Annotated in this window: 42 protein-coding genes (1 of these 42 running past the window's edge); 30 read left to right on the forward strand and 12 right to left on the reverse strand. The window is 55.5% G+C overall.

The window, feature by feature from the left end:
- The first annotated feature begins 957 nt into the window (after window positions 1-957).
- From ltrA to N0M98_RS22905, 5 genes are all read left to right on the forward strand, one after another.
- Window positions 958-2124 (forward strand): group II intron reverse transcriptase/maturase, encoded by a 1167-nt coding sequence (ltrA, locus tag N0M98_RS22885; protein ID WP_259619284.1) that lies wholly within the window; start codon window positions 958-960, stop codon window positions 2122-2124.
- 281 nt (window positions 2125-2405) lie between these two features.
- Window positions 2406-3362, forward strand: a complete 957-nt coding sequence (locus tag N0M98_RS22890) for an ABC transporter permease (protein ID WP_375295546.1) — start codon at window positions 2406-2408, stop codon at window positions 3360-3362.
- 14 nt (window positions 3363-3376) lie between these two features.
- Window positions 3377-4249: a carbohydrate ABC transporter permease gene (locus N0M98_RS22895; protein WP_249865138.1), complete on the forward strand. Its 873-nt coding sequence runs from the start codon at window positions 3377-3379 to the stop codon at window positions 4247-4249.
- A gap of 66 nt (window positions 4250-4315) precedes the next feature.
- Complete coding sequence (locus N0M98_RS22900; RefSeq protein ID WP_259619285.1) at window positions 4316-5863, forward strand: extracellular solute-binding protein; 1548 nt, start codon at window positions 4316-4318, stop codon at window positions 5861-5863.
- A gap of 52 nt (window positions 5864-5915) precedes the next feature.
- Window positions 5916-6911 carry a glycoside hydrolase family 130 protein gene (locus tag N0M98_RS22905; protein ID WP_259619286.1) on the forward strand — a complete coding sequence of 332 codons (996 nt, stop codon included), beginning with the start codon at window positions 5916-5918 and terminating at the stop codon, window positions 6909-6911.
- Between the two features lie 204 nt (window positions 6912-7115).
- On the opposite strand, the gene N0M98_RS22910 is transcribed toward N0M98_RS22905, so the two are convergent.
- Both N0M98_RS22910 and N0M98_RS22915 read right to left on the reverse strand, forming a co-directional pair.
- Window positions 7116-8315 carry an MFS transporter gene (locus N0M98_RS22910; RefSeq protein WP_249865135.1) on the reverse strand — a complete coding sequence of 400 codons (1200 nt, stop codon included), beginning with the start codon at window positions 8313-8315 and terminating at the stop codon, window positions 7116-7118.
- A 25-nt stretch (window positions 8316-8340) separates the two neighbouring features.
- Window positions 8341-8922, reverse strand: coding sequence for a TetR/AcrR family transcriptional regulator (locus tag N0M98_RS22915; RefSeq protein ID WP_259619287.1), 582 nt, complete (start codon window positions 8920-8922; stop codon window positions 8341-8343).
- 320 nt (window positions 8923-9242) lie between these two features.
- Between N0M98_RS22915 and N0M98_RS22920 the strand changes: the two genes are divergently transcribed.
- The 10 genes from N0M98_RS22920 (at window position 9243) to N0M98_RS22965 (ending at window position 23704) form a co-directional block, all read left to right on the forward strand.
- Window positions 9243-10385 (forward strand): sulfite reductase subunit alpha, encoded by a 1143-nt coding sequence (locus N0M98_RS22920; protein WP_249865133.1) that lies wholly within the window; start codon window positions 9243-9245, stop codon window positions 10383-10385.
- 399 nt (window positions 10386-10784) lie between these two features.
- Window positions 10785-13160, forward strand: coding sequence for a helix-turn-helix domain-containing protein (locus N0M98_RS22925; protein WP_259619288.1), 2376 nt, complete (start codon window positions 10785-10787; stop codon window positions 13158-13160).
- 206 nt (window positions 13161-13366) lie between these two features.
- Window positions 13367-15040: an ABC transporter substrate-binding protein gene (locus N0M98_RS22930; protein ID WP_259619289.1), complete on the forward strand. Its 1674-nt coding sequence runs from the start codon at window positions 13367-13369 to the stop codon at window positions 15038-15040.
- Window positions 15041-15076: 36 nt separating this feature from the next.
- Window positions 15077-16063, forward strand: coding sequence for an ABC transporter permease (locus N0M98_RS22935; RefSeq protein WP_259619290.1), 987 nt, complete (start codon window positions 15077-15079; stop codon window positions 16061-16063).
- A gap of 278 nt (window positions 16064-16341) precedes the next feature.
- On the forward strand, window positions 16342-17199 hold the full coding sequence (locus tag N0M98_RS22940; protein ID WP_249865129.1) for an ABC transporter permease: 858 nt from the start codon (window positions 16342-16344) through the stop codon (window positions 17197-17199).
- A 99-nt stretch (window positions 17200-17298) separates the two neighbouring features.
- The gene (locus N0M98_RS22945) at window positions 17299-18300 is read left to right on the forward strand and encodes an ABC transporter ATP-binding protein (protein ID WP_259619291.1); all 1002 of its coding nucleotides are present in this window, start codon (window positions 17299-17301) and stop codon (window positions 18298-18300) included.
- Window positions 18266-19234: an ABC transporter ATP-binding protein gene (locus N0M98_RS22950; protein WP_259619292.1), complete on the forward strand. Its 969-nt coding sequence runs from the start codon at window positions 18266-18268 to the stop codon at window positions 19232-19234. Before N0M98_RS22945 ends, N0M98_RS22950 begins: the two co-directional genes overlap by 35 nt.
- Complete coding sequence (locus N0M98_RS22955) at window positions 19231-20553, forward strand: sulfatase-like hydrolase/transferase (RefSeq protein ID WP_259619293.1); 1323 nt, start codon at window positions 19231-19233, stop codon at window positions 20551-20553. The genes N0M98_RS22950 and N0M98_RS22955 overlap by 4 nt, the downstream gene beginning before the upstream one ends.
- Window positions 20550-22040 (forward strand): sulfatase, encoded by a 1491-nt coding sequence (locus tag N0M98_RS22960; protein ID WP_259619294.1) that lies wholly within the window; start codon window positions 20550-20552, stop codon window positions 22038-22040. Before N0M98_RS22955 ends, N0M98_RS22960 begins: the two co-directional genes overlap by 4 nt.
- Window positions 22041-22288: 248 nt before the next feature.
- Window positions 22289-23704: a HEAT repeat domain-containing protein gene (locus N0M98_RS22965; RefSeq protein ID WP_259619295.1), complete on the forward strand. Its 1416-nt coding sequence runs from the start codon at window positions 22289-22291 to the stop codon at window positions 23702-23704.
- A gap of 100 nt (window positions 23705-23804) precedes the next feature.
- Here N0M98_RS22965 and murI read toward each other — a convergent pair whose 3' ends face one another.
- Window positions 23805-24575, reverse strand: coding sequence for a glutamate racemase (gene murI / locus N0M98_RS22970; protein ID WP_249865123.1), 771 nt, complete (start codon window positions 24573-24575; stop codon window positions 23805-23807).
- A 592-nt stretch (window positions 24576-25167) separates the two neighbouring features.
- Here murI and N0M98_RS22975 point away from each other — a divergent pair.
- The 5 genes from N0M98_RS22975 (at window position 25168) to N0M98_RS22995 (ending at window position 29692) form a co-directional block, all read left to right on the forward strand.
- Window positions 25168-25497 carry a DHCW motif cupin fold protein gene (locus tag N0M98_RS22975; protein WP_249865122.1) on the forward strand — a complete coding sequence of 110 codons (330 nt, stop codon included), beginning with the start codon at window positions 25168-25170 and terminating at the stop codon, window positions 25495-25497.
- Window positions 25498-25673: 176 nt separating this feature from the next.
- Entirely contained in the window at window positions 25674-27074 is a 1401-nt protein-coding gene (locus N0M98_RS22980; protein WP_249865121.1) for a M23 family metallopeptidase, read from the forward strand.
- Between the two features lie 180 nt (window positions 27075-27254).
- Window positions 27255-28118, forward strand: coding sequence for an alpha/beta hydrolase (locus N0M98_RS22985; RefSeq protein ID WP_249865120.1), 864 nt, complete (start codon window positions 27255-27257; stop codon window positions 28116-28118).
- A 473-nt stretch (window positions 28119-28591) separates the two neighbouring features.
- Complete coding sequence (locus N0M98_RS22990; RefSeq protein ID WP_249865119.1) at window positions 28592-29224, forward strand: iron-containing redox enzyme family protein; 633 nt, start codon at window positions 28592-28594, stop codon at window positions 29222-29224.
- Window positions 29225-29245: 21 nt separating this feature from the next.
- Window positions 29246-29692 carry a hypothetical protein gene (locus N0M98_RS22995; protein ID WP_249865118.1) on the forward strand — a complete coding sequence of 149 codons (447 nt, stop codon included), beginning with the start codon at window positions 29246-29248 and terminating at the stop codon, window positions 29690-29692.
- Between the two features lie 148 nt (window positions 29693-29840).
- Here the strand turns inward: N0M98_RS22995 and N0M98_RS23000 are convergent, their stop codons facing one another.
- The 3 genes from N0M98_RS23000 to N0M98_RS23010 form a co-directional block, all read right to left on the reverse strand.
- A complete protein-coding gene (locus tag N0M98_RS23000; protein ID WP_259619296.1) occupies window positions 29841-31166 on the reverse strand; it encodes an ABC transporter substrate-binding protein in 1326 nt (441 codons plus the stop codon).
- A 347-nt stretch (window positions 31167-31513) separates the two neighbouring features.
- A complete protein-coding gene (locus N0M98_RS23005) occupies window positions 31514-32335 on the reverse strand; it encodes a response regulator transcription factor (protein WP_259619297.1) in 822 nt (273 codons plus the stop codon).
- Entirely contained in the window at window positions 32328-34157 is a 1830-nt protein-coding gene (locus N0M98_RS23010; protein ID WP_259619298.1) for a cache domain-containing sensor histidine kinase, read from the reverse strand. The genes N0M98_RS23005 and N0M98_RS23010 overlap by 8 nt, the downstream gene beginning before the upstream one ends.
- A gap of 307 nt (window positions 34158-34464) precedes the next feature.
- Between N0M98_RS23010 and N0M98_RS23015 the strand changes: the two genes are divergently transcribed.
- A complete protein-coding gene (locus N0M98_RS23015) occupies window positions 34465-35295 on the forward strand; it encodes an MBL fold metallo-hydrolase (protein ID WP_259619299.1) in 831 nt (276 codons plus the stop codon).
- 98 nt (window positions 35296-35393) lie between these two features.
- Window positions 35394-36419 (forward strand): Gfo/Idh/MocA family protein, encoded by a 1026-nt coding sequence (locus tag N0M98_RS23020; protein ID WP_259619300.1) that lies wholly within the window; start codon window positions 35394-35396, stop codon window positions 36417-36419.
- A 272-nt stretch (window positions 36420-36691) separates the two neighbouring features.
- Here N0M98_RS23020 and N0M98_RS23025 read toward each other — a convergent pair whose 3' ends face one another.
- Together N0M98_RS23025 and N0M98_RS23030 are read right to left on the reverse strand one after the other, a co-directional pair.
- A complete protein-coding gene (locus tag N0M98_RS23025) occupies window positions 36692-37240 on the reverse strand; it encodes a MerR family transcriptional regulator (protein ID WP_259619301.1) in 549 nt (182 codons plus the stop codon).
- Window positions 37241-37539: 299 nt separating this feature from the next.
- Entirely contained in the window at window positions 37540-39681 is a 2142-nt protein-coding gene (locus tag N0M98_RS23030) for a methyl-accepting chemotaxis protein (protein ID WP_259619302.1), read from the reverse strand.
- 246 nt (window positions 39682-39927) lie between these two features.
- Between N0M98_RS23030 and N0M98_RS23035 the strand changes: the two genes are divergently transcribed.
- The 5 genes from N0M98_RS23035 (at window position 39928) to phoU (ending at window position 44356) form a co-directional block, all read left to right on the forward strand.
- A complete protein-coding gene (locus N0M98_RS23035; protein WP_259619303.1) occupies window positions 39928-40839 on the forward strand; it encodes a phosphate ABC transporter substrate-binding protein in 912 nt (303 codons plus the stop codon).
- A gap of 289 nt (window positions 40840-41128) precedes the next feature.
- Entirely contained in the window at window positions 41129-42058 is a 930-nt protein-coding gene (gene pstC / locus N0M98_RS23040; RefSeq protein WP_259619304.1) for a phosphate ABC transporter permease subunit PstC, read from the forward strand.
- Window positions 42055-42912: a phosphate ABC transporter permease PstA gene (pstA, locus tag N0M98_RS23045; protein ID WP_259619305.1), complete on the forward strand. Its 858-nt coding sequence runs from the start codon at window positions 42055-42057 to the stop codon at window positions 42910-42912. Before pstC ends, pstA begins: the two co-directional genes overlap by 4 nt.
- A 5-nt stretch (window positions 42913-42917) precedes the next feature.
- Window positions 42918-43676, forward strand: coding sequence for a phosphate ABC transporter ATP-binding protein PstB (pstB, locus tag N0M98_RS23050; RefSeq protein ID WP_310944282.1), 759 nt, complete (start codon window positions 42918-42920; stop codon window positions 43674-43676).
- A 20-nt stretch (window positions 43677-43696) separates the two neighbouring features.
- Complete coding sequence (gene phoU / locus N0M98_RS23055; RefSeq protein WP_249865106.1) at window positions 43697-44356, forward strand: phosphate signaling complex protein PhoU; 660 nt, start codon at window positions 43697-43699, stop codon at window positions 44354-44356.
- A 53-nt stretch (window positions 44357-44409) separates the two neighbouring features.
- On the opposite strand, the gene N0M98_RS23060 is transcribed toward phoU, so the two are convergent.
- From N0M98_RS23060 to N0M98_RS23070, 3 genes are all read right to left on the reverse strand, one after another.
- Window positions 44410-44868, reverse strand: a complete 459-nt coding sequence (locus tag N0M98_RS23060; protein WP_249865105.1) for a hypothetical protein — start codon at window positions 44866-44868, stop codon at window positions 44410-44412.
- Window positions 44869-45019: 151 nt separating this feature from the next.
- Window positions 45020-46213: an MFS transporter gene (locus tag N0M98_RS23065; RefSeq protein WP_249865104.1), complete on the reverse strand. Its 1194-nt coding sequence runs from the start codon at window positions 46211-46213 to the stop codon at window positions 45020-45022.
- A 66-nt stretch (window positions 46214-46279) separates the two neighbouring features.
- Complete coding sequence (locus N0M98_RS23070) at window positions 46280-46561, reverse strand: ArsR/SmtB family transcription factor (protein WP_249865103.1); 282 nt, start codon at window positions 46559-46561, stop codon at window positions 46280-46282.
- A 294-nt stretch (window positions 46562-46855) separates the two neighbouring features.
- Here N0M98_RS23070 and N0M98_RS23075 point away from each other — a divergent pair, with 294 nt between their 5' ends.
- Window positions 46856-52426, forward strand: a complete 5571-nt coding sequence (locus N0M98_RS23075; protein WP_259619307.1) for an S-layer homology domain-containing protein — start codon at window positions 46856-46858, stop codon at window positions 52424-52426.
- A 282-nt stretch (window positions 52427-52708) separates the two neighbouring features.
- A complete protein-coding gene (locus N0M98_RS23080; RefSeq protein ID WP_249865101.1) occupies window positions 52709-54529 on the forward strand; it encodes a bifunctional diguanylate cyclase/phosphodiesterase in 1821 nt (606 codons plus the stop codon).
- On the opposite strand, the gene N0M98_RS23085 is transcribed toward N0M98_RS23080, so the two are convergent.
- Entirely contained in the window at window positions 54508-55254 is a 747-nt protein-coding gene (locus N0M98_RS23085) for an HAD family hydrolase (RefSeq protein WP_249865100.1), read from the reverse strand. The two genes, N0M98_RS23080 and N0M98_RS23085, sit on opposite strands and share 22 nt — an antisense overlap.
- Before the next feature lie 169 nt (window positions 55255-55423).
- On the opposite strand from N0M98_RS23085, the gene polA reads away from it, so the two are divergent.
- Window positions 55424-57671, forward strand: the 5' portion of a protein-coding gene (polA, locus tag N0M98_RS23090; protein ID WP_259619308.1) for a DNA polymerase I. 413 nt of this gene lie beyond the right edge of the window; only the first 2248 of its 2661 coding nucleotides appear in the window; its start codon is at window positions 55424-55426; its stop codon lies beyond the right edge, outside the window.

The following is a 57671-nucleotide window of genomic DNA, read 5'->3' on the forward strand; positions in this document are numbered from 1 at the left end:
CCCCTTTGAGGGGCAAGCCCGGGACCGCTCGCGGTTGGCAGACTTTCAGTGCGCCTTCTTAGGCGCGTGCTAGTACCATGCCCTTATAGGGCTGATGGAAGCCACCGGCTAAGCCGGTGGTTATGACGTGCGCCTCGCAGTCGCACATTCTAGGTGGTTCAAATCCACCCGGTAACTTTACCCTTTAAAGTGCCGTAGCCGAAGCAGAAGTCCTAACTCCGCTGGGAGAAGGACTGGCAGGGTGTCTTCCGCGAGGGGAATCCGAAGGGCCTGCAGGCAAAGTCCAGCCCGGAACAATACGTAAACCAGAGGTGGCGGCGATGTTGGGTGACCCGCCGTTATAACGGGGAAACCTATGCGACGGCATATCTTGCAGGAAAACACGAAAGGGACTTGACCTGCAAGGCTCATCGACGTGATTAGGGTCAGGATGGATGGAACAGAATGTGACGATGACCGAGGGAAGTCTCGTCGTCTCCTTGCGGTAAACGCCGCAAGGTAGGAGTGGTATAACCCATAGGGGAAAGCCTAAGCGAAGGGCGGCGAGATGGCGGATCGTCCCGTAGTAACGAGAAAATCCGAGCCGATGAAAGCTGGTGACAGTGTGGAGGGGAAAACTCGGATGAGTGTGCGCCTGGTCGCACAACCTGCTTTCACTCCAAAAGAGGGAAAGACAGAGGTAAAGGGGACGTGCTTCGTCAAAGTCTGTGAGTCTTAGCAAGTGGAGATCGTAAGCGCCTTAAACGAACAGGGCATGACCGAGAGGGTGCGTCCCGCCGACAGCGTAGCAACGCTTGGGGATACAGGCATGCTGGCGACCTGAGTACGCGGCGGATAAACAGGAGCGATTGGCAATAAGCCTAAAACGCATTTACCCGGCGCGGAACGAGCAAGGAATCGATCTTTGGAGCAAAGGCAATACCAGCTTGGTGAGCGGCGCAAAGGTGGTGAAACACCATGAAACCAAAACGACGCTACTACTCCCTGATCGACAAAGTGTACCAAATGGAGAATCTGTACGAAGCTTGGCTGGAAGTGAAGAAGAACGATGGAAGCGGCGGTATCGATGGCGTAAGCATTGAAATGTTCGAGAAGAACCTGAACATCAATCTGCGGGAAATCCAAAGGATACTGCAACAAGGCCGGTATGAACCCGACCCGGTGCTGCGGCGTTACATCGAGAAGGAAAACGGGAAATTAAGGCCATTAGGCATTCCCACGATCCGGGACCGCGTATGCCAGCAAGCGGTACGACGAATCATTGAGCCGATCTTCGAACAGGACTTCTACTACTACAGCTTTGGCTTTCGTCCCAGATACTCTGCACACCAAGCGATATCCACGATTCGACGTGCGAAGCGCGGCGGATACGAATATGTGGTTGATCTCGACATCATGTCCTTCTTCGATGAAATTCCACACGAATTGCTGATGGAGAAGGTATATGAACGGATCACCGACGGGAAAGTGCTGGCGCTCATTCGCGGATGGCTGACCGTGGGAGTCATGGAAGATGATCAGTTCCATGAAACGGAAGTCGGGTCTCCGCAAGGCGGGGTCATCAGTCCGCTTTTGGCAAATATTTACTTAAATCATTTCGACTGGGAGATGAAGGAACGGGGATTTGCCGTGGTAAGGTATGCAGACGATGCGGTAATTCTTTGCAAAACAAAGGAGAAGGCAGAGCAAGCGTACACGGCGGCGAAGACGATTCTGGAGGAAGAACTCCAACTGCGAATGCACCCGGAGAAAACCAAAGTGGTGCATTTCGAGGAAGGATTCCGCTTCCTAGGGTTCGACTTTTGGAAGGACTTTCTGATTTTGCCTGATGATAAGGTGAAGAAGTACAAAGATAAAATCCGTAAAATCACCCGCAGGCAACAAAGGAATAACCTTGGCGAAATGATCAAGAAGCTAAATGAAGTGGTGCGCGGATTTGGCAATTACTTTGGGATTGGGAATGTAAAAACGAAGTTTCAGCGTTTGGACGAATGGACGCGCATGAGGGTGCGAGCCTGTATGCGCAAAAAGAGGTCAACGGTTTCAAACACGCTGATTCCAAACAAGGTGTTGGAAAAAGCGGGAATGGTATTTCTGACAAGCCTGCTCGCCATACGTTTCTAATTCAGGCGTGAAATATGCACTCCGGCGACGGAGGAAGACGGCTCACTCCTGAAGATGGGGAACTGACGAAGGAAAGCCGTGTGCGGGAAATCCGCTTGCACGGTTTGGCGGGGAGTCCGGGGGAGTAATCCCCCGTCTTACCCTACTATGCGGAGAGAATCAATGAACCCATCTCCCGCCCAAGACCATAAGAAACTACCAGAAACAAAAATATCACCATCTACAGTCATCCTGGCATCCTCCCTATAATAAACACATAACAACTTGGAGGTGAGTCGGCGATGAGCGTGACCGATGCAAGCTTGAAGCGCAGAAAAGTGCGTGCCGCAGTCATGAGCGATCGATGGAGGCTGTTCCGCTCCAACTTGGATCTCTACCTGATCCTGCTCCCGGGGCTGCTGTTTTTGCTATTGTTCAAATATACCCCGATGTACGGCATTGTCATTGCGTTCATGGATTTCAACATTTTCGACGGCGTGTCCGGCAGCAAGTGGGTGGGGCTCGACCAGTTCAATAAGCTGTTCCATTCGGAGGACTTCTACCACGTCTTTATAAACACATTGATCATCAGCCTGTACAAAATCGTCCTGCTCTTCCCGATCCCGATCCTGATCGCGCTGTTCCTGAACGAGGTGCGGAAGGTATGGTTCAAGCGGACGGTGCAGACGGTCATTTTCCTCCCGCATTTCTTATCCTGGGTCATCATTTCCGGGCTGTTCATGACGATTTTGTCCCCAAGCGGCGGCATGGTCAACAACGTCATTCAATATTTCGGCGGCACGCCGATCTCGTTCTTCCTCGATAACGACGTGTTCCGTAGTGTTCTCGTCTTCACCGCCGGTTGGAAGGAATCGGGCTGGAACGCCATCATCTTCATCGCCGCGATCGCCGGCATCGAGCAGGAGCAGTATGAAGCGGCCTCCATCGACGGAGCGGGACGCATCCGGCAAATGCTCTATATCACGCTGCCGGGCATCCTGCCGACGATCGTTCTCGTGCTGGTGCTGCGCCTCGGTCATTTGCTGGAAGCCGGTACCGAGCAAATTTTAACGATGTACAACTCGGTCGTCTATGAGTCGGGCGACGTCATCGGCACCTTCGTATACCGGCAAGGTCTTGGTCAGCAGGATTACAGCTTCAGCACGGCGGTCGGGCTGTTCAATTCCGTCGTCGGCTTCATCTTAATCATCTTAGGCAATGAACTCAGCAAGAAGCTCATCAAGCGAAGCATATGGTAGGGGTGGAACGAACTATGCGCAAAAAAACTTTAGGCGAGCGGTCTCTGGACGCTTTGATTTATATCATGCTGCTGGTCTGCGGACTCATCACGCTGCTCCCGCTCGTTAACGTGCTGTCCAAGGCGCTGAGCGAGGAATCTGCTGTCATCTCCGGCCAGGTCGGGCTAATCCCTGTCGGATTTCAGCTGGAGACGATGAAGTATGTCGTATCCTCAGCCCAATTTCTGCATTCGATTTCCGTCTCGCTGTTCGTCACGATCGTTGGGACGCTGCTCTCGATCCTGCTTACAGCAATTACGGCGTATCCTTTGTCGAAGAGACATCTGCCCGGCATCTCCCTAATCCTGATCTTGTTCATCTTCACCATGATGTTCAACGGCGGGATTATTCCAAACTACTTGCTCATCAAGCAGCTTCATCTGCTGAACAGCCTGTGGTCCATCATTCTCCCGTCACTGATCAGTGTGTTCAATATGCTTGTGATCAAAAGCTACTACGAATCTTTACCCGAAGCGCTCGAGGAATCGGCCAAAATGGACGGTGCCCGCAACCTGACGATTTTGTTCCGGATCGTGCTGCCTCTTAGCGGTCCCGTGCTGGCAACGATCGCGCTGTTCTATGCCGTGTACTTCTGGAACGACTATTTCAACCCGATGCTCTACATCACGAGCCCGAGCTTGAAGCCGCTGCAGCTATACCTTCGCGACATCGTGCTCGATGCGGACAGCTCCTCGATGGGCAAGACGGCGGACGAGCTGATGAACGCCTCCCCGGAAGGCATCCGGGCGGCCACCGTCATCGCTTCCATCGTTCCGATGCTGCTGGTGTATCCGTACTTGCAAAAGCATTTTGTCAAAGGCGTGCTCATCGGCTCCGTGAAAGGCTAAGTTTGCGTTAATGCCCAAACCTTAAGGGCTTAATGATATGCTAACATTATTAGGGGAGGTTTACGTATGCAACAGAAATACAGAAAACTGGCATTTCTATCACTCACCGCCTGCTTGTCGGTCACAGCGCTGGCCGCTTGCGGCAATAACGCGGGCACAGGAGCCGACACCGACTCCAAAGCGCCGGCAGCTCCGGCTGCAACTGCCGGCCCCAAGCCGGAATTGAAAGCTCTGCAAATTTGGCAGAAGGACGATTACAACACCTACCCGGTAGCCAAATTTTTGGAGCAGGCGACCGGCTACAAGGTGCAGTACGATATGCTTCCGCAGGATAAGCCGCAGGATAAGCTGAACATACTGATCGCATCCGGCGAGCCTTACGATGTGGTAACAACGGCGGGCACCACCGATTTCAAAGCGCTTTATTCCGACTATGCCAAGAAGGGCGCGCTTGTCGATCTCGGTCCGCTTCTGGATAAATACGGTCCCAACATTAAAGCTGCGGTCGATCCGGAAGCGCTGGAAGCGGCCAAGGTGGACGGCAAGCTGTATGCCATTCCGACCAAAAGTCTCTTCACCGTCAACACCAGCTTGTTCATTCGCCAGGACTGGCTGGACAAGGTCGGGATGAAAGCGCCGACGACACTGGATGAGCTGACGGCTGTGCTGAAAGCTTTCAAAGAGAAGGACCCCGGCGGCAACGGGGATAAAAACATTCCGCTGACGGTCAGCGGCGAAGCCCCTTTCATCGCCAATATTGTAGGCGCTTTCGGCATGCCGAATTTCTGGAACGACGTGAACGGCAAGCTGACGCCGCGTGTCATGGACCCGGCTTACAAGGACTATGTCGCCTTCGTCACCGACTTGTTCAAGCAAGGGCTTCTGGATAAGGAGTATGCCGCTAACAAGGACGCTACCGCAAAAGAAAAATTCACCAGCGGCCGGGCAGGCATGATTATGATGAACTGGTCTGACGTACCGGCGATTATGGATGCCCTGACGAAGAACGTTCCTGCGGCCAAGGGCGGGTTTATCCCGGCGCTGACCGGAAAGAACGGGCAAGTCGGCTTGTCCGCGACCAAGGGCTTCGATCGTATTACGTTCATTCCGAAAGCTTCGAAGCATCCGGAGGATACGGTCAAGTGGCTGAACGCCAAGCTGGAGAAGGACACCTTCAAGACGATGGCGATCGGGGAGGAGAACAAGCACTATACGCTCAAGGACGGCAATTATACGCCGATTAACCCGATTTTTACCGATGAGCGGAACCAGGCGAACAACTTCTTGACCGGTACGGACGACAAAAACTATCCGATCTACTGGCAAGCCCGCGTGCGCAAAGATATGCGACTGTTCGACGCTTGGAACTTTATGAACCGGGTGCAGCCGGAGACGACCAAGGTCGCCGACTTGTTAGGCTATGCGCCTTATATGCCGGAGTTTTCCAAGACCTTCCAATCGCTGAACACGATGGCGGGCGACTACACGACCAAGCTCATCTTCGGAGCGGAGCAGATCGGCAATCTCGACGCCTTCTTGACCAAGTACAAGGCGGCCGGCGGCGATGCCAGCTACAAGGAAGTTAACGACTGGTACGCCAAGGCGAAGAAATAATCGTCCGCAGTCAGCTGGTTTTTCATACAATTTATTATGGAGGTTTCACTTCATGTCTATCATCGGCTCTCTTCAATCCAGCCCGATCATTACCCGTCATCCAAGCAATCCGATCCTGACGGCGGCGGACGTTCCCTACAATCCGGCGCTTGTGTTCAACGCAGGTGTAACCAAATATGAAGGGCGCTACGTCATGCTGTTCCGCAACGATTACGGCAATGCGCAAGAGCAGACGCTGCTGCCGAGCAGCACGACCAACATCGGGCTGGCGTTCAGCAACGACGGCATTCATTGGGATGTGCAGCACAAGCCTTGCTTCGGCATCGAGAGCGAGGAGATCATCCGCACGTACGACCCGCGCCTGACGGTCATCGACGGCCGCTGCTATCTCTGCTTCGCGGTGGATACGAAGCACGGCGTGCGCGGCGGGGTGGCGGTGACGGACGACTTTGTCAGCTTCGAGGTGCTGAGCATGTCGGCGCCGGATAACCGCAACATGGTGCTGTTCCCGGAGAAGATCGGCGGTAAATACGTGCGTCTGGAGCGTCCGTTCCCGGTGTACGGCAAGGCCGGCAAGGATAGCTTCGACATCTGGATCTCCGACTCGCCGGATTTGAAATATTGGGGCAACACGGAGCTGCTGCTCGGTCTGGAGAAGGTGCCGTTCGCCAATGACAAGATTGGCCCGGGAGCGCCGCCGGTCAAGACGTCCAAGGGCTGGCTGACGACGTACCACTCGGTGGACATCGATCCGTCCCGCGGCAAGAACGGCTGGGAGCCGTTCTGGAAGAAGCGCTACTGTGCCGGCGTCATGCTGCTGGATCTGAACGATCCGTACAAGATCATCGGCATGAGCGGCGAGCCGCTGCTGGCCCCGGAAACGGTCTATGAGCGGGAAGGCTTCCGCAATGACGTCATTTTCCCCGGGGGCATGATTCTCGAGGACGACGGCGAGGTGAAAATCTACTACGGCGGCGCCGATACGGTGGAATGCCTGGCTACGGCTCATGTGGACGATCTTGTGAATTTGTGCTTGAACGGTAAGTAATCGACCGGCCTCATCTGTCATAGAGCAGCCCGGCGGAGCCCGATAAGGGTTCCGCCGGGCTTTGCTCTTCCGCCGAATGAAACGCAGTTGATCCGAAATGCAGTCTGCCCCATTTCCAGGAGCAGTGTTGCAATACCTTTTATAGTTAAAATACAGCGATCAGCATGGATTGGAGAGTCGATGCGAATGGGTACTGCAAGATTCCTATTCTGGAATCTCTTCTTGTAGCCGTTCTTTCCACATTACCGTAATGCCCAGACCGATAACCATAATGACCGCAGCGAAAAGGTAAGGATAGTTGATGTTGACATCGAATAAGATGCCGCCCGCCGCCGGGCCGACGATATTGCCCAGGCTCGTGTACGTGGAGTTCATTCCGGCGACGAAGCCTTGTTCTTTTCCGGCCGATCTCGATAAAAAGGTCGTCAATGCCGGACGTAGCAAGTCGAAGGCGAGAAAGATGAAGCAGGTCACCGTCAGCACGAGCCAGAAGCCGGAGATCAGGGTCGATGCTACCGCCAAGATTGCGCCTGTGATTAAGCAGATTTGAATCAGCTTCTTTTCGCCGAGCTTATCTACCATCCCGCCGAACATAAACAGCTGTACGACAACGCCGAAGATCGAGCTTATGGTAATGATGGCTGCGATGTCCTTGGGCGTATAGCCGAATTTATGATCGGAAAATAGGCTGAAAATTGTTTCATAGGCAGATAAACCGAAAGCGAGCACGAATACGATCGCAAAGGCAATGAAATACAGAGGGTTTAGCGATCTTCTTACATCGCCGAAAAAGCTGGTATGCTTCGTATTGGCGGAAATTTCCGCGAATTGCTCCTTCGTTAGCGGTTCCTTGAGAATAAATATTGACGATATGCAGGCTATGCAAGCAATCGCCGCCGCAAAATAGAAGGGCATGCGTATGCCGTATGCGGCAATAAATCCGCCGACGCCGGGTCCGATAATGAAACCGGTGCTGATGGCGGCGGACATGTACCCCATCGCTTTCGGCCGCTCCTCTAATGTGGTCACATCGGCGATATAGGCGGTGACGGCGGGCATAATAAAGGCTGCGCTAATTCCGCCCAAGACCCTTGCCGTATACAGCACCCATACATTTGTGCCCGAACCGAAGATAAGCTCCGATACGCCGAACAGAAATAAGCCTGCGATGATGATTTTCTTTCTGCCGTACCGGTCGACCCAGCGCCCGGCGAACGGCGACATCACAAGCTGCGCCGCAGCGAATACGGCGACAAGATAACCCATAGTTTGTCCCGACAAATGCATAATATTCATAAAGGACGGCATGACGGGGATGACCAGACCAATACCGAGAAAGGCAATGAACAGATTGCTTAATAGAATGAGTAATACCGTCTTTTGATCTTTAATAGATTTTTTCATATAAATGACCTCACTGTGATAAAAATCAGCGCTGTGAAATTCCCCTCCAAAATACTGCCCAAGAGGCATTGACCTTATCCGTCAGCCGCTTCTCGTCGTTGACGTATACAAGCTCCAGCATAATAGAGTCGACGATGCCCAAGAAGGCAAGGGTCGATATTTGTGCCGAGAATTCCGCCATTGCGCCGGCATCGATCCATTCTTGAAACTTGCGTTCCAGCGTTGCCTGCACCTTCTCCTCCAGATCAACGACTTCTTGTTCAATCGCTCTGACCAGATGAGCCGGCGGAAAGAAAGACATGCGCAGCCAAAACTTTAACTGCTCGTTTTCACGGAACAGATCGATGACCAGCCGCAGGAATCCGTATAAATCCGTCTCGGGCTGAAGCGAGCCGGTGCCGCTGAAATATTGCAGCTTTAAGGCCAGCTCCGTCTCCTTCGCATCGTGCAGCACTTGCAGAAAGAGATCGTCCTTTCCTTTGAAATGAGCGTAGATCGATTGTTTTTTCATACCGACCTCGTCGGCGATTTGCGAAAGAGACGCGCCTTCATAGCCGTGAAGGGTAAAATATTTGAGAGCCGCCGCCTTAATATCATCGCTTTTCAATGAGACCACCTCCAAACTGACGAACGTTCGTCAGTTATTGTATCAAATAAACGATCCGTATGCAAAGCCTAGAAAATAATTGTTATGTTCATTATCGCCAACTTGTCCGCTGTCTCTCGACAGGAACGGGATCATTCTCGTCCGCTCGTCTCCGATAGGATCTTGCCGGGGCAGATCCTCACCGTATACGGCCTCTTAGCACGGCGCCAAAGTTGTCCCTTTTGTGACAGAATTGTCATAAAAAAATTCTATGCCAAAAATATATCGAAATGCCGCTTCCTGTGGTATTCTACATACAAACAACTTTTGAGGTGAAATGTATGCAATCAACAGCAACGCCGACAACTTTTTCGAGAACAAACCCGTTTCATGCGAAAGTTCTCAAAAACGTGAATTTGAATGGAGCGGGCTCCAATAAAGAAACGAGACATCTTGAGCTATCGCTGCAAGGCTCCGGCCTTTCTTTCGTGCCGGGCGATTGCCTGGGCATTGTTCCGGAAAACGATCCGGAGCTGGTAGCCGCCATTTTGGAAGAAATGAAATGGGACCCTGAATTGCCTGTTCCCGTTTCCAAGCAAGGAGATACGCTTCCGCTGAAGGAAGCTTTGGCAAAGCATTTTGAAATTACTTTGCTCACGAAAAAATTGGCTCAGCAAGCGGCGGCCATGACCGACAACGAACAATTGCAGCAGCTTGTATCGGGCGACAATATAAAGGAATATGTAGAAGGCCGCGATTTGCTTGATTTGCTGAGAGATTTCGGTCCGTGGAAGGCTTCCGCCCAAGATATGGTGGCCATTTTGAGAAAAATGCCGCCGCGGCTGTACTCCATTGCAAGCAGCTTTGCCGCTCATCCCGATGAGGTGCATCTGACGATCGGCGCCGTGCGTTATACGACTCACGGACGGGAGCGCAAAGGGGTTTGTTCCGTATTGTGCGCGGAGCGTCTTCACGAAGGCGATTTGCTTCCGGTCTTTATCCAAACCAACAAGCACTTTAACCTGCCGGAATCCAAGGACAAAGATATCATTATGGTCGGCCCGGGAACGGGGATTGCTCCGTTCCGTTCCTTTATCGAGGAACGCGCGGTGAGCAAGGCGGCAGGCAGAGCGTGGCTGTTCTTCGGCGACCAGCATGCGGCTACGGACTTCCTGTACCAAAACGAGCTGGAAGGCTATCAAAAAGACGGAGTGCTGACCAAAATCGATGCTGCGTTCTCTCGGGATTCGGAGCAGAAAGTATACGTTCAGCATAAAATGCTGGAGAACGGCAAAGAATTGTTTGCATGGCTGCAAAACGGGGCTTACTTCTACGTTTGCGGCGATAAGCAGTATATGGCGAAGGACGTTCACGAGGCGCTGCTCAGCGTGATTGAACAAGAAGGCGCAATGACGCGCGATGCGGCGGAGGCTTATTTGAAAGACATGCAGGAACAGGGCCGCTACCAACGCGACGTATATTAATCGAAGGAAGACTTTATACAAGAAGAGCAATCTTATACCGCAATTTGCGGTCATAAGGTCGCTCTTTTTTTGTCGTATACCGCCGGCTTTCTTATTGCTTGGGAAATAAATGCTAATCCAACACCGGCGTATAGCTTGAGGGTGCTGCTAGCGGCCCGGGCCGACTCGGGCGGGCGCAATCCAAGGCGGCTGCCCTATAAAACTGTTTTGAAAGCGCACTCAAAATGATAATATAAACGTAGGCGATAATATTCGTCCTTATGCGTTCTCTCACTTGATGGAGGTTGATCTCATTACCCCCGCAACAATTCTCGTATTTCCGGCATCCGATCTATGATATATTAATCCTATCGGGTTTATATGATATAAAACATCAGATCCTTTTACGGGGGGATTCCCATGATCAGCTTGATTCAATCGGCCTTTTCCAATTTTAAGTTTCGCAGTCTGTTCTTCCGCATCTTGTTTATTCAAATTGTGCTGGTGGCGATGACTGCGGCGGTCGTCGGCTTTCTCGGCGAACGGTACAGCCAGAACGTCGTCCGGGACGAAGTGACGCGCTCCAGTATGCAGGTGCTGGAGCAGACCAGGCGTCTGATGGACGTTCTGCTGAACGAGGTGGATCAAATTACGATCCGGCTTGCCCAGAATATGGCCTTCTCCAGAGCTTTGGAAGCCGGGCTGGAAGGGCCGGCGAAGCCGGATACGGATACGATCCATGATATGATGCTGGAATCGTATATTTCCTCGCCTTATATCGAGTCCATCTCCGTATATTATGCGCGCAGCGGGCTAATGCAATCGGCTCTTACCGGCTTGACGAAAGTAGCGGACAGCGACGATCCGGAGTGGTTTCCGCTGTACGCGTCGATGCACCGGACGGAGGGCCGCTGGTTCGTGCGCCCTTATTCCAAGACCAGAGCGTCCCAGCTTAACGAAACGCAGGTCACCTTAATCCGGACAACCCCCTGGGTAGGCACTCCGATCAACGGGGCTGTCATCGTTAATCTGAACCAGCAGGCATTGTTTCAGAGCCCGTCGATTCATCTGATTCGGCCGGGGGAAGAAATCTGGATGGTCAGCCCGGACGCTTCGCTCGCTTACAACATAACGACGGGGGCGGTCGTGAGCGATAAGGAATTCGCCGTCGTCGGCGAACATTTGACGGACCGGACGACGGCGTTCACTTCCCATTTTCGCAACGCCGATTATTCGTTTACGGCTCTGACCTCGCCTTATAGCGGCTGGAAGTACGTCAACCTGATTCCGACGGTTTCCTTGTATAAAAGCGGCAAAGCGATCCAATCGTTCATGCTCATTCTGATGGTGTTCAGTATCGGGATCGCGGGAGTATTCGCCTTTTTCATTTCCTTGAAAATTTACAGTCCGATCTATTCGCTCGTTCAATTGGTAAACAACAAGAAGGAAGAGAGAAGGGATCAGCCGCCGGACGGGGAGAAGAGCGAAGTGACCATGCTGTTTGACGCCTTTCATTCCTTAAAAGAAAAAGGAAGCGAGCTGGAGGTTCAGCTCCGGGACAACTGGCCGGTGCTGCAGCAGAGCTTTCTGCAGCAGCTGATCCAAGAGCAGCCGCTGGATGCGGAGGAACGGCTGGCCAAGTTCGCCTACTACCGTCTGCCGGTGACGCGCCACGGATTTTTCGTCTGCGTGCTGCGCATCGATAATTACGCCTCCTATGTAAAAAAGTACAGCAGTCTGGATCAGAGCTCCATCCGCTATTTTATTGCCAAGGCAGGCAGCGAGCTGGCCGGAGGCGCGTTTCGCAGTTACCCGCTGCATACCGAGAGCAGAGATATGATTCTGATCTGCAACCTGGAAGCGGCGATGGAGAGAGAGGACTTCCGGGAACGGGCCGAGGCCGTAGCGGCGAGCATAGTAAGCTCCATCGACAGCTATTTGAAGCTGTCGATCAGCGTCGGTGTCGGCGATCTGAAGGAGTCTGCGGCGGATATCGGCATCTCCTATCAGGAGGCGGTGGAGGCGCTGGAGCACCGGGCATTCAAGGGCGGCGGACTGATCGCGCCGATCTGGATGCAGCAGGCGAGGGGGCCGGCCGACCATCAATTTTTCCGCAAGCTGGGAGAGGCGAAGCGGGAGCTTCTGCTACATTTGCGTTCGGAGCAGCCGGACCGGCTGGAAGAGGCGCTGGATCGTCTCTACGAGCTTGCTTTGCAAGCCGAGGGCTTGTCGTTCCCGCTGCTGCGGCACTCTCTGTTTCAACTCGTCGTGGACGTATTCCAGCGCGCTTCCGAGCTGGGGCTGGAGCCGTCTCGGACCGATATGGAGCTATCCGGGCTCCATGAGCAGATGCAATGGCTCGAAACGGTCGAGCAGGCGGTGCGGTTCGTTCAGGATTATGTCGGAGCGGTCCACCGGCAGCTGTACTCGAGCCGGACGGAGGAGCCGCCTTCGGTAGCCAGACAAATATTGGATTATATTCAGCTTAATTTCGATAAGGACATCTCGCTCGGCGGCATCGCCGATCAGCTCAAGCTGGACCCTTCGTATGTGAGCCGGCTGTTCCGGCAGGAGATCAGCATGACGTTTACCGATTATGTGCTCATGCTCCGCTTGGCCAAAGCGAAGGAGCTGTTGCAGCACAGCAAGCTGGCGATCAAGGAAATCGGCGCGTTGGTAGGCTACGCGAATCAGCGGAGCTTCAACCGGATATTTAAAAAATACGAAGGGGTGACGCCCGGCGAATACCGCGATATCCATGCCCCGAGCAAGCTGGCGGGCGATCAGATTTACTGATTAACGGCGCGCGGTGAACAATGTCATCAAAGGACCATCGCGCCGGGAAACGAAAATTTCAGCAGAAGTCCCTTAGTTCAACAATGGTCTCTTTACGATGGAAAACGGGTTTTCTATGATGGTCCTGTAACCGAACACCTAGCACAGACAAAGTGCAGAAAAGCAATGCCATGCGAAACCATCCTATTGTAAGGGGGACACATCTTATGAAGTACAATGCCGGGAAAATCGCCGGAAACAAAGCCTCGCGCGTCCTGCTGGCGTCGGCCATGCTGCTGGGGATGCTGACGGCGTGCAGCGATCCTGCGCCAGCCGGCCAGGGGCAGCCGAAAGCCGAGACCGCTGCGCCAACGTCCGGAGGGATCTATCATTTGGGAGAAACGGTCAATCCCGAACAGGTTACCAACTTCAATCCGTTTCTGGCCACCGGGAACTGGACGCCGTTCTTCGATTACGTGTTCGATTCGCTCTATTATTTCAATCCGGTTAAGGGTGCGCTGATGCCGCGCTTGGCCGACGGCGAAGGCAAATGGTCGAATGACAACAAGACGTATACGGTCAAATTGAATCTGAAGGCGAAATGGCATGACGGCCAGCCGTTCACCGTCGACGACGTGCTGTACTCGTTCCAGACGCTCAAGAACAATAAGGTGCTCGACCGTTACCAGCTGTGGGGAGATAACCGGCTGAAGGACGTGACAGCCCAGGGCACGGATACGGTTGTGTTTACGATGAATAATCAATTCCCGTCGCTGCCGTTTTATTTATCTACCGTCTATATGGTGCCGAAACATCTGTTCGAGAAAGAGAACGCGGCGGAATTTCTGAATAAAACGCCGGTCGGTACGGGACCTTTCAAATTTAAAAGCATCAATGAAAGCGCCATCGTGCTCGACCGCAATGCCGACTATTTCCTGGGGGCGCCGTCCATCGATCAGCTGTATGTAAACCGGTTTAACAATTCCTCGACGCTGACGCTGGCTCTGGAAAAAGGCGACGTCCAGGGGACTACGGGAACGGTGGCGATGCCGAGCGTGCCGAAGCTGCTGGAAAATCCGGTGAACAAGCTGCAAATTTATCCCGGTTTGAGCACGTACTCCGTGATCATGAACAATGAAAAGCCGCTCTTATCCGATCCCGCGGTGCGTAAAGCGATTCAACTGGCGCTAGATCGCAAGTCGCTGATTGAGAAGGGCGAGTCCAACGGCGTATTCCCGGCCAATCCCGGCTTCTTATCGTCCGTATTCGGCGATATGACCGACAAGAAGCTGATCGACAGCGCCGCTTACAATTACAATTTGAACGAGGCGGTCAAAGGGCTGGAAGCGGCCGGCTACAAGAAGAACGCCAAGGGCATTTATGAAAAAGACGGCAAGCCGCTGTCCTTTACCTACCATATGGCGGCGAACGCGCCCGCGCAGAACAAGGAAGGCGCGATGATTACCGCCTGGCTGAAAGAGGTCGGCATCGAGACGACGACCAAGCTGGTGACCTGGCCGGAGCTGACCAAGCTTTTGATGGCCGGCGACTACGAGCTGCTGCAGAACGGCATTACGACGCCTCCCGATCCGCAGGCGCAGCTGGAAATTTTCCACAGCAAAATGACCGCGCCTATCGGGTCGAATACACCGGGGCTCAACTACATGCGTTTCCGCGACGCGGATGTGGATAAGTGGCTGGATGAGGCATCCTCGGCCGATTCGGCCAAACGCAAGGAGCTGTACCAGCAAGTTCAGCAGCGAATCGCGGATAAGGCGCCGATCGCGGTTATGTACAACGTAGGCGGACATATCCCGTACCGGGTGGACCAGTTCACCAATTACGACGAGAACCTTCCCGTTACCTCCGCCCTGTCGCTTAAGCAGATCAAGAAAAAGTAGCCTAATCCGGCTTGAAGCTGAACAGGAGGTGCTTATGTGCGCTACAATTCCGTGTATTTGATTAAAAGGGTCGGCTTTGCTTTTGTTACGCTTTACATGGCGGTCACTTTGAATTTCCTCCTCCCCCGTTTGATGGGGGGGGACCCCGCTACCGCGCTGGCCTCCGAGAAGGCGCTCGGCTCGCAGGAAGTGGTGAATGCGTTAAAGGCCCAGTTCGGGCTGGACGATCCGAGCATCTTGCATCAATACGGCAGCTATTTGCTGCAGCTGCTGCACGGCAATCTCGGCGTGTCTTACGTCAATTATCCGTCTCCGGTCGCCGACGTGATGTTGAAGGCGCTGCCGTGGACGCTCGGCACGGTGCTGATCGCTACGCTGCTGAGCTATTTGGTCGGCTGGCTGATCGGCATTCGGGGCGCCTGGAAGGCCGGGTCGTTTTTCGATAATTCTACGCTGTTTACATCGTTTTTCTTAAATTCGGTGCCTTTTTTCTGGATCGCTATCATTTTCATCATGATTTTCTCCTTTTACTTGGGCTGGTTCCCATTGGGGCAGGCGGTGGACCCTGCCATCGACAGTTTCTCCGCGTGGGGCAAGCTGATGTCGATATTGAAGCATGCGTTTCTGCCGGTATTTACGCTCATCATCGCTTCGCTCGCCGGCCATATTCTTGTCCTTCGCAACAATTTGATGCGCGTGCTGTCCGAGGATTATATGCTGCTGGCGAAGGCGAAGGGCGTCTCCGTCAGGCGCAGAAAATATATGTACGGAGCGCGAAACGCGCTGCTGCCTTCTTTTACCGGGCTCATGACCTCGCTCGGCCACGTGATCGGCGGAGCGATTACGACGGAAATCGTTTTCTCCTATCCGGGAGTCGGTCTGGTAACCTTCAACGCCATACTGAATCATGATTACCCGTTAATTCAGGGATCGTTTCTGTTCATCGCGATATCGGTTATCGTCTGCAACTTGATTGCGGATTTGCTGTACCCGCTGCTCGATCCTCGGGTGGTGCTGAACTAAAGGGGCATGAAAGTATGGTGAAAAATTCCGCTGCGGCGCCCATTTGATCTTCCAATCGCTGTTGAAATCGGATTTTTGGATGGTTGTTTTCTTTTTCTATGGAGAAAATCCGTTTTCAAAGGCGACCGCTTACGCTTTTCCAGATTCAAATGGCCCCTCCGCTCGTTTTTCACCACACTTTTATAAGTGGCGAACAATCACGCTGCGGCGCCCGTTTGATCTTTCGATCGCTGTTGAAATCGGATTTTTGGATTGTTTATAAGGAGGTATGTATGCTCATGATGCGGCGTATAGCAGAGGCAATAAGTTCTGCATTTCCGGGGGCGAAGGGGAAGATCGGGCTCGCCATCTTTATCGTTTTTACCGTGATCGCTTTATTCGGATCGGCGCTTGCGCCCTATCCCGTCAACTATATCGGTTTCGATTCTTGGCTCGCTCCGTCGCTTGATCATTGGCTTGGAACGGACAGCTACGGGCAGGATGTGCTCAGCCAAATGATTTACGGCACGCGGACCTCGTTCTGGGTAGGCATCATCGCCGGTTTGATTACGACGGTGATCGGAGTCGCGGTCGGAGTCATTTCCGGCTTCAAAGGAGGCTGGGTGGAGGAATCCCTGATGCGGATCGTCGATCTATTTCTCATTATTCCTACGTTGGCGCTGATGATTATTCTCGCTTCCTTTCTGCCTTCGATGGGAGTCGGCAGCACGATTCTGATCATCGGCTGTCTGAGCTGGCTCTACATGGCCAGAAGCATCCGCAGCCAGACGATGTCCGAGCGGCAGAGCGGCTATGTCGAGGCGGCGCGTATGGTGGGGATGAAGGATACGGAAATTATGTTCCGGGAAATTTTGCCGAACATCGTGCCGGTCATCCTCGCCAATCAGGTGCTCGTCACCACGCAGGCCGTGCTGGCGGAAGCGGGGCTGAGCTTTCTCGGTCTGGGCGATCCGACCAATGTCAGCTGGGGGACGATTCTGGCTTTGGCCAATGCGAATAATGCGGTCATGTTCCACGCTTGGTGGTGGATACTGCCGCCCGGTTTGGCTATCGCCTTCTTGTGCTTCGGCTTTATTCTGATCGGCAACGGCATTCTGGAGAAATACCGGGCGAACCGCGGCAATGCGGCCCTGTAGAGGGACGCAAGCGGATTGCGGCCTGACGATGGAAGCGGCGGCGCAGGGAGATTGGGCCGGCGTTTCCGCCATAGCAAGGGGGATAAGGAGGGAGACCCATTGACAGATCTGCTTGAAGTACAGGAGCTTTGCATAGAGTACGCCTCCCCGAGAGGCGTCGTGAGGGCTGCCGACCGCGTCAGCTTTACGATCGGAAAGGGAGAAATCTTCGGGCTTGCCGGAGAATCCGGCTGCGGCAAGTCGACGACCGCCTTCGGCATTTGCCGTTTGCTCAGGCATCCGGCCAAGGTGACGGGCGGCAGCGTCAAGCTGGACGGCACGGAGCTCACGTCGCTGACCGACGAGCAGTTCGACCGTCTGCGCTGGTCGAAGATGTCCATCGTGCTGCAGAGCGCGATGAACAACCTGAATCCGGTGCTGCGTATCCGCGACCAGTTGATCGATGCGATTGTCGCCCATGAGCCGTCGGCGCAAGCGGAGGCGGGGCAGCGGGCGGCCGCCTTGATGAAGCTGGTCGACCTGCCCGCTGACAGGCTGGACAGCTATCCGCACGAATTGTCGGGCGGCATGCGGCAGCGGGTCGTCATTGCCATGGCGATGGCTCTCAAGCCGAGTCTGGTCATTATGGACGAACCGACCACCGCACTGGACGTCGTCGTACAAAACGGGATTATCCGTAAAATATTGGAGCTGCAGCGGACGTTCGGCTTCTCCGTGCTGTTCATTACTCACGATCTGCCGCTGATGCTGGAGATGTGCGACCGGATCGGCATTATGTACGCGGGCCGCTTGGTGGAGGTGGCGTCGCGGGATCAGCTGCTGAAGGAGCCGAGGCATCCGTATACCAGGGGTCTGCTCAATTCCTTCCCGTCGCTATCCGGCCCGAGAACGAGGCTGACGGGCATTCCGGGCAGCCCGCCCGATCTGATCCGTCCGCCCGCCGGCTGTAAATTCGAGCCGCGCTGCGCGCATGCGCTGCCTCAATGCCGGAGCAGAGAGCCGATGATGCAAGCCGATGCGCAAGGGCAGATCGCCTGCTATTTATATTCGAAGGAGGGGGTATACGATGAAGTCTCTGCTTCAAGTGAGCGATCTCGGTAAGACGTTTACATCCCGTTCGATGTTCAAGAAAAAGCAGTTTCAGGCGGTGCGCAACGTTCAGTTCTCCCTGGAGCGGGGGGAGGTATTGGCGATCGTCGGCGAATCGGGCAGCGGCAAGAGCACGATCGCCCGGATGCTGACGAATCTGATTCCGGCTACGGACGGCGACATTTATTACAACGGGGAGGCGCTTAGGCAAAACCGGGATTTGCGCCGCCGCTTGCCGACCTTCGTGCAGATGATTTTCCAGGACCCGTTCGCCGCCTTGAACCCGCATCATACGATTGGCTATATTATCGGCCGCCCGATGCAGGTGCAGCGGCAGGTGAAAGGGGATACCCGCCCGCGGGTGCTGGAGCTGCTGCGCAAGGTGGGGCTTGCTCCGGCGGAGGACTTTATCGACAAGTACCCTTACCAGCTGTCGGGAGGACAGAAGCAGCGCGTCGTCATCGCCAAGGTGCTAGGACTGAATCCGAAGGTGATTATCGCCGACGAGCCGACATCGATGCTGGACGTGTCCATCGGCGTCGACATTATGAACCTGCTGCTCGATTTAAAGGATAAAGAGGATCTGTCGCTGATTCTGATTACGCATAATTTGGGCAGTGCGCGCTATATGGCGGACCGGATCATGGTCATGTATGCCGGTCAAGTGATGGAATACGGACCGGCGGAGGAGCTGATTCAGCGCCCGCAGCATCCGTACACGAAGCTGCTGCTGTACTCCTCTCCCGATCCGTGGAGATCCGCGGAGGAGGAGCCGGTGACGGATGTGCAGAGAGAGCCCGTCTCCGGCGCCGGCTGCAGCTTCTATCACCGCTGTCCGTCGGCCAAAGACGTGTGCCGCGCGACGCAGGTTGCGGCGGTCGAAACGGAAAGCGGGCGGAGCGTGCTCTGCCATTTATACGCTCAAGGAGGAGGAGAAGGACGATGACAAAAAAACGGCCGAATTATATTATCGTGTACTGCGACGATCTGGGCTACGGCGATTTGAGCTGCTACGGCTCTTCGCAGATGAAGACGCCGCATCTCGACCGGCTGGCCGAAGAGGGCGTCCGCTTTACGAATTGGTATTCCAATTCGCCGGTATGCTCGCCTTCGCGGGCGGCGCTGCTGACGGGCAAATATCCGGCGCGGGCCGGCGTCAGCCATATTCTCGGCGGCAGGAGAGGGACGGCCGGGCTTAAGACGTCTCTGCCTTCGCTGCCGAAGACGCTGAAGGCGGCCGGGTACCGGACGGCCTTGTTCGGCAAATGGCATCTCGGGGCCTCGGCGGAACACGGACCGAACGCGCACGGCTTCGATGAATTTTTCGGATTTCGCGCCGGCTGCATCGACTATTACTCGCATATTTTCTACTGGGAGCAGGCGGGCGGCGTGAACCCGGTGCATGATCTGTGGCATAACGAGCAGGAGGTGTGGGAGAACGGCGAGTATATGACGGAGATGATCACCGGCAAGGCGGTGGAATATATCGAGGCTTGCCCGGTGGAGGAGCCGTTCTTCCTGATGGCGGGCTACAACGCCCCGCATTACCCGATGCATGCGCCGAAGCGGTACGTCGACCGGTTTCCGGACCTGCCTCCGGACCGCAGAATAATGGCGGCCATGATCGCCGCCGTCGACGACGGGGTCGGCGATATCGTAGCGGCGTTAAAGCGCAAGGGCGTCTATGAGGATACCGTCATCTTTTTCTCCAGCGACAACGGCCCTTCGACCGAGTCGCGCAACTGGCTGGACGGCACGGAGGATCTGTATTACGGAGGCAGCGCGGGCGTATTCCGCGGACATAAGGCGAGTCTGTTCGACGGCGGCGTGAGGGAACCGGCGATACTCAGCTATCCGGCCTTGATCGAGGGAGGAGAGACGAACGGCGAAGTGTGCGCGATGATGGATATTTTTCCGACGTTTCTGGAGCTGGCGGGCGTCTCCGGGGAAGGCTGCGGGATCGACGGAACGAGCCTTGTGCCGATGCTCGAGGGAAGCGGATCGGCGCCGGCGGGCGGAGAGCGCATGCTGTTCTGGGAGTACGGGGAGCAGCTGGCAGTACGCGAAGGCAAGTGGAAGCTGGTGCTGAACGGCAAGCTCGATTTCAGCCGGACGGCGGCGGACGCCGTGCATTTGTCCGATGTGGAGGCGGACCCGGGCGAGCGGGTCAATCTGGCGGAGCGGCATCCGAACATCGTGCGGAGGCTGGAGCTTGCAGTGCGGCAATGGTACGACAACTTACGGGAGGAGGCTGTTCGCCCATGAAAGCGATTGTGATCTTGTTCGATTCCTTGAACCGACATATGCTGCCGCCTTACGGCTGCGACTGGACGCATGCGCCGAACTTCAGCCGGCTGTCGGAGCGGAGCGTGACCTTCGACAACAACTGGGTGGGCAGCATGCCGTGCATGCCGGCGCGCCGCGATTTGCTGACGGGCCGGCTTAACTTTCTGCATCGCAGCTGGGGACCGCTGGAGCCGTTCGACGACTCGATGCCCGCCATTCTGCGCAAGCAGGGGGTGCACTCTCACCTGATCAGCGATCATTATCACTATTGGGAGCCGGGAGGCGCGACGTATCACAGTCAATATACGACCTGGGATTTCGTCAGAGGCCAGGAGGGCGACCCTTGGAAAGGAGAGGTGGCGGACCCGCCGATCCCCGAGCATGTCGGAAGCTACGAAGGCTACCGCGGTCAGCTGTTCCGCCAGGATTGGATCAACCGCAAGTATATGGCGGAGGAGGAGGCGCATCCTCAGGCCAAAACATTCACCGAGGGTATCGAGTTTATCCGGACGAACCGCGGGGAGGACCGCTGGCTGCTGCAGATCGAGGCCTTTGACCCGCATGAGCCGTTCTTTTCGCATCAAGCCTATAAGGATTTATATCCCCATGATTACACCGGCAAACATTTCGACTGGCCCCAGTATCAGAAGGTGAGCGAGACCAGGGAAGAAGCCGAGCATTGCAAATACGAATACGCTGCGCTGCTCAGCATGTGCGACGCTTATCTGGGCAAGGTGATGGACGCGATGGACGAATACGAGCTGTGGCGGGATACGATGCTGATCGTCACGACGGATCACGGCTTTTTGCTCGGCGAGCACGACTGGTGGGCCAAAAATATAATGCCGTTCTATAACGAAATCGCCCGGACGCCGCTGTTCGTATGGGACCCGCGCAGCGGCAGGCGCGGCGAGCGCTGCGGCGCGCTGACGCAGATGATCGACATCGCGCCGACGCTGCTCGACTACTTCGGCGCGGAGACGCCGACCGATATGCAGGGCGTGCCGCTGACCCGGGCGTGGGAAGCGGAGGCGGGAGCTGCGGCCGAGCCTGGCCGGGAGGCGGCGCTGTTCGGCATCCACGGGGCGCATGTGAATTGCACCGACGGGCGGTACGTGTACATGCGCGCGCCGGTGCGGCCGGACAACAGCCCGCTCTATAACTACACTTTGATGCCGGCGCATATGGCGTCGATGTTCAGCCCCGCGGAGCTGCAGGAGCTGGAGCTGGCCGAGCCGTTTTCTTTTACCAAAGGCGTCCGGACGCTCAAGATTAAGTCGGGAAGCTACATCCCGGCGCACCGGTTCGGCACGCTGCTCTTCGATATTCAGACCGACCCGGAGCAGAAGCGGCCGATTCAGGACAAAGAGATCGAAGAGCGGATGACCGCGCACATGCTCCGGCTGATGAAGAGCAATGATGCGCCGCCGGAGCAGTACGAGAGGCTGGGGCTCGCGGACGGATAAGGCTTAAGCCGATGCTGCGGCCGGTCATGAGCGGCTTGCCGGGGCTCGCAGGCTTCGGCGGTGCGCGTACGGATGAACGGCGGGACAGAGGTTATCTCAGCTTCCGCCTGCGGATTAACTCGGCACGCGTCCGTGCTTTTGTTCGATAAATCCTTACTTTTGTGCAAACTTGACTTAGCATTCTCCATGTGTTCTTGGCTCCGGGATGATTATAATGTGAATCAAGATCACTTAAGGAGGTTGTATTCATGGGTCGCCAAATGCCAGTGCTTTTAACCGACGAGCAAATGAGAACATTCGTTACCGAAGGGTTTCTGATTCTGCAAACCGATTTTCCTGCGGAATTTCATCAGCGTTTGACCGAACAGCTTAACCATGTGTATGAACAGGAAGGAAATCCGGGCAACAATCTGCTGCCGCGTATCCGCGAAGTGCAGAAGCTGTTCGACCATCCGGTCGTTACGGGAGCGCTCACCAGCGTTCTTGGTCCCAATTACCTGATGCATACGCACCGGCACGGCCATTTCAACGCTTCGCCGAAGGCCGGAGGCTGGCATAAAGACAGCTACTGGGGCTACAAAAAAATGCGTAACCATCATCCGTGGTGGGCGATGATCATGTACTTCCCGCAGGATACTCCGGTAGAGCTGGGACCTACGGGCGTTATGCCGGGCACGCAAAATTACGAGAGCCGCACGTTCGTCGAAGACGACGTGAAAGGCGAAGCGGTAGCCAGCGGCGGCGCAGGGACCTTCGCGCTGATTCATTACGATATATGGCATCGCTCGACTCCGAATATTCTCGGCAAGCCGCGCTATATGCTGAAGTTCGAATTTATGCGGACAGAAGCGCCTGCAGAGCCGAGCTGGGATTGTCTCGACCGCGAATGGAAAAAGCCGGTCTCCTTCAGTACGGATATTGCGCAGCATGACGACATGTGGAGAGACACCTGGAACTGGCTGTGCGGAGAGGTCGGCAGTCTGGCCGATTCGGTAGAGGCCGATGAGGCCAAGGTGCGCGAGACGGCATCGCGGCTGGAAGACGCCTTTGAGCCGACGGCGCTGAATGCGGCGTACGCGCTGGCCGGCATGGGCGATGCGGGCATCCAGGCTCTGCTGCAGGGGCTGCGCCATGACAGCGTCAACGTATCGCGCACGTCGGCGTACGGTTTGTCCGCCGCGGGAGCGGGCGCAGTGGACGGCCTGACGTCGGCGCTCTCCGACGGGCGGACGCAAACCGTCGTCCATGCCGCGTTCGCGCTCGGCGAGCTGGGACATTTTGCGGCGCCGGCCGTGCCGCAGCTGATCCGGCTGCTGGAGCCCGAGACGGACGTCGTCGTCCGCCAGACGGTAGCCGAGGCGTTGGCCATGGTCGGAACGCCTGCCGACCAAGTGGTGGACGGACTGATCCGCTGCTTGAAGGATGAGGATGTACAGGTGCGCTTCATTGCCGGACTATCGCTATGCCGTATGGGAGCGGCGGCCGACGCCGCGGTGCCGCAGCTGGAGATCGCGCTGGAGGACGAGAACCGCTACGTGCGCGGCCATGCCGCGGAAGCGCTGCATTATATCGGCACGGAAGCGGCCAAGGACGTGCTGATCGACTTCCTGCTCAAATCCCGCTGGTGCCCGACAACGACGCCGCAAAGCACGTTTTATCCGTAAAAAAACGTTTCATGACGTTCATAAGAATCGGTAAAAAAGCCCTCATTCCCTTAAGGCTATTCCTTAGGGGAGCGGGGGCTTTGCGTGCTATGAACAGCCGCTATTCATTCCTCAGCAGGCCGAGAGCCCGCTTCATCTTGTCCGTATACTCCGCAGATCCGCTTGAATTCAGAAATTTGATCCGACAGCTGCCGTTCAGGCTGGTCATCTCCCGTTCGGATAAAACCTGAATGAGCCGCTTGACCGTGCCGGCGCTTCCGTCCACGATTCGGATATGATCGGGCAGCAGCTCCCGAAGCAAGCTTCGGTAAAACGGATAATGCGTGCAGCCGAGCACGATCGTCCCGTAATCGTCGAGATTGAAGGGAGCGAGCTTGCCCAGGAAATAGTCGCTGATGATCGTCTTATCGAAGCAAAGCGCTTCGCAGTATTCGACCAGCTCGGGCAAAGGAAGCGAATCCACGATATGTAAATTATCGATGCGCGAAACGAGGTCGTTGTATTTCGATTGCTTGAGCGTCAGCGGCGTGGCGAATACAAGTACCCTTTTTCCCGTCGAACGGTTCATCTCCACCGCAGGCTTCACGGCGGGTTCCATTCCTATAATAGGAATGTCGTAGAGACCTCTCAGCTCTTGTATGGTCAGACTTGTAGCCGTATTGCAGGCGATGACGATCGCCTTGATCTCCTCATGGATAATGGAATCTATCGAATCCAAAATATATTTCCTGACCTCGTCCTTCGGTTTGGGGCCGTAAGGAACGTGGAGCGTATCGGCAAAATAAAGAAAATCCTCATGAGGCAGCTGATTCATCGCTTCCGATAAGACGGTCAGTCCCCCTAATCCTGAATCGAAAAATGCTATTTTCATCGTACTCACCGTTCCTCTCAACAACAATTATTCGTGAATGATTCCTATATATCGGTCATCTGCAAAAATCTACCGGTCGGTTTGCACCGCCCGGGCGCGGGGCCGTCGGGGCCGGCAGTCTGCAGTATTGGTTCGATGCCTGGCGTTTAGGAGGTCCACAGCGCAAAAAGACCCCGACTATAAGGTTAACAGGTTCGCATTTCGAGTGCAAAGCAGGAATGGGACGCCCTTGGCGGGCCTTGCACGTTCATCTGGCTTTTTCGTATCGGCAGGCCTCCGCTTTCTTTAATCCGCCGTTTTACGTTGGAGCGCAAAGCTCGTTTCGAGCTTGCCGCGTCGCCCGCGTTTCTTGCGAACGTGATATAATGATATTTACGGACCAAAGAAAGGAACCGGCGGGGATGGGCGAAGGGGAAAGCTTGCAGCGGATAGAGAAAACGGCTCCGGCCGACAACTGCGGATTTGCGGTTAGCGGATTATTCGAGTTTTTCCCCTAAGGCTATGCTACGCGCCTGATGCGACATCTTAAGTTCATTGTATTAGGGATGAGGCGCAGGGGTTCAGAGTGAAAACGAACCGGGAGGAGAAAAAGATGAACATCGTAGACGTGCCGTTCGGCACCATGGATTGGAGCGCCGTAGAACCGACCGAGCATCGAGGCGAGACGGGAGAAGCCTACTGGAGAACGCTTGAGATAGGAAACATACGCGTGCGCATGGTTGAATATACGCCGGGGTATGTCGCCGATCATTGGTGCAGCCGCGGCCATGTTCTGCTTGTGCTGGAGGGCGAATTGACAACCGAGCTGAAGGACGGAAGGGTTTTTGTATTAAAGTCCGGCATGAGCTATCAGGTGGCGGATCAGGCGGAACCGCACCGTTCCTCGACCGAAACGGGAGCCAAGCTGTTTATCGTCGACTAGGCGAAGATCATGGAATAATAGCTTCGCAAGGGACCCTCATGAAGCGGACAGCCGCTTTGCGAGGGTTTTTCATTGGTAACGTCATCGGGCCAAGGCTCCGCCAGAACGACCGGTCCGAAAATATGATAGAATATAGAGTATATTACTCCATATTATGGAATGCATCGGGGGTAAAGATGATGGAATCACGCAAGCGCGGCAAAGCGGCTAGAGCACGCAAATCAAGACGGACCGGGCTGCTGCTGTCGGGGGTGCTCGTTGCGGCGCTCGGCGTAGGGGTTTGCTACGGTCTATGGAAGGGGCAGTATATTGCCTGGCCTATGGGAGGACATGCCGGAGGGGAGCGGCAGCAGAACGCGCAGGCACAAGCGCCGAAGTATAAACAAGCTGCCGAGTTCGAGATGAACGATCTGGAGCACGGCTGGGTCCGGTTCGAAGACGCGGTTATGATCACTTCCGACGGAGGGATGACTTGGAAGGCGGCGGACGCCGTTCCGGAGCTTGAGCAGGCTTCCGCTGCGGATGAAGGAGATATGCGGCTGCTGCACGGGGCTAAGACGATAACGGCTCTGCAGTATCAATCCCGGGAGTATACGGTGAAGCAAGCGCAGTTTTGGACCGACCGGATCGGCTGGGCTCTCGTGAACGACGACGGTGAAGCGGGCGGCAAGCTGTTCATTACGACCGACGGCGGAGCGACGTGGAAGGCGGAAGTTACCGGAGAGGTGAAGGAAGCGCTGGAGCGGGAGAAGCTGCTGATCGAACAGCGGGCCGCGGAGGCTTCGCGCTACGCTTCGGCTGGGCAGGCCAAGCAAGCGATCGGCTCGGAATGGTACTTGATGCCAAGCTCCGTCAGCCAGGGCGATGCGGTGCTCGTTCGCCGCGATAAGCCGGGCGAAGTGGAGTGGCAGGGGAAAACCTATGCGCTGCAGCCGTCCGGAGCCGGATACTTCACTTACTTGCCCGTAGGGACAGACGTGAAGCCGGGGGATTATCCGATCGGCGATCAAACGCTTAAGGTGCTTGCCAAAAATTTTCCCAAACAGTATCTTCAGGTGACGGAAGAGCTGGACAGCATGCGGCAGGACACGAAGCGGATCGATGCGGATCAGAAGAGAATCGATGCGGCGAGAAGCAAGTCGCAGCCCGACTTTTTGTTCACCGAGCCGTTTCTCAAGCCGATCGAAGGGATATTGACGACGCCGTACGGGCATATGCGCTATGTCAACGGCAAGCTGAGCGGCTCCCATCTGGCGCTGGATTTGGCGGCGAAGCAGGGGACGCCGATCAAGGCGACTAACGACGGCATTGTGGCCTTGGCGGACAGCTTGTATTTGACGGGCAACTCCATTTATATCGACCACGGGATGGGGCTGTTTTCGCAATATGCCCATATGTCCGAGCTGCGCGTCAAAACGGGCGACCGCGTGAAGCGCGGCGATATTATCGGCTTGGTCGGGTCGACGGGCTTCTCGACGGGCCCTCATCTGCATTTTACGTTCTGGGCGCATAATGTGCCGGTGAATCCGGATTTGTATTTCAATACGACTCCGTTTCAATGGACGGACAAGTCTTAGCGGGCAGGACGGCCTGCCGGAGCCGGCCCGTCTGCCAGGAGCTCCGATCGGGAAAACGTCACAATGAATTCCGTATATCGTCCATGGTCAGCCAATATAAGGAAGTTCTATAATAGAACGGACTGCCTTAGCGAGTCAGTCAGATGGAGAAACATCAACTGGAGAGGAGAGCTGCATCCAATGGCTCGTATATCCAACGAACAAGCCGGCAACCTCGTGCGGGAAAGCGGCGAAGCGGCTTTGCATCATACACGGCGTTACAGCATCGTTTCCCGAGGCGAGCGCCGCGAATATCGGATCAGCGTGGCGATGCCGGTTCAGGAGCCGCCGCCATCGGGATTTCCAGTCATTTACTTGCTGGATGCCAATGCGGTATTCGCTACGATGGTGGAGGCGGTACGAGTGCAGTCGCGCCGCCCCGAGAAGACCGGAGTCGTACCCGCTATCGTCGTCGGCATCGGCTACCGGACCGAAGAGCCGTTCGCCCCTGAACGGTATTACGATTTCACGCTGCCCGTTCCTATTGAAGAGCTTCCGGCGAAGCCCGACGGCACTCCATGGCCGGAGCAGGGCGGAGCCGACGCTTTTCTGACTTTTATCGAAGAGGATCTGAAACCGCAAATCGCACAAAGCTATCCTGTCGATTCCGGCAGGCAAACGATTTTCGGCCATTCGCTGGGAGGGCTTTTTGTGCTGCATACGCTGTTCACCCGCCCCGAAGCTTTTCAAACGTATATCGCAGGGAGCCCGTCCATTCATTGGAACCGGCGATGTATTCTTGAAGAGGAGCGGCAATTTCCGGAGAAGCTGGAGCAGATTCACTCCCCGGGGCAGCGCAATGTGGACGTATTGATAGCGGTCGGTGAGCTGGAGGGCCGCCATCCGAGCGGAATGAACGGGAATGCCATGGAGATGGCGCAGCGGCTTGCTTCTCTTGCGAACCGCGGCGTGCGGGCGGAGTTCAAACAGTTTGAGGACGAGGGCCATGTGTCCGTCCTGCCGGTTCTCATCAGCCGGGCTTTGCGCTTTGCGCTGCGCCCATAGCCGGGGCGGCCTCCGCAGACGTTTTACGCCTGCGCGGTCTTCCCCGGCATTTTTGGAAGCGTGGTGAAAAAGCAAACTTCGCTAAGCGAGAGCAATCTGAAGAAGCGTAAGCGTTCGCCTTTGAAAACGGATTCTCTCCACAGAAAAACGAAAAAACAATCCAAAGAATCCGATTTCAACAGCGATTGGAGGATCAAATCGCCGCCGCAGCGGACTTTTTCATCACCCTTTTAGAAGTCGGATGGAAAAAAGAGCGGTAAAAGGACCTTGTATCCCTGACGTAAAGCGGGAAATGAGGTTCTTTTTGTCATTTGCCGTCGAATAGGTTATGGCCTTCGCGAAAAAAATGAATATTATGTAAAAATATTAAAATTAAGGATTGTCAAACCGATAACATACATGTAAGGTAATAAAAGGATGTATATGCGCAGCAGGACATACTGGAGAAAATAAAAAACAGGGAGAGAAAAGTGATGACCCAAGTTCAGGTGCAAGTGGTAGAATCGATTTCGGCGATAATTTCCAGCGAGCTCGAGAAAGCGAAACAGACCAACCCTTTTTTTACCCGGTTTCCGGAGTCGGCCAAAGCCGAAGATTTTAAATGGTGTATGCATCTTTATCATTTGTCCAAGCATTTTGGAGAGCTGCTGAAGCTGCGCTGGGAGCGGTTCCCGAACGTAGACCACGATGTGTTCTCGACACATTACGAGGAAGAGAAGGATCATGCCGAGATGCTGCGCAAATGGATGCTGGATTTGGGGCTGGACGATCCGGAGGAAGCTTTTCCTAATTATGAAACCGAAAATTTCATCTCCCTGCAGTATCGCGCGGTAAGCTCGATGAGCGAGAACTTGTCTTTGCTGCTGGTGAACAGCACGGCCGAAGGGTACGCCCATGCGATGTATTTGCACGCATTCGACATTTTGCAGAAGGCCGGGTTTACCAATCTGGAATATTGGGAGGTTCACTGCGAAGCCGATGAAGAGCACAGCGACGTATACCACCTGATTAAGGAAATGAACGAAAAAGAGCTTAAAGAAGCGGAGCATCTGGTTGCGTATACTTGCGAATCTTTGAATGCCATGCTCGCTTCGTGGTTCCGATAAACCGAAGGAGGGGCTGTCAATATGGCATTCGAGGATAAATTTTTATATCATGCGGATCGGGCGAACAACGTTTTGTCCTGGCAGGTGAGAGATGCGCTGACCGTAGAGGATGCGGAGAAAGCGAGCGCGCTTGTCAAGCAAAATTTGGCTGTAATGAATGAGGCCAAGCTGCTGGTAGACAACCGTTTTATGGTGAGCAAGGGGAGGCCTATCGTATTTTCTCCGGAAGTCAATATGATTTGGGAGCAGCTGCAGAGCGATATTTTGCCCAAGGTCAGCAAATGCGCGATCTTATGCAGCGGCGTCATTATGAAGATGCAGATGGATCGCATCGCCCGGGCTTCGGGGATGATCGAAGTGCTGCAGAGCTTCTGGAGCGACGACAGCGATACGATGAGAATCGACGCTTACCAATTTCTTGGAGTGACGGGAAATGAACTGATCGACCGGCATACCGTTCAAGCTTAAAGAGGCGGACAAGCAGAGCGCGGGGGGCGGGACGGTCCCGTATGTAAGCCTTCATCGACAATAGCGAGAGCACCGCATCCTTCTGGTCAAGGAAGCGGTGCTCTTGCTGCTGCCCGCCCTCGGCAGGGCCACGTCCCGCTGAGGCGGCTTAAGGCCGGCGGAACGAAGCGAGCGCCTGATCCGCCTTGGCTTGAGCTTTCTTCAGAGCTTCCTCCGGCGGCATGGCGCCGCTTAGAGAAGCCTCGATCGCTTCGTTCAGCGCCGCGCGGACTTTGGCGATATTATGCGTCGCCAGCTCCTTGGCCGAGTAAGCCAGCTGGTTGCGCGCCACGAGCGACTCGGGAAACTCTTTTCCGTAAGCTTGCAATGAAGGGGTATCATAGGCCGATTTTCTAACCGCTATATATCCGGTGTCGATGCTCCATTGGGCGATGCGCTCGGGTTCGGTCATCCATTGGACGAAGGTCCATGCCGCGTCCTGTTTTCTCGTGTTGACCGTTTTGAACACGTAGAAGTTGCCTCCGCTCGTCGGCGTCGTCAGCTGCTTGTTGGTAGGCAGGAAGCCGACGCCGAGGCGGAACGGGGCTTGGTTCCGAATATAGGTCAGACTTCCCGAAGTGTATACCAGCATTGCGGTTTTCCCGTGTATGAAGTCATCCGGCACCGACGCCCATTCGATCCGCGATTCGGGCATGACCTTGTGAGCATGGGATAAATCGCGCCAATAGCGGAGCGCTTCGGCATTGGCCGCCGTATCCAAATATACCTGCTTCCCGTCGTCCGACATGAGCGAGCTTCCGTTTTGCATCGCAAAAGCTTGAAAGATCCGGGTCGCCATCCCGCCTCCGGAGGACGGAATTTCAAGTCCCCACCGCTGTGAGGTCGTTAGCCCGGCTGCTGCGCGGAGCAGCTCGTCCCAATTGCGCGGAGGCGCGTCGGGGCTCAGGCCTTGCTCCGCAAAGGCGTCGCGGTTGTAATACATCAGCAGAGTGCTGCGCTGGAACGGGATGCTGTAGGTATGACCGTCCGCCTGGGAGTCGGCCAAAAAGGCAGGGTAAAAATCGCTTACAAAAGCGTCGCCGCCGGCCTGATTAATATAATCGTCAAGCGGAACGATAGCATCCATGTCGAGCATGGTATACAGCTGAGTCGACTGCAGCACGGCCACGTCCGGCGGATTGTTCCCTTGAACGGCGGCCTGCGTTTTGATGGCGGTATCCTGGTAATCGCCCATATAAACGGGGTTAATCCGGATGCCGGGGTGTTCCTTCATAAATTGCTCGCTCATCTCTTCGATGGTCGTTGTCAAAGGACCGCCTACGTCGACCGGATAATAGAAAGAAAGCTCGACCGTATCCGCTCCGTCGTCATGAGAGGCGCCGTCCGGCACTGCCGGAGGAAGCCAGCTTGCGCTGCCGCAGCCGGAGATTAGAGCAAGCATGATGATGAGGCATCCGATCTTATTGAGATTCATCCGCGCTCTTCCTTCGCCGATAGTTATGGCGCGGCCTTTAGAAGGGTGGTGAAAAAGTCCGCTGCGGCGTCCATTTGATCCTCCAATCGCTGTTGAAAATGGATTCTTTGGATTGTTTTTTCGTTTTTCTGTGGAGAGAATCCGTTTTCAAAGGCGAACGCTTACGCTTTTCCAGATTCAAATGGCCCCTCCGCTCTTTTTTCGCCACGCATTTAGAGGCCCGCGCCGAATTGCTGTTTAGTATAGATCAAACGATGGGCAAATGCAACGCAGCTTCCAGCAGCAGCCTTTCTTGACGATTCATGATCGCGGCCGGCTTGCCCTGTCGCGGCCTATCCGGCAAGCCGTTATTGCGCCGCAAACTGATCCCGGTAGGCGCCCGGAGGCATGCCGGTTTGCTGCTTGAAGACGAGAGCGAAATGCTTCGGGCTCGGATAACCCGACAAGCGGGCCACGTCGTATACTTTTAGCTGCGTATGGGTAAGCAAATATTTGGCCCGCTCCATCCGCGCTTCCGTAATAAAATCGGATAAGTTTTGTCCCGTTTCCGTCTTGAACAAGGAGCTGACATAAGCGGGATGCAGAGCGACCAGGGAGGCGAGCGCATTCAAGCTTAAATCGTCCTCCGGATGGTTGATAATATATTCCTTGATCGTACGGATCGTATATTTATCCTGCGCGGGCGAACGGTGAGCTTCGGGCTGTCCGGCCGCCCCGGACCCTGAACCGGATTCGGGACTGGAATCCGCAGGCGCAATCGGTGGCGGGGAAACGGGAGGGAGTATGCCGCGAGCGGCGTTCAGCTTATTGCGGATTTTCTCCAGCGCGGTGAGGAACGCCTTGCGGCTGACCGGTTTAAGCAAATAATCCGCGACCTCGCACCGGATGGCCTCCTGGGCGTAATGGAAATCCTGATAGCCGCTTATAATCATGACGGGCAGATCGGCATAGCGCTTGCGCACTTCCCTGATAAAGGTCAGCCCGTCCATCTCCCGCATCCGAATGTCGGATATGATCAGGTCGGGAATGTCGCTGCCGAGCAGCTCCATCGCTTCCTTGCCGTGAGCCGCTTCCCTGGTTACGCCAAAATCCGGGCATAGCTGCTCGATCATCCGTTTGATGCCTTCCCGTATTTGCGATTCATCCTCAACCAGCCATACCTTATACATGGCTTTCCTTCCTTTCTATGACCGGCAGCGTCAGCGTGAATGAAGCTCCTTGTCCCGGACTCCCGTCGATATGCAGTCCGTATCCGGGACCGAACATGAGCGCAAGCCTTTGATGAATGCTGCGCAGCGCCATCCCTTTGAGCGAAGCTTCGTCTCCCGCCGGCTCCGTAATCAGCCGCTGCAGCCGGGCAATCTCTTCTTCCGTCAATCCTTTGCCGTCGTCGCGGACTCCGAGCAGCAGATCGTTCTCGAAGCGGTTCACCGAAATCCAGACGGTGCCCGGCCGGCCCGATTCGTCGATGCCGTGATAGATGGCGTTCTCCACGAGCGGCTGCAGCAGCATCCGCGGAATATAGAGCGGATAGAGCTCTTCCTCCGCCCATAGGACGATCTTCAGCCGTTCGCCGTAGCGCACCTGCTGGATGCTCACATACGAGCCGATCGAGCGAAGCTCCTCCTCGACCGAGACGAGCTGGTCGTAAGAGCCGATAGAATGACGCAGCAGGCCGCCGAGGGAGGACACCATATCGGAAATATCGTAATTTTCGCTGCGGATCGCCATCATGTTGATCGACTCCAGCGTATTGTAGATGAAGTGAGGATTCATTTGGGCCAGAAGCTGGGACAACTGAGCTTCCTTCTCTCTCAACCGAACCGCATATACTTCGTTGACGAGCCGGTCGATTTCTTCCGACATCCGGTTAAACCCTTGCTCGAGCTGGCCGATCTCGTCGGCGGAGCGGACGGGGACGGTTTGGCGGAGATCGCCGATTTCCACCAAATGCATTTTTTCCTTCAGCCGCATGATCGGCCGGATCAGCCTGTACGATATTAAGACGGCGAGTCCGCCCGCTGCCAGCAGACAGACGGCGAACGTCGTCAGGGTGACATAGCGGACACGCTCGGTCGCTTGGTGCAGGGAGGCTTCCGGAATGAAGCTGATGATTTTCAAACCGGAATAAGAGGAGCGGTTCACGATCGTCAAAAAGGACGAACGGCCGGCTTGGCTGTGCCAAACGCCGGTTTGAGCCGGCAGCTCCGTCTTCAGCAGCAGCGTCTGGTCGGGTGCAGTCAAGCCGTCGTGATTTTGTTCGTAGAACAGCTCGTTCCGGTCGTTAAGCACGACCAGATTGCCGATCTGCCCGAAGGTGTACGATTCGGCCAGTTCCTGAAATACTTTCAGCCGAAAATCGATTTTCATCATTCCGATCACTTGCCGGGAGCCGGGCTCGCGAATCAGGCGCGCAGCGGAGATGAGCGGTTCCGCATCGGGCGCTTCCTTCAAATAATCGGGCCGGTGCTGGGGAATCATGACCCAAGTGCCTGCGGCCTGCTGAACGGCGTCATACCACGACTCGCGGTCGATGCGGATGAACGGGCGAACCAGGTAAGGGTCCATGCTGGAGAATATGTAGCCGTTGTTGGCAATCAGCTGAATGCCCCTGACTTCGGGGTGGTAAGAGGTGGAGCCGGCTATCCCGGCAAATATCCGGCTCTGTTCGTCCACCGTAGGCATCTGCCCTGTAAGTCCGGGGTTGCTGTACGATTCCAGAATCGCAGTGACATCTTCGTTATAAAGCGGCAGCAGAGAGAGCGATTGCATCTCTTCCTTGAGCGTTTGGTCGAGACTGCGGTTAATTTGACTCACTATTTGCACGGTATAATCGACGGTCGTCCGCTCTACCGAATTGGAGAAATCGAGATAAGTCACCGTTCCCTGCACGACGAGAGGCACGGTAATCAGCAGCAGGAAGACGATGACGATTTTGCTGCGCAGCGACATTCGCGCAATCGTCTTTTTCCATTCGAATCGTTGGTCCATGATTAAGTACCTTGTACACTTTCCGTTAAAATGAGGCAGGGCGGCGCTTGCGGCATGATGGGCCGTACGGCGGGCACCGAAGGCCGCCTGCTTGACCTATTTTACCACATCGCTTCAAAAGGGTGGTGGAAAAAGAGCGGAGGGGCCATTTGAATCCGGGGAAGCGCCAGCGATCGGAAGACGTTCCCGTATGCGCAAGCCGTCGGTTTCGCCGCATTTTTCAATAAACAACATTTCTTAAGCAGCCTGAAGGAAACGAAACATGCTATACTAGGAATGAAGCGTTTACAGGAAGGAGCGATATGCAATGAAGCTTTATCGAAGCGACGCTGCGCTGCAGCAGGAAATGAAGGAGACGAGCCTTCCTCCGGGAACGGCGGCTTTATGGGCTCTCGGACAGGCCGGTTTTTTAATTCAAATCGAGGATAAAAGGTTGGTTATAGACCCTTACTTGAGCAATAAAACGGCGGGAGGGCCGTGGGTTAGGCAGTTTCCGGCACCGGTAACTCCCGAGCAGCTGCCGGAGCTTGAAGCGGTGCTGTGTACGCATCAGCATGACGATCATATGGACGCCTCGACGTTAGCGAAGCTGTATCCGAGACAGACGACTCAGTTCATCATTCCGCGCGCGCATGCCGGTCTTATGGCTTCGTGGGGGCTGGGGCCCGAGCGGATTATCGGGATGAATCATATGGAAAGCGCGACGGTGAACGGGGTGGAGCTCCGGGCAATCGCCGCGATGCACGACCGCTTCGAGCAGGACGATCAGGGCAATCATCGATACCTCGGCTATGTGATCCGCTGCGGCGGTCTGACGATATACCATTCCGGGGATACGATAGGATTTCCCGAGCTGGCGGAATGGCTGAAGGACGAGCGGATCGACATCGCGCTGATCCCGATCAACGGTAGAGATTATGCGCGAACCGCTCAAGGGATCGTCGGCAATTGCAATTACAGAGAGGCGGCCGATTTGGCGGCGGCGATCGGAGCGGATATGGTCATTCCGATGCATTTCGGCATGTTCGCGCATAATGACGAGAACCCGGCCTATTTCGTCGATTATTTGTATACGCGTTATCGGGCGCAAAAATTCCATATGATGACGGCCGGAGAGCGGTTTATTTATATGAAGTAAGGATGAACGGCCGCCGGTCATTGAAGCGGCTCATGAGGCTCCGGCCGGACAGCAGAAAGTACTCGAATCGGAAATCTTGTAAAGCGAGGGAAGAACACATGATGACCATACGCATAGGATTGATCGGAGCCGGAGGGATTGCGCGCTCGCGGCATTTGCCGGGCTTGCAAAAGCTTAAAGGCGTGGAACTGGCTGCAGTGGCGAACCGTCGTTACGACAATGCGCTGAAGGCCGCCGAGGAGTACGGCTTCGGCAAGGCTTATCGGACTTGGCAGGAGGTGGCCGAAGATCCCGCCGTCGATGCGGTGTTCGTCTGCACCCCGCCGTATTTGCATAAGGAAATTACGGCCTATTGTTTGGCCCGGGGCAAGCATGTGTTCTCTCAGGCGAGAATGGCTATGAACTTGCCGGAGGCGCTGGAGATGCTGAAGCTGGACGAGTCGACCCGGCTGACCACGATGCTCTGCCCGCCGCCGAATTATATGAAGGTGGAGCCCTACGCGCTTCAGCTGCTGGCGGAAGGGACGCTCGGCGACATACGCCATGTCAGCCTGACGCATCCTTCAGGGCAGTACTCCGATCCCCGCAAGCCGCTCCACTGGAGGCAGCGGGCGGATCTGCAGGGAATCAACGCGCTCGATGTCGGCATTATGGGAGAGGTGCTGAACAAATGGTTCGGACCGGTCAAAACGCTGTATGCCGAGGGGCAAACTTGGGTTACAGAACGGCCGCAGGATAACGAGGGCTTCAGCCGGGTGGAGCTGCCGGATTCCGTAACGGTGATCGGGCGGTTCGCTCGCGGGCCGCAGCTTACCGCACTGTTCAGCGGCGCGGTGCAGGGCGGAACCCCGCAGCTGTCGATTCACGGCAGCCGCGGTACGCTGACCTGCTATCCGGAAGCGTCTTATCTGCTGCTCCGAACGGCGGAGGGCGAGAAGCGGCTGGACGTTCCGGCGGACCGGATCAAGGAATGGACCGTCGAGCGCGATTTTATCGAAGCGGTGCGGCAGGGCCGCAAGGGCGATCCGTCATTTCGCGACGGCGCCAAATATATGGCTTTTACACAGGCGGTTGCGGACTCAATTCGCACCGGCGGGCGCGTAGCAGTCGCGGAGATTTCTTGAGCTAAGGGAAGGCGAAAAAATGCCCTGCAATCCGTTTGAGGATGCAGGGCATTGTGCTGCCTTATGACCGGGTTGAAATTTGCTGAGACGTCTGTGCAGGGAAAAGCAGCGCTTATTCGCGGCAAATCCTGGCGTGAAATACGGCCCGTCGCCTTGCCGAGGCCGGGGTTGGCGGTTTCTTATGCGCATCGTACAACCTCCGGATAAGGGATAATCAGTGACGATAAAGTAGACGAAGACAGTGGAAACAGCCTGTACTAACAGAGGCGCATTTAAAACATGCTGAACAGCATGCTGATGAAGCCTTTCTTTTTGGACGGTTTAGGCGTTTCGCGCAGGCTGGCGAGGGTGCGTTCGGAATGGCGCGACAAGGATCGTTGAATAACCTCGACCTCGGCTGCGAGCGTTTGAACGGATTTGCGGATTTCGTCGAGCTCATTGCGATGCTGCAGTATTTGCGTGGATACAATATCGCTGGCTTTCTGCTCCAGCCGCAGTTCCAGGTCGGCGATGCGCTGGAGAAGTGCGTCCGTCTGTGCCGCGCTGTGGCTGATCGCAGCGCCGGCGGATTGCAGCTCGGCCGCCGGAAGGGTGCGCGGCTTCACCGTGCGGGAATCGCCGTCCCAAATCGCCTGCATCGTCTTGCCCTGCTGCAGCTGTTCTTGAATGGAACGAAGCCGCTGCAGATCGTCCTCGGAATAAATGTAGTGACCGAGCTCATCCTTTTGAAACCAGCCTTGAAAAAAAGCAACCCAACGTTTAACTGTGGTGGGGCTCACCCCCAGCTTCAGAGCGACTTCCCTGGTAGTCATTGCTTCCATTTTAGCGCCTCCTCCGTCCTGTGCTTTAGGTTTTCATATAAGCTATTCGCCCCTTTTTTCCAACTCCCTGCAAGGGTGACAAAGGTAGTGTCCATTCGCTAAAGAAAGTAGTTTTTCACACGATTCATCGTTATTGCGACAGACTTTGAAGCATCGGGTGTCTTCGGCGCGAGACGTACGGAATGGCGTCGAACATTGAAACGGCTCCAATCCTTAGCGGGGACTTGCCGCTGCGGCGATTGGTTCATAAAAATAACCCGCGGGGTCGGAGCGTACCGACCCGCGGGTTGTTCGGTTTTTTAGACCGTTACCAGCTTCTTTTCTTTCTCCTCCGTTGCGGGAGGAGTTTGAGGCTCCTTCGAAGCGGAATCCTCCGCCCGGGAACCGGCCCCTTCCGACGACGCTTCGGGGACAGCGGACTGCTTCGCTTCGGGCGCTTCTTCCCTGGCAGCGCTACCGGGCTCAGCCCCACGCTCTTGCGCCGGCTCAGGCTCCCGCCCCGGCTCGCCGGAGACCGCCTTGCCCGGCGTGCGCTCGCGCAGCGGAGCTTCCGTCTGTGCCTCCATCGCCCCCGCATTACGCTCCGGCGTCTTCGCAGCTTCGTCGGCCGCGCCGCCGTTACTGGCGCCGCCGCCAAGGCCGGTGTTGTTGCCGTCTCCGCCGTGCTGCGCATTCGGAGCAGCGGGCTCTGCGGTTGTGCCGGCTTCGTCGATTTGAAACCGGCTGATTTCATCAAACAGCTTCTGCGACAGAGAGAACATATCGTCCGCCTGCCCGGCGATCCGCTGGATCGAGGCGTCCTGCTGGATGGAGGTGGAGTTCACTTCTTCGACGGCCGCCGCGGTCTCCTGGGCGATAGCGGCGACGAACTGCACGGAGCCGACGAGCTTGCCGTTCTTATCTTTTGCTTGTGCGATCTGCTCCTGAATGCGGTCGATTTGGCCGGACAGCTCGTCCATCGAAGCGCGGATTTGCCCGAAGGAGGCCAGGCTTTCGTTCATTTTGCCGCTTTGCTGCTCGAACGATTGGCGGGCGCCGCCCAAATACGTCTCCAGCTCCTTCGTCTGATCGAGCAGAGAGCGGATGATCGCGGCGATCGAGCGGGACGATTCGTTCGTCTGCGAAGACAGCTGCCTCACCTCCTCGGCGATGACCGAGAAGCCGCGTCCGTGCACGCCGGCCCGCGCGGCTTCGATGGCGGCGTTCAGCGCGAGCACGTTCGTCTGATGGGAAATATCGGTAATGGTATTCACGATATGATGAATTTGCACGGTGCTTCCCGATAGGCCGGCCATCGCGGCGTAGACCTTATCCAGCACGGCCTCGGACGCATGGGCGGCCTGCCGGAGCGATTCCATCGAAGCGGAGCCGGTGTGCGTGTTGAGCGCGGCCTCGCGGCTTTTTTGCTGCACGGTGGCGGCGTATTCCGAGATCGTTTCGATCTCTCGCTCCAGCTCGGAGATGAGATAGGCGCCTTGCTCCGACTGCGTCGCTTGCTGATCGGCCCCGGAGGCAATCTCCTGAATCGCGCGAATGATGTCGGCGTTGGCGGCGGCCGTCGAGACGGAGAAGCGGTGCAGCGAGCCGGAATGCTCGGACAGCGTCGAGGCGATGCCGCGCGTGCCCGCGATCATGCCGCGCACCTGGTCGGCCATCCGGTCGAAGCTGCGGCTGAGCTCTCCCAGCTCGTCGCGGGAGCTGCTGCCGATCCGGCTGCGCAGATCGCCCGCGGCGATCGAATGGACGGCTTGCTGCAGCCTGCGGATCGGCCCGGCGAACGAGCGGATCAGCAAGGCTGCGATGGCCGCGCCCGCGACGAAAACGAGCGCCGAAGCGGCCCACATGACCAGCTCGGTGCGGTGAAGCAGCGCCTCGGTGCCTGCTATGGCTTCCTGCGCATCTTCGGAATAGGCGATATAGAAATGGTCGACGTTTAAGAAGATATCGCTCATTAGTCTTTGCGATTCGTTATATAAATACTCCATATTTTTATCCAGATCGGCCGGAGACAAGCTCTTCTCCTGCACCAGTTTGGCCGCGACGTCGAACGTATTCGTATAATCGACGGTAAGCGAGATAAGCTGGCTGCGCCATTTGGCCTGCTCCGGGGTGGAGGCGGTGTCGCCGATTTTTGTGATCATGCCGTCGAATACCTTTCTCTTCTCGTTATATGTCGGTATGTAGTCGGCTTTCTTCGATATTTCCAGCCCCGAGGCGATAATGTTCAGCTCCTGCACCATTTCCTTCAATTCCAGCGCCATCAGCTTCAGCTCGACCTTGTCGTTCTGCTGCTTCAAGTAGGCTTTCATCATTCCCACCTGCTGAAGATTGTACAACGCGACGGACACAAACAGAGCGAGCATAGCTGTAAGTCCCAGCGCCAGCTTCACTTTGAAAGTAAGGCCGGGCAAACGGAGCAGCGTTTTGTTTCGGATAGGCATGTTCGATCCCTCCAGTAGTTTTATGCCGGATACATAGGACCCCCGTATGAGTCAATGAATCCTTTTGCCTACATTATAGGAAGCAAGTATTAAGACAAAGTCCTTTTTTTGTAAAAATCAATTCAAAACGGCGCCGAATGAACTTTTACATTCCGTTTACGTTTTGCGGGTTCAAACTTTACATTGGCTTGTTACGATGTCCAAGTAAACAAAAAACGAACCGAAACAAAGGGAGGACAAACAGAGATGTTGAAACATTTCTCGAAAAAAGGATTCAGCTTTGCACTCATCGCGATTTTATTAATGGGGGTTCTCGCGGCATGCGGCACGAAACCGGCTGCACCGGAGACAAACGCACAGACAAACGGCGCTCAACCGGCCGGAGAGAAAAAGCCCGAGCCTGCGGCCGAATTGACCGGCACCGTCACCGCATCCGGCTCCAGCGCTCTGCTTCCGCTCGTTAAACAAGCTTCGACCGAGTTTATGGAGAAAAATCCTAAAGTTACCGTAAACGTAACGGCAGGCGGTTCCGGCACAGGCTTGAAAAACGTAGCCGACGGCACTTCCGACATCGGCAACTCCGACGTAGCTGCCGGCGATGAATATAAAGACAAAGGTCTGGTTGACCATGTCGTCGCTATCGCGCCTTTTGCCCTGATCGTGAATAAAGACGTAGCTGTCGATAATTTGACGAAAGCGCAAGCGGCCGATATTTTCATGGGCAAAATTACGAACTGGAAAGAAGTCGGCGGCAAAGACGAAAAAATCGTCGTCGTTCACCGTCCCGAAAGCTCCGGCTCCAGAACGCTCGTGAAGCAAATCGTGCTTGACAATAAAGAATTTACGAAAGACGGCGTTACGCAAGAGTCCAGCGGCGCGGTAGCGACGACAGTCGGCTCCACCGCAGGCTCCATCGGTTATGTCGACACTCCTTATTTGAACGATACGATCAAAGCTTTGAAATTCGAAGGCGTAGCATTCAGCAAAGATACGATCAAAGAAGGCAAATATCCGCTGTATGGCATAGAGCATATGTATACGAAGGGCGAAGCGAAAGGTGCGGTAAAAGCATTCATCGACTACATCTCCAGCTCCGACTTCCAAGGCAAAAAGGTCGAAGAGCTGAAGTTCCTGCCTGCCGACCTGCTGAAAAAATAAGCTTTCCAGCGCAGAATCAACCTCTCAGACCCGGTCATATGGCCGGGTCTATTGCCGTTTGCCGGACGAATGGGACGATGGTGAGCAAAAAGGCGGTGATTTCATCGCGTTTATAAGAGCGGCGCGGCTTGCGCGAAAATTTTACATTGTCTTAACAATCCGCCTGCATGGCTTTTACAAATGTCCTCTATGATGAAAAAGAACAGCACGAAGCGGACAAAACGTTGAATGACGGTGAAGCTTGCCGTGATTCGTTCATTTATTCAATCGATTAGGGGGCAACTGCATCGTGAATTCCTTCGTTGACAAGCTTAATGAAACGGCCACAGTAGACAAAAAGGTAAGCCGGTGGACGAAACATCAAAACCGTACCGACCAGTTGATGAAATGGCTGTTCGTCGGCTCGGCCGTTTTGGTCTCGGCCATTATTTTCTCCATTATCGCGTTCGTCGGCATGCAGGGAGTGAAGACGTTCGCCGACGTTTCTCCATGGACCTTCTTCTTCTCGAAGGAGTGGACGCCGAGCCAAAATGAATTCGGCATTTTCGCCTTTCTGTACAGCACCTTGGTCCTGACGCTGCTATCCGTCGTGCTCTCCGTGCCGCTGGCTTTGTCGGGAGCGATGTTCATGGCCAAGATCGCGCCGAAATGGGTGCGCGAAATCATGCGGCCCGCGACGGACTTGTTCGTCGGCATCCCTTCGGTCGTATACGGCTTGATCGGTCTGACCGTGATCGTGCCTATGCTCGCCAAAACGACCGGTACGATAGGGTACGGCATTTTGCCGGCCGCGATTATTCTCGCGATCATGATCCTGCCGACGATTCTCTCGATTTCCGAGGACGCGATCCGCGCCTTGCCGGGCCGCTTGGAAGAAGCTTCGCTGGCGCTCGGCGCGACCCGCTGGCAGACGATCTGGAGAGTGCTCCTTCCGGCCGCGCGTCCGGGAATTATTACCGGCATTATTCTGGGCATGGGCAGAGCGATCGGGGAGACGATGGCGGTATTCATGGTCATCGGCAACTCGCCGCAAATGCCGGGCTCGCTGCTGGAGTCCACAACCGTGCTGACGACGGCGATCGTGAAAGATATGGGCAATACGAATTACGGCACGACATGGAATAACGCTTTGTATCTTATGGCGCTTGTGCTGCTCCTGATCTCCTTGTCGTTGATCATTATTATCCGGTTCGTAGCCAAGAGGAGTGAAGTGAAATGACGAGCAAAACGACCGATCGCATCGCTACCGGATTTTTCTGGCTGACCGGCATCGCCATTATGCTTCTGCTGGCCTGGTTTCTTATCCGCATCTTGGGCGACGGGCTGCCGCAGCTGTCGTGGAAGTTCATCACGGGCAAGCCGCAGGAGATTATGGCCGGCGGCGGCGTAGGGCCGATGCTGTTCAACTCGTTCTATATCTTGTTCTTGTCCTTGCTGTTCTCGCTGCCGATCGGGATCGGAGCGGGCGTCTACCTGACGATTTACGCCAAGCAAAACAAGTTTACCGATTTCATTCGAATTTCCGTAGAAGCCCTATCTTCCGTTCCGTCGATCGTTTTCGGTCTGTTCGGCTTCCTGCTGTTCGTCAATTTATTCGGCTTGAAGTTCTCGATTATCGGCGGCGCGGCGACGTTATCGCTGCTGAACTTGCCCGTGCTCGTCCGCGTAACGGAGGAGGCGCTGCGTTCGGTGCCGGAATCATACTGGGAAGCTTCGCTGGCGCTCGGCTCGACCCGCTGGCAGGCGATCCGCAAAGTATTGCTGCCCGCCGCGCTGCCGAACCTGATCACGGGAATCACGCTCGTAGCCGGACGGGCTCTCGGGGAATCGGCGATTCTGATCTATACCGCAGGGCTGTCGGTATCGCGATTTTTCCCGGATTGGAACCCGCTGGCGATGGGGGAGACGCTGGCTACCCATCTGTGGTACGTCCAGTCGGAAGCGCTCGTCCCTGACGCCAAGCAAATCGCCAAAGGAAGCGCGGCGCTCCTGCTCATCGTGGTGCTGATCTTCAACCTGCTGATCGGCATCCCGAGCCGCATCCTACAAAAACGACTTTCCGGGGGGAAATAACCGTGGTGGAGAAAAATAAAATCAAAGTAGAGAAGCTCAACCTGTTTTACGGGGAAAATCAAGCGCTGCACGGCATCGGACTGGAGATTAAGAACAACTCCATCGTCGCGCTGATCGGCCCTTCCGGCTGCGGCAAGTCGACGTTCCTGCGGACGCTGAACCGGATGAACGATCTGATCGACAGCGTGCGGATCAACGGCAATATTTATGTCGACGGGCAAAACATTTACGGACAGGAAATGGACGTTGCCCTGCTGCGCAAAAAAGTCGGGATGGTGTTCCAGCGCCCGAATCCTTTTCCGATGAGCATCTACGATAACATTGCATACGGGCCGAGAATCCACGGTACGAAGAAGAAGGCCGTTCTCGACGAGATCGTAGAGAAGAGCCTTGTCCAGGCAGCGCTGTGGGATGAAGTCAAGGACCGGCTGCACAAGTCCGCGCTCGGACTGTCCGGGGGCCAGCAGCAGCGGCTCTGCATCGCCAGACTGCTTGCCGTCGAGCCCGACGTTCTGCTGATGGATGAGCCTACGTCGGCTTTGGACCCGATCTCTACGTTGAAGGTGGAAGAGCTGACGCAAACGCTGAAAGAAAAATATACGATCATTATCGTCACGCACAACATGCAGCAGGCTGCGCGTATTTCCGATTACACATCGTTCTTCCTGAACGGAGAGCTGATCGAATCCGACCAAACGGATAAAATTTTCACCGCTCCGACGGACCAAAGAACGGAAGATTATATTACCGGACGCTTCGGATAACGGATCATAAGGGGGCTATTATGGATACGAGATCGAATTTTCATCAAAATGTCGACGAGCTGCAGCAATCGCTGCTTACGATGGGAACCCATGTGGAGGATTCCATTGCGCGGGCGGTCGACGCGCTGGCTGCGCTCGACGAGAAGCTGGCCAGGGACGTCGTCGACCATGACGACGTGATCGACGATATGATGCTGGAGATCGAAGAGCGCTGCCTGCGTCTGATCGCGCTTCAGCAGCCGATGGCCGGAGATTTGCGAATTATCGGCACCGCCTTGAAAATCGCAACGGACCTGGAGCGGATCAGTGACCATGCAGTAGACATCGCCAAGATTTGCATCCGGCTGTCCGGCGAAACGCTGATCAAGCCGCTCGAAGATATTCCGCAGATGGCGGCCATGGTAAGACATATGCTGCGCGAAAGCCTGCTGTCTTATACCGAGCGCAACATCCATCGCGCCGCGGCGCTGGCTGAGAAGGACGACGAGGTCGATAAGCTGTACAGCACGCTGATGAACGAAATTATCGGCATGATGAACAGCGATTTTGCCCGCAACCGCCAGCTGTCGCAATTGATGTTCGTCGCCCATTACTTGGAGCGTGTGGCCGATCATTGCACGAACATCGGCGAAGGCGTCATTTATATCGTTGCCGGCAAGCGGAAGGATTTGAATGTTTAGATTGAATATTGGAGTAAATAAAGAGACCGGAGAGGTCTCTTTTTTATACATGCTTACCATTCTCCAATGATTGCTTCTAATTCTCCGGCTATTTGGAAGGGGATTTCCTGCTTCCCTGCCTTTACGAAACCTTGCAATTCAATGTCAGGATGTTCAATATCGATTGTATTCGAATTTGCAAACACCTCTTTAATCGGAGCGAAGATTGTAAAATTCGCGGTTTCATCAGAATTCAGATGGACCGGTCTTTTCTCTGTTTTCCCTTCAACTACAAAAGGGTTGTTTTTCGCGCCGCTTATTTGTTTAATTGGGTAACTTAAATTCAAGTGTAAATGGGTAAGCTGAAACTTGGAACTATTTTTAATTTCAATTGAATATGACCTCGAATCACTATTTAATTGCTTATCGACAAGCTTGAAGCGAATGTCTTTATCATTGAAACTACCGCTATCGGTTGAGCATCCGGACAAAGCAATCAGCAAAACGAAAACGCTAAGCATGTATTTGTTCATTGTGAGCCTCCGTTCTAGGAAAAGATTTTGTTTATTTGAATGATTTACAAATCGTTCCATTCAAATTAGACGCACAATGAATACGCCATGTTGCATGATTTGGCACAAAACCGTCAAGGGCCAACCCCCTGACGGTTTTTCATTCTATCCCTTACACCCTTTGCAGCTTACGCTTCTCCGTCTTGCGGCGAGCTTGCGAGCGCGACATGCCCGCAGAGGCGGCAGCGGTTGCGGCCGCGATCGTTACCCCGGCGGCGCCGATCCAGCTGATGGACGTCAGCGACGCTTGCTCGACGACAACGCCGCCGATGCCTGCGCCCGCCGCCATGGCGAGCTGCAGCACGGAGCTGTTCAGGCTGAGCATAATGCCCGAAGCTTCCGGCGCCTGCCGGATCAAATTATACTGCTGGGTCGGCCCTGACGACCAGGCGGCGAAAGACCATAGCGCCAGCAGCGGCATCATGAGAGCGGGAGATGCTCCCGCCACGGAGATTAGAACGAGGGCCGCGGCATGAACGAGCATGCCTGAGATCAGCGTGCGGGATACGCCCCATCGGTCCGTGCTGTAGCCTCCGAATTTGGAGCCGAGCAAGCTGGCGATGCCGAAGGCGAACAGCCCGATGCTGACCCCTTGCTCGCTCATTCCGGTCACGGTGAGAAGAAACGGCGAAATGTACGTATAAGCTATCGCGTAACCGGCGATCCAGAAGAAAGTGATCAGCAATGCGACCGCAATTCTCGGCTCCTTAAGCAGGGCCAGCTGCTTGCCGATCGGCACGGGCTCCTCGCCTCCCGATTTCGGAATGGTCAGCGCTACTGCGGCCATCGCGAGCAGGGCGAGCACGCCGATGCCTCCGAACACCATTCGCCAATCATAGTAAGAAGCGACGACTCGGCCGATCGGGACGCCGACGATCAGCGCGGTCGAGAAGCCCATCACAAGCGTGGCGATGGAGCTTCCCTGCTTATCGGAGGGAGCCAGCTTGGAAGCGACGGTTAGCGCGGTAACGACGAATACGCCGGTGCTGAGCGCCAGGATGATGCGCGAGGCGACGAGGAAGGCGAAGCCGGACAAGAGGACGGCGGCTGCGTTGCCGAGCACGAAAACGCCCAGGGAGTACAGTAGCAGCTTGCGGCGGTCCAGCCGCGAGGTGACGGCCATGAGCACCGGCGTCCCGAAGGCGTAAGCAAGTGAAAATACAGTGATAAGCTGACCCGCAGCAGATAAGGGAACCCCGATATCCGCCGCCACTTTATCCAAAATCCCCGCGATAATAAATTCGGATGTGCCGACCAGGAAGCTGACGGCGGCAAGTATATAAATTTTCCATACATAAGACTTCATCGTATTGCTCCTCTCTCCACTCTAATTTTATATTTCTACAAATATAGAAATAAACGATAAAAAAAATTACTCCAGCAAAAAAGGCGCGTATTTTTGGGCAATATCACGGTTTACGCTGTAATAGATGTAAGTCCCGTCTTTGCGCAGATCCAGCAAGCCGCAGTCCGTGAGCTGTTTCAGATGATGCGACAGCGTGGAACCGGCGACGGATTCCAGCTTAGACATAATATCCGAGCAGCACAGATTCCTTTCCTCAGTCAGCAGCAGAGCGATTTTGATCCGGGTCGGCTCGCCGAGCGCTTTATATACTTTGACGGCTTGCCGAACTTCTGCGTTATCCTCGACCATACTAACCTCACCTTTGCTTATAAAGTCTGCCCGACGGAGTTACTTTCGCGCATGGACTCTTTATTCGTTATTTCTACAAGTATGGAAATTAAAATAGCACAGTTTTCGGTGAAAGTAAATACTGTTTTTCAAACGAAATATCCGAATAAGCCCGCCATAAAAAAACACAAGCAAAAAAACACAATAAAAGAACGTATGCCCGCATAAGAAAGCATAATCATTCCTTTGGGGACGAGACCTATAATGAATTCTTGATGTTAGCGTTTTCATTTTTATGGAGAGAGGTGTTGGGAATTGAGGGAAAAGATCCATCGTTTCAAGCTAGCGGTTATAGCATTGCTCGTTTTTTCCTTGCTGCTGCCGAGCGGGTTGATCGTGCAGCCTACGGGGGCGAAGGCGGCCCAGCTTGCCAATTTGGCGCTGGGGAAGAAAGTGTCGGCCAGCACGACGTCGAATGCCGAAAAAAACGGAACGGGCTTGGCCGTTGACGGCGACGTCAGCACTAGCTGGAATTCCAACAGCAAAGATTTAAGTCCCTGGTTTCAAGTCGATTTCGGAGAGCCTGCGACCTTTAACGAGGTGAAGCTGAACTGGAGATCGACGAACGTCAAGCAGATTTCGATTCAGTATATGGACAGCGATGGCAAATGGAAGGATGTTTTCGTCAAGCGGCCTCCTTATCAAGCCGTCGATACGATCGATTTTCAATCGGTGACCTCTTCTTCCGTAAGATTGCAGATGAATTTTGACAGCAAAAACTTCCAATTGTATGAATTCGAGGTGTACAACAACCCGGATGCGGCGCCGCCGTCGGAGCATCTGAGCAGCGTAACGCTGACGGATGCGAGCCCGCATCTGTATAAACAGGACGAAGTCGTGCCTCTTGCGGTGAACGCCGAGAAGTCCCTCATCCTCTCCGGCAAGCTCGATAACGGCAGCGATGCCGTACTGGACGGCAGCACGACTTATTTTACAAGCTCCGATCCGTCGGTCGCTTCGGTGGATAATACCGGCAAAATCAAGGCGCTCAAGGACGGGAAGACGAAAATTACAGCCGAGGCCATCGTCGGCGGTACGCTGATCGGGACGAGCATCCAGCTCGAAGTGTACGATCCGGCGCAGCAGATCAATGCGGTCCAAGGCAAACCGGCGACGGCGAGCTCAGGCAATGCGGCGGCGGCAGTCGACGGCACGAACGCTGCGTGGATTCCAAGCGCGGCGGATGTAGGCGATGATCAAGCCTCCTGGCTGCAGACGAGTCTTACCGATACGTATTCGTTCAACCGCGCGCTCCTTACATTCGTAAATCCTGAGAAGCTGAGCGGATACGCGATTCAAGCGTCGAGCGACGGAACGGTATGGAAGGACGTGTATACGAAGACAGGAACGGTGGCCGCGACCGAATCGGTTATTTTCCCGAAAACGAACGGCGATTTTATTCGGCTCAAGCTGTCTCATCTGTCCGAAGGGGCGGGCGTGCAGGAATTTGAAGTTTACGGTAGCCTGCTGGATATTTTGAAGACCGTTCAATTTTACGACGGTCAGCAAACTTATGCTCAGCTGAACGACACGATCTACTTAAACAAGGGAGATACGGCCCAGCTCAAGCTGAAAGGGACGCTGACCCGAGGCGATGAGCCGGCGGATCTGTCCAAAGCGACGGTGACGTACACTTCGAAAAATACGAAGGTCGCCACGATCGACGGCAACGCGAAAATTACAGCGGTGGACGAAGGCGTCGTCCTCGTGTACGCGACGGCGGTGCTGAATGAAAAAACAGTGTATTCGAGTATTTGGGTGGAGGTCGCCAATCCGAATAAGGATCTCAAGCCTTTGCTTGCCGATCTGGAGCTGGCTCATCCCAGCATGACGATCGATATCGGGGAGCCGGCTTTGCTGCAGATCGGGGACGCGTATCCGTCGGTTACGGCGCTTCCGTATGTCGACGCTGCGATCAGCGCGGAGCTGGTGCTGCACGACCATGAAACGATTCAAACGCTGCAATCGATTCCAGCTCGTCAATTCCAGGCCGGTGACAGCCAGAGCATCCCGTTTGCGGGCGCGGTCTCGCAGTACGGTCAATATGAGATTCGGCTGACGATCGACTCGGCAGGCAATCCAACGGCGTACGACACGTTCTATTTTACGGTGCTGGACCCGGCGATGCTCAAGACGGATCAAAGCAATATCGTCTATTTGGGAACGGATGGAAGACTGGTCTACGTGCCGGACTACAAAGGAAACCGCGTGCTCGATTTCTCGAACGTCGGTTATCAAGGCGGCGGCGCAGCGCTCCCGGACGTTCCGGTGAAGGTTGTCGTCGAACCGGTTCAAGGCGATGCCACGCAGCTGATTCAAGATGCCATCGATCAAGTTTCAGCGATGCCGGAGGATGAGGGCGGAATTCGCGGCGCCGTCTTATTGAAGAAGGGCAGATACGACATTGCGGGTTCCCTGAGCATGCCGGTCGGCGGCGTCGTCCTGCGGGGCGAAGGACAGGATGAGCGTGACGGTACGCTTCTGTTCGGAACCGGCAGTGAAGCAAGAACGCTAATTCAAGCGGGCAGTACGGTCGGCGTACAGGTCGATTCCGCCACGGCGCAGGACATAACCGATATGTTCGTGCCGGCGGGAGCGCGCTCGTTCCGGGTTGCCGACGCCAGCGGGTTCAAGGTGAACGATACGGTCATTGTGCGCCGCGTCGGCAACCAGAGCTGGATTCATGCGACCAATATGGACAAAATTTACGACCGTCCGGGCTTGCCGCCGGGATCTTCGTCACAGATGACGCCGTTCAATCTCGATTTTGACCGGGAAATTACCAAGATTGAGGGCAACGTCATTACGGTAGACGCTCCGATCGCCAATTCCATCGAAAGACGATGGGGCGGAGGGCAAATTATGAAGTATTCGGACCCTGGCCGTATTGAAAATATAGGCGTCGAAAATATGGCCGTCGATTCCGACTTCGATCCTTCGATTATGAGTACCGTTATGGACAACGATACGACGGACCCGTATTATGCGGACGATAATCACCTGCAAACGTTCGTCGCGATGAACGGTTTGAAAAATAGCTGGGTCCGCGATGTGACGGGCAAGCATCTGGCGACCTCACTGGTCAAAATAGACCGAAACGCCAAATGGGTGACCGTCCAGGACTGCAGAGTCACCGATTTTGTCAGCACCATTACCGGCGGAACCCGGTATGCCTATTATTTTGTCGGCCAATTGAACCTGGTGCAGCGCTCTTATTCGGAAACGGAGCGCCATGCGTTCGTATTCGACAGCCGGGTTCCGGGCCCGAATGTAATTCATAACAGCGAATCGCAGAAAAATTACAACTCCAGCGAACCGCATCACCGCTGGTCGACAGGCGGCTTGTTCGATCAGGTCAAAGGTCATATCGTGATCCGTGACCGCGTTTGGCTGGGCAGCGGACATACGTGGGCCGGAGCGAATTACGTAACGTGGAACACCGAAGGCATTTTGACGGCACAGCAGCCTCCTACGGCGCAAAACTATGCGATCGGGCATGTCGGAGCCAAAGAGCCGGGAATCGTTCCCGACGACTACGATACGCGTCCGAGAAAGGATGCGTATTGGGATCATCTCGGCAGCCATGTCGATCCTCCCAGCTTATATTTACAGCAGCTTCAGGACCGGCTCGGCGAAGAGGCCGTTAAGGCGATCCAGCCGCAGCCGTACGGTATAGGTAAGCCGTCTGCGCCAGCGGGCTTAAGCGCCGCGGCGGGAGACGCGCAGGCGTCGCTGACGTGGAGTACGGTGAGCGGAGCGACCTATTACAACGTCAAGCGCAGCACGACGCAAGGAACGGGCTATGTCAACATTGCTTCCCATGTGACGGACAATCATTACACGGATACGGGGCTCGTCAACGGAACGACCTATTATTATGTCGTCACGGCGGCGAACAGCGCAGGCGAGAGCGCGGAATCCAATGAAGCGTCGGCCGTGCCGAGCGCGGGAATGACGGTGCAAGTGCCTGATGCGCCAGCGGGCTTAAGCGCCGCGGCGGGAGACGCGCAGGCGTCGCTGACGTGGAATACGGTGAGCGGAGCGACCTATTACAACGTTAAGCGCAGTACGATGCAAGGAACGGGCTATGTCAACATTGCTTCCCATGTGACGGACAATCATTACACGGATACGGGGCTCGTCAACGGAACGACCTATTATTATGTCGTCACGGCGGCGAATAGCGCAGGCGAGAGCGCGGAATCCAATGAAGCGTCGGCCGTGCCGAGCGCGGGAATGACGGTGCAAGTGCCCGATGCGCCAGCGGGCTTAAGCGCCGCGGCGGGAGACGCGCAGGCGACGCTGACGTGGAATACGGTGAGCGGAGCGACCTATTACAACGTCAAACGCAGCACGATGCAAGGAACGGGCTATGTCAACATTGCTGCGAATGTGACGTCGAATGTGTACAAAGACCTCGGTTTGACGAACGGGGCCGCCTACTATTATGTCGTTACGGCGGCCAATGATGCCGGCGAAAGCGCCTATTCCAACGAAGCTTCCGCGAAGCCTAATCGGACGATAGTCAGAAGAAGCGGCGGGGGAGGCGGCTCTTCGGCAGCGGCTCCGATCGTTCAGTCCGGCAAGGACGGGGCGCAGTTCTTGAACGTCGACCCGGTTATCGAGAAGATGGCGGACGGCAGAACCGCAGCCAAAGTCACCTTGGATGAAGCTGCCGTAACCAATGCGATCGAAGCATTGATCGCGGATGCATCTGCAGCGCCTCAAATTACAATCGAAGCCACAAGCGGCGATGCCGACGCAGCCGTGTTCCAGCTTCCGGCTCAAGTATTGGCGGATGCCCTGGGCAAGCTGCCGCAGCTGGTCGTCTGCGTGAAGTATGGCGGTACGACGTACAGCCTGCCGATCCGCGCGGTCGACTTCGCGGCCCTGGCTAAGCAGCTCGGAACGGAAGTGAAGGACGTGCAGCTGACGCTGTCGATGGAGCGCGTCAATAACGACACACTGCAAGCCGTCAAAGATAATGCGAAGCAAGCGGGGCTGGAGATCGTCTCCGAGGTGGTCGATTTCCGCGTGACTGCCGAAGCCAAAGGCAAATCGGTCTCCGTAACGGACTTCGGTACGAACTACGTCTCGCGGACGATGAGCGTCGGCAAGACGCTGGACGCGAGTCGGTCGACGGCTGTTCTGTACAATCCTTCGACCGGCAAGTTCAGCTTCGTTCCGGCGATATTCAGCACCGGCGGCAGCGGGACGCAGGTTACGATCAAGCGTCCGGGCAACAGCATCTATGCCGTTGCCGAGTCGGGCAAATCGTTCCCGGATTTGGCCGGCCACTGGTCCCGCGCCGATGTGGAGCTGCTCGCATCGAAGCTGGTCGTCAACGGCATGACGGATACAACCTTCAGTCCGGACAGCCGAATTACCCGGGCCGAATTCGCGGCGATTCTCGTTCGCGCCCTGGGATTGTCCGGTAGCGGCGCTTCCCGGTTCTCCGACGTAACATCGTCGGACTGGTATTCGGACGTCGTCGGCGCTGCCGTTAAGGCCGGTCTGATCGACGGCTTCGAAGACGGCACATTCAAGCCGGACGCGAATATAACCCGCGAACAAATGGCCGTCATGGCGGCGCGAGCACTGAAGCTTGTGAGCAAACCGGCCTCTGGCGACGCCGCAGCCTTGAAGGCATTCGCCGACGGTCCGGCGATCGGCGGCTGGGCTAAGGAAGCGGTCGCGCAAGTTTTGAACGCGCGCATCATGAACGGCATGACGGACCGCAACTTCGCGCCAACTGACCATGCAACGCGCGCGGAAGCGGCCGTGATGGTCAAACGTCTTCTGCAGTACGCGGAGCTTATGAATTAACCGATCGGGCACCTCTATGGCCCCGATATGCCGACAGGCGTATCGGGCGCTTTAGAGGTGCTTTTTGCCGTCGCCAATGGTTGTGCTTTTCAGATCACAGGCCCTGGTTCCTTGTATTCAGCCCGTTATTTACAATCGGTTAACAAAATCCGAATAGGACTTTAACACTGAGATAAATTTCCTATGCTATAGTGCAAGTAGGTATATAGGCGGGATAAGGCGCGAGAGAAACGCCGTTTCTGCAATCGACAACTACTTAGCGGTGAGGCGGGGATGAGGAGCATGACCACTAGCAAACCGGACTCTTACGGGGCGGAGCAACGCCCGGAATTTGAAATCGGTGAACATGACATCGGGGACATCGTGCAATGCCAGCGAATCCATTCCGTTTATCAGCCGATCGTTTCGCTTAGAGACGGCGGGATCTTAGGCTATGAGGCGCTGACCCGCGGGCCCGCCGGCAGCCCGCTTCATTCGCCGGACCGCCTGTTCTCTTCCGCAGCGCGGGCCGGATTGCTTTACCCGCTCGACAGACTGGCGAGAGAGAAGGCGATCCGCGGCGCGTTCTTTGCAGAAGGCCGCGAGCTGTTGTTTCTTAACATATCCGCAGCCGTATTGAACGATCCGCAGTTCGTTCCGGGCCGAACGCTGGAGCTGCTGGAGGCCAAGGGGATGGACCCGGGGCGGATCGTATTCGAGCTGACCGAACGAAGCTCGATCGAAGATTTCTCGGCTGCGAAGAGAATATTGGAGCATTATCGCAATCAAGGCTACCGGATCGCGATCGACGACGCCGGGGCGGGCTATTCCTCGCTCCAGGCGATAGCCGAGCTGCAGCCGGATTTTATTAAGGTGGACCGCTCTTTGGTGCAGGGGGTTCAACATCATAAGACGAAGGAAGCCATTTTGGAGACGTTCGTCTCTTTTGCCCGCAAGCTCGGTATTGAAATGATCGCCGAAGGCATCGAGCAGCAGGAGGAACTGCTTTATTTGACCCGGATGGGAGTTCATTACGGCCAAGGCTATTTGCTCGGCGCCCCCGGATCGGAGCAGGCCGTCGTCAGCGACCGGCTGGTGCGTCATATCGTGCAGCACAGAAAAATTCACGATACGGCCGGCAGCGCCTGGACGATAGGGGATTTGTGCTCGCCGGCCGCTGCGTTCGACCGCCAGACGCAAATTTCCGAGGTTGCCGATTACTTTAAAAATCATCTGAATGCCCAAGGCGTCGTCATCGTATCGGACGGCATCCCGGTAGGCTTAATGATGCGGGAGCGATTGTTCCAGCAGTTGGCCGGGCAGTACGGGTTCTCGCTGTTCTGGCATCGAACGATCGATCAATTCATGGATGCGCATCCGCTGATCGTCGATGAGCACATGCCGGTAGAAACGGTCTCCACGCTGGCGACTTCCCGGGCCATCAACAACTTGTACGACCTGGTCGTGATTACGCGCGAAGGGCGAATGGCCGGAGCCGCCTCGATCCGCGCGATCCTGGAATGCATTACGAACGCCCGGATGGAGAACGCCAAGGTGGCCAGCCCGCTGACGGGACTGCCGGGCAATATCCAGATTTACCGCGAGCTGAACAAGCGCCTCTCGGACAATAAACGGTTTGCGGTCATCTATGCCGACCTGGATTATTTCAAATGGTTTAACGACCGCTACGGATTTCAAAAAGGCGATCAGCTTATTCAATTTGCGGCGGATATTATTCAGCAGTCGGTCGTGGTCTGCGGCCATCCGTTCGATTTTGTCGGCCATATCGGAGGCGACGACTTCATCGTCATCACCTCGGCCGAGCAGCCCGAGAAGCTGTGCAAGGAATTGATAAGGCGGTTCGATCAAGGTGCCTGCCTGTTCGTGGAAGGCGACAAAGGGATCTTCGTGGAGGACCGCAGCGGCAACCGGGTAGAGGCGAAAAGCGTAACCGTCTCGTTATCGCTGATTTTGTGCGAGCGGGAAGCGGCCGTTACGCCGGAGCAAATTTCCCAAGTCGCCGCCAAGCTGAAAAAACAGTCCAAAAGCGTCATCGGCAGCGCCTTCCGTTCCGAACGCATCGGGCTTGGAGGGGAAGACGTTCAGAACAATTCGAGCAGCTGATCCATCTGCTGTATGCAGTACACGTTTCGTTTTCCGAGCTTTTGTTGAGTAATTTTTTTGGCCGAGGCCCCGCTTTGCACCCAGACCGCATCGAGCCCGGCTTTGGTGGCGCCGCACACGTCATGCTTCCAGGAGTTACCGACCATCACCAGCTGCCGCGGCGACAGATCGAGCGTTCTGATCGCGGTTTTGAACAAGGGAACGTTCGGTTTTTTCTCCGAGCTGTGCTGGGCGGTGAAGATCCGGTCCTCGGGGAAAAAATCATGGAGCCCAAACCGCTCCAGCAAATGCTTGACCTCGCTGCGCGGGCTGTTGCTGATGATCGCCAGCTTGAATCGGGGTGCCAGCGACCGGAGCGTTTCTTCCACGCCGGGAGCGAGCGACCTGGCCGCCAGCCTCTCTCTGCGGACAAGCTGGAAGAAATCGCGGGCGAACTGCTGATGAACCGGGACTTCGAGCTCCTTAATGGCGCTTTGCAGGCACTGCTGCTGCAGGTCGTCGAGCTGGAGGCGGGCGGTTTTATTTTTTTTATGCTGCTGCCAGTAAAACTGGTACTTGCTCCAAAGCGCTTCCGCCGTCGGAAAGCTGCCTTGGACCGAGCGGGAGTAGTAATCGTTCCATACGGAACGGAAGGCCTGCTCGAAGTGAATGCCTTGATGAATCAACGTTTGATTGACATCGAAACAGATCGCCTTTTTGCCTGCTGTACGGGTTGAGGTGCTCATAAACGTTCTACCTCCGTTTACGCGAAAAGCATCGCCTTATAATCTATGCTTATGCTACGGGCGTCGGCGTCACCCCTATGAAGGGCAAAGTGGACGTAAGCTTTTTTTCTTTCGTTGTCCTATGCTATCATGGAGTATGTGATGTTATGAAAAAAATGAGGTGTAGCGCGTGTCGAAATTGATATTGATTGACGGCAACAGTCTTGCCAATCGGGCGTTCTATGCATTGCCGCCGCTCAGCAACTCCAGCGGACTGCATACGAATGCGGTGTACGGATTTACGACGATGCTGCTCAAGCTGCTGGAAGAGCAGCAGCCGACCCATTTCCTCGTGGCGTTCGATGCGGGGAAGGTGACGTTTCGACATAAAGACTATGCAGAATATAAAGGCGGAAGGGCGAAGACGCCGCCCGAGCTGTCCGAGCAGTTTCCGCTGCTTCGCGATTTGATCCGCGCCTTCGGTATGGCGCAGTTCGAGCTGGAAGGGTACGAAGCCGACGATATTATCGGTACGCTGACCCGCATTGCCGACGAGAAAGGCGATATCGAGGTGATCGTTGTCACCGGAGACAAAGATATGCTTCAGCTTGTCTCGGATCGCGTGAAGATCGCGCTGACGCGCAAGGGCATTACCGAGGTTGAGCTGTACGATAAGGCGCTGATTGAGGAGAAGTACGGTCTTAAGCCGCATCAAATTATCGATTTGAAAGGGCTGATGGGCGACGCCTCGGATAATATCCCGGGCATTCCCGGCGTTGGTGAGAAGACGGCGCTGAAGCTGCTGCACGAGTATGAGTCCGTCGAAGGCGTCCTTGAGAACGCCGCTCAGCTCAAAGGCAAGATGAAGGAGAAAGTCGAGCAGCATGCGGACGAGGCCCGAATGAGCAAGGAGCTGGCGACGATCTACCGTGAAGTGCCGCTGACGACGCAGTGGGAGGAGCTGGCTTACTCCGGTTACGAAGGACAAGCTCTGGCGGGCATGTTCCGCAAGCTGGAGTTCAAATCGCTGCTTGAGAAGATGGATTTCTCCGGAGGAGATTCGGCTGAAGCCGGGCGGGAGCAGGCTTCTATCGAAGCGGCGGTTGTCGGCGAAGACGACATGGCCGAGCTGGTCGGCATCCTGCCTCAGGTAACGGCGCTGCATGTGGAAGCGGCCGGAGATAATCCGCATAACGCGGAGATGATCGGTTTGGCGCTGTATACGGAGGCCAAATGCTATTATGTGCCGTTCGAGCGGCTGCAGGAAGGCACTGCAGAAGCGGAAGCCGTGAAGGCGTGGCTTGAGTCCTCGGACAAAGCGCTGGCCGTCTACGATCAGCATCGCGCCGAGATCTTGCTGGCATGGCGCGGCATTCATCTGCGCGGAACGGAGTTCGACGTGCATCTTGCCGCTTATTTGCTCGATCCTACGGAGTCGGCGCTTACGCTTAACGGTCTTACCGTCAAGTACGGACTGCCGGCGCTTAAAGCGGATGAGGATGTATTCGGCAAGGGAGCCAAATTCCAAATTCCCGCGTTGGACGTTCTATGCGACTATTTATGCCGCAAGGCGGCGGCGATTCATCAGCTGACGGAGCCGATGAAACGGGATCTGGAAGAAAGCGGCATGCATCAGCTGTTTTACGGGCTCGAGCAGCCGCTGGCAAGCGTTCTTGCCGCGATGGAGGAGAAGGGCATCGAGGTCGATACGGAAGCGCTCAAGCAGTACGGCGAAGAGCTGGGCTCGCAGCTGGAGACGATTATGCATTCGATCTATGACGCCGCAGGGATGGAGTTCAATATTAACTCGCCTAAGCAGCTCGGCGAAGTGTTGTTCGAGAAGCTGCAGCTTCCTACCGTAAAGAAGACCAAGACCGGTTATTCTACCGATGCGGAAGTGCTTGAAAAGCTGGAGCCGTATCATCCGGTCATTGGCCATATTCTGCATTTCCGCACGCTGTCCAAGCTGCAATCTACTTATGTGGAAGGGCTGCTCAAGGAGGTGCGCAAAGATACCGGCAAGGTGCATACCTATTACCGGCAGACGATCGCGGCGACCGGGCGGCTCAGCAGCCAATATCCGAATCTGCAGAACATTCCGATCCGTCTGGAGGAAGGCCGCAAAATCCGCAGAGTCTTCGTTCCCTCAAAGCCGGGCTGGTCGATCTTGACTGCGGATTACTCGCAGATCGAGCTGAGGGTGCTTGCGCATATATCCCAGGATGAGAAGCTGATGGAGGCGTTCCTCCACGACCTGGATATCCATACGAAGACGGCGATGGATGTGTTCGGCGTCTCCGAGTCGCAAGTGGACTCCAATATGAGAAGGCAGGCGAAGGCCGTCAATTTCGGTATCGTCTACGGTATCAGCGATTACGGTCTGTCGCAGAACTTAAATATTACCCGTAAAGAAGCGGCGCAGTTTATCGAGCAATATT

The organism is Paenibacillus doosanensis, from assembly GCF_025060755.1.
Lineage (GTDB): Bacteria > Bacillota > Bacilli > Paenibacillales > NBRC-103111 > Paenibacillus_S > Paenibacillus_S doosanensis.

Excerpts from the sequence above, each read along its gene's own strand:
- ltrA (WP_259619284.1), top strand. The coding sequence starts at position 958 with ATGAAACCAAAACGACGCTACTACTCCCTGATCGACAAAGTGTACCAA.
- N0M98_RS22890 (WP_375295546.1), top strand. The coding sequence starts at position 2,406 with ATGAGCGTGACCGATGCAAGCTTGAAGCGCAGAAAAGTGCGTGCCGCA.
- N0M98_RS22895 (WP_249865138.1), top strand. The coding sequence starts at position 3,377 with ATGCGCAAAAAAACTTTAGGCGAGCGGTCTCTGGACGCTTTGATTTAT.
- N0M98_RS22900 (WP_259619285.1), top strand. The coding sequence starts at position 4,316 with ATGCAACAGAAATACAGAAAACTGGCATTTCTATCACTCACCGCCTGC.
- N0M98_RS22905 (WP_259619286.1), top strand. The coding sequence starts at position 5,916 with ATGTCTATCATCGGCTCTCTTCAATCCAGCCCGATCATTACCCGTCAT.
- N0M98_RS22910 (WP_249865135.1), bottom strand. The coding sequence starts at position 8,315 with ATGAAAAAATCTATTAAAGATCAAAAGACGGTATTACTCATTCTATTA.
- N0M98_RS22920 (WP_249865133.1), top strand. The coding sequence starts at position 9,243 with ATGCAATCAACAGCAACGCCGACAACTTTTTCGAGAACAAACCCGTTT.
- N0M98_RS22925 (WP_259619288.1), top strand. The coding sequence starts at position 10,785 with ATGATCAGCTTGATTCAATCGGCCTTTTCCAATTTTAAGTTTCGCAGT.
- N0M98_RS22930 (WP_259619289.1), top strand. The coding sequence starts at position 13,367 with ATGAAGTACAATGCCGGGAAAATCGCCGGAAACAAAGCCTCGCGCGTC.
- N0M98_RS22940 (WP_249865129.1), top strand. The coding sequence starts at position 16,342 with ATGATGCGGCGTATAGCAGAGGCAATAAGTTCTGCATTTCCGGGGGCG.
- N0M98_RS22950 (WP_259619292.1), top strand. The coding sequence starts at position 18,266 with ATGAAGTCTCTGCTTCAAGTGAGCGATCTCGGTAAGACGTTTACATCC.
- N0M98_RS22955 (WP_259619293.1), top strand. The coding sequence starts at position 19,231 with ATGACAAAAAAACGGCCGAATTATATTATCGTGTACTGCGACGATCTG.
- N0M98_RS22960 (WP_259619294.1), top strand. The coding sequence starts at position 20,550 with ATGAAAGCGATTGTGATCTTGTTCGATTCCTTGAACCGACATATGCTG.
- N0M98_RS22965 (WP_259619295.1), top strand. The coding sequence starts at position 22,289 with ATGGGTCGCCAAATGCCAGTGCTTTTAACCGACGAGCAAATGAGAACA.
- murI (WP_249865123.1), bottom strand. The coding sequence starts at position 24,575 with ATGAAAATAGCATTTTTCGATTCAGGATTAGGGGGACTGACCGTCTTA.
- N0M98_RS22975 (WP_249865122.1), top strand. The coding sequence starts at position 25,168 with ATGAACATCGTAGACGTGCCGTTCGGCACCATGGATTGGAGCGCCGTA.
- N0M98_RS22980 (WP_249865121.1), top strand. The coding sequence starts at position 25,674 with ATGATGGAATCACGCAAGCGCGGCAAAGCGGCTAGAGCACGCAAATCA.
- N0M98_RS22985 (WP_249865120.1), top strand. The coding sequence starts at position 27,255 with ATGGCTCGTATATCCAACGAACAAGCCGGCAACCTCGTGCGGGAAAGC.
- N0M98_RS22990 (WP_249865119.1), top strand. The coding sequence starts at position 28,592 with ATGACCCAAGTTCAGGTGCAAGTGGTAGAATCGATTTCGGCGATAATT.
- N0M98_RS22995 (WP_249865118.1), top strand. The coding sequence starts at position 29,246 with ATGGCATTCGAGGATAAATTTTTATATCATGCGGATCGGGCGAACAAC.
- N0M98_RS23000 (WP_259619296.1), bottom strand. The coding sequence starts at position 31,166 with ATGAATCTCAATAAGATCGGATGCCTCATCATCATGCTTGCTCTAATC.
- N0M98_RS23005 (WP_259619297.1), bottom strand. The coding sequence starts at position 32,335 with ATGTATAAGGTATGGCTGGTTGAGGATGAATCGCAAATACGGGAAGGC.
- N0M98_RS23010 (WP_259619298.1), bottom strand. The coding sequence starts at position 34,157 with ATGGACCAACGATTCGAATGGAAAAAGACGATTGCGCGAATGTCGCTG.
- N0M98_RS23015 (WP_259619299.1), top strand. The coding sequence starts at position 34,465 with ATGAAGCTTTATCGAAGCGACGCTGCGCTGCAGCAGGAAATGAAGGAG.
- N0M98_RS23020 (WP_259619300.1), top strand. The coding sequence starts at position 35,394 with ATGATGACCATACGCATAGGATTGATCGGAGCCGGAGGGATTGCGCGC.
- N0M98_RS23025 (WP_259619301.1), bottom strand. The coding sequence starts at position 37,240 with ATGGAAGCAATGACTACCAGGGAAGTCGCTCTGAAGCTGGGGGTGAGC.
- N0M98_RS23030 (WP_259619302.1), bottom strand. The coding sequence starts at position 39,681 with ATGCCTATCCGAAACAAAACGCTGCTCCGTTTGCCCGGCCTTACTTTC.
- N0M98_RS23035 (WP_259619303.1), top strand. The coding sequence starts at position 39,928 with ATGTTGAAACATTTCTCGAAAAAAGGATTCAGCTTTGCACTCATCGCG.
- pstA (WP_259619305.1), top strand. The coding sequence starts at position 42,055 with ATGACGAGCAAAACGACCGATCGCATCGCTACCGGATTTTTCTGGCTG.
- phoU (WP_249865106.1), top strand. The coding sequence starts at position 43,697 with ATGGATACGAGATCGAATTTTCATCAAAATGTCGACGAGCTGCAGCAA.
- N0M98_RS23060 (WP_249865105.1), bottom strand. The coding sequence starts at position 44,868 with ATGAACAAATACATGCTTAGCGTTTTCGTTTTGCTGATTGCTTTGTCC.
- N0M98_RS23065 (WP_249865104.1), bottom strand. The coding sequence starts at position 46,213 with ATGAAGTCTTATGTATGGAAAATTTATATACTTGCCGCCGTCAGCTTC.
- N0M98_RS23070 (WP_249865103.1), bottom strand. The coding sequence starts at position 46,561 with ATGGTCGAGGATAACGCAGAAGTTCGGCAAGCCGTCAAAGTATATAAA.
- N0M98_RS23080 (WP_249865101.1), top strand. The coding sequence starts at position 52,709 with ATGACCACTAGCAAACCGGACTCTTACGGGGCGGAGCAACGCCCGGAA.
- N0M98_RS23085 (WP_249865100.1), bottom strand. The coding sequence starts at position 55,254 with ATGAGCACCTCAACCCGTACAGCAGGCAAAAAGGCGATCTGTTTCGAT.